Below are 54,818 nucleotides of genomic sequence, written 5' to 3' on the forward strand. Positions count from 1 at the left end.
TGAACCTGTTCGACGAGCTCGACACCGGGACCGGGGCCTCCGACGATCTGCTCTGGCTCGGACGGCGTTGGGCAGCAAATGATTTGAGCCTCGCTGTGAATCGGACCGGCCCGCTGGACGCGCTCGATGACACGCTGTCCGCGCTCCGGGACCGGACCTTCCACGGCAAGGCGGTCCTGCACTGGTAGCCGACCTCAGAACGCGAGGCCGCCGTTCACCTCGAGCACATGGCCGTTGACGTAGTCCGAGTCCGGACCCGCGAGGAACCGGGCGGCGCCGGCGATCTCCTCGGCCCGCCCCGGCCTGCCCGCCGCGATGGTCGGTAGGTACCGGTCCCACACCGGTGGATTCGCGATGAGATCGCGGCCCATCCCCTCGTCGATGAACCCGGGCGACAGGGCGTTCACCGAGATGGATTGTGGCGCAAGCTCTATCGCCGCGACGCGGACCAGGGTCTCGATGGCCGCCTTGCTGATCGAGTACGCGCCCGCACCCGGCGCGATCCGCTGCGCCAGGGCCGAGGACAGCGCGATGAACCGGGCGGACCCGGACTCGGCCAGGTAGGGCACCGCCGCCTGCAGAGTGAGAAATGTTCCGACGACATTGGTTTCGAGCACCGTGGTGAAATTCGCCGGCGGTGTGACCGCCAAGGGGTCGGGGCGGCTCACGCCGGCGTTCGCGAACACCACGTCGAGGCCGCCGAGCCGGGCGGCGGCCTCGGCGAACGCCGCTTCGAGCTGCGCGGCGTCGGTGACATCCGCCGTCACGGCACTCCCTACGGGATACTCCCGAATCCATTGCGTCGCAGCCGATTCCCTGCCGACGATCACCACGCGCGCGCCGTGCCGGAGCAGATCCTCGGCCACCACGCGGCCCAAACCTCGGCTGCCTCCGGTGACCACGATGCGGCGCTCGGCCAGACCATTGGGCTGCACAGTCATTACTTCTCCTCCAGGTGGACGGTCGTCGCTCGACTGTGCCCACACCGGCCCGACGACCGCCTACAGGATCGCTGGAGCAGCCGATTCCAGTGGTCCTCCAGCATTCGTCGGCGTCGCCTCCAGCAGCCGATGCGAGTCTCGACGCCACTGACACGAAGTCGTGGCGATCGCCGAACTCGAAAGGATCGAACATGGCATACGTTGGGGCACAATCGAAGACGCAAGGTACTGGCTCCGGGAGCGGTCGGCACCGGCCAGTTCTGGGACCTGCTCACCGCGGGCCGCACCGCCACCCGCCGGATCAGCTCGTTCGACACCGGCGGCTACCGGTCCCGGATCGCGGGCGAGATCGACTTCCGGCCCTACGACCACGGATTGAGCCGGCGCGAGGAGCGGGCCTGGGATCGGGTCACCCAGTTCGCGGTCACCACCGCTCGGGAAGCACTGCGGGACAGCGGAGTCGATCTCAGCACGGTGGACCCCACGCGGATCGGCATCAGCATCGGCAGTGCGGTCGGGTGCACGACCGGCCTGGAGCGCGAGTACTCCCTGGTCAGCGATCAGGGCCGGGAATGGCTGGTGGACCCGGCCTGGGCGGTGGCGCAGCTCTTCGACTACCTGGTGCCCAGTTCCATTGCCGCGGAGCTGGCTTGGACGATCGGCGCCGAAGGCCCCACCTCGGTGGTCTCCACCGGTTGCACGTCCGGACTGGACGCGGTCGGCCACGGCGCCGATCTGATCCGCGAGGGCGCCGCCGATATCGTCGTGACCGGCGCCAGCGAGGCCCCGATCTCACCGATCACGGTGGCCTGCTTCGATGCCATCAAGGCCACCAGCCCCAACAATGACGACCCGGAACACGCGTCGCGCCCGTTCGACCGGGATCGGGACGGTTTCGTCCTCGGCGAGGGCTCCGCGACCCTGATCCTCGAGGACTGGGACCGGGCCCGCGCCCGGGGCGCGCACATCTATGCCGAGTTCGCCGGATTCGCCACGCGCGGCAATGCCTTTCACATGACCGGCCTACGGCCCGACGGGGTGGAGATGGCCGAGGCCATCGGCGCCGCGCTGACCCAGGCCGGGGTGGACCCGACCGCGGTCGACTACGTGAACGCCCACGGCTCCGGAACCAAGCAGAACGATCTGCACGAGACCGCCGCGGTGAAAAGGGCGCTGGCCGAGCATGCCCGGCGCGTACCGATGAGCTCCATCAAGTCCATGATCGGGCATTCGCTCGGCGCCGTCGGCTCCCTTGAACTGGCCGCCTCGGCGCTCGCCATCGACACCGACGTCATACCGCCGACCGCCAACCTGCACAACCCGGGCCCCGGCTGCGATCTGGACTACGTGCCGCTGACCGCACGCGGCCAGCGCACCGACACCGTCCTGAGCGTCGGCAGCGGATTCGGCGGATTCCAGAGCGCCGCAGTGCTGGTCGCGCCATGACCGGACTCGCGACCACGGTGGATCCCGCCGTCACCGGCATCGGCGTCCACGCGCCGACCGGCGTCACCGTGGCGGACTACTGGCGCAACACCCTCGCGGGGCGCTCGGCGATCGACCGGATCACCCGCTTCGATCCCAGTCCGTACACCGCCACCCTGGCCGGGGAGATACGCGACTTCGACCCCTCGCCGCTGTCCGGCCGCCTGCTTCCGCAAACCGACATTTCCACTCGGCACGCCCTGGTGTCCTCCGACGCCGCGCTGCGCGACGCCGGCATCACCCCGGACGACCGGGACGACTTCGAACTCGGAGTGGTCACCGCCAGCACCAGCGGCGGCTTCGAGTTCGGACAGAAGGAGCTGCAGAAACTATGGGCCCAGGGCAGTCGCCATGTCAGCGGGTATCAGTCTTTCGCCTGGTTCTACGCCGTGAACACCGGGCAGCTCGCGATCAGGCACGGCGCGCGCGGACCCTCGAGTGTCGTGGTGGCCGACCAGGCGGGCAGCCTCGACGCGGTCGGTAAAGCGCGGCGGCTCGTGCGCGCCGGCACCCCGCTGGTGCTCACCGGCGGTTTCGATTCCGTGCTCTCGCCGTGGGGCTGGCTGGCCACGCTCGCCGCGGGCAATGTCAGCACGAGCACCGACCCGAAACGGGCCTACCAGCCCTTCGCCGACACCGCCGAGGGTTTCGTACCCGGCGAAGGCGGCGCATTGACCGTCCTCGAACATCCCGACCGAGCACGCGACCGCGGTGCGCGCGTCTACGCCCACATCAGCGGGTATGCCAGCGGATTCGATCCGCGGCCCGGCTCACCGCGGCCACCGGCCCTGGCCCGGATCATCCGGGCAGCGCTCGCCGACGCCCGCCTCGCGCCCGAGGACGTCGGGGTGGTGTTCGCCGACGCGGCCGGGGTCCGCGAACAGGACGATCGCGAAATCGCCGCGCTCGACGCGGTATTCGGCGTGCGCGGGGTCCCGGTGACCGCGCCCAAGACCGGGACCGGGCGACTGTTCGCGGGCGGCGGCGCGCTCGATATCGCCGCGGCCGCACTCGCGCTGGACAGCCGCACCATCCCGCCCACCCCGGGCCTCGAGCACTATCCCGACCCCACCCACCTGGACCTGGTCCGGGAGCCGCGCGAGCTGACCACACCGGCCGCACTCGTGCTCGCCCGCGGCGGGCGCGGGTTCACCTCGGCGGTGGTCCTGCGCGGAGTCCGATGAAAACCCCACTCCCCCAACAGCACCCGACAGAGAAAAGGAGGCACATGGTGTCCGCCAACCCAGCCGTGACCACCGATCAACTGCGCGAAGTACTGCAGCGGGTCGCCGGCGAAGACGAGACCATCGACCTGAGCGGAGACATCACCGACCGCGCATTCGAAGACCTGGGATACGACTCCCTCGCGGTCCTGGAACTGTCCAACCAGATCGAAATCCGTTACGGGATAAAGCTTCTCGACAGTTCAGTGGTCGACGCAGTGACCGTTCGAGATTTCCTCGAGCTCGTCAACACCACCCTCGCGGAGCAGGCCGGCCAGGACGCCGGCGCCTCCGACCCATCCTCAGGAGCACTCGCATGAGCAAGCACGCCATCGTCACCGGAGCCACCAGCGGAATCGGCCTCGAGATCGCCCGCACACTGGGCCTGGCCGGATATCAGGTCTTCATCAACGCGCGTGACGCGGACAAGGTGAAGAGCACGGTCGAGGACCTGAGCGCCGAAGGCATCACCATCGACGGCATCGCCGCCGATGTCCGATCGACCGACGACGTGCGGACGTTCGTCGCGGCGGCGGTCGCGCGGTTCGGACCGGTCACGGTGCTGGTCAACAACGCGGGCCGCAACGGCGGCGGCGTCACCCGGGACATCGACGACTCGCTGTGGCAGGACGTGCTCGACATCAACTTGACCGGAACCTTCCGAGTAACGCGAGAAGTGTTGTCGCACGGCGGAATTCTGGACGCCCAGGACGGTCGCATCATCAATATCGCCTCGACCGGCGGTAAGCAGGGCGTGGTGCTCGGCGCGCCCTATTCGGCATCGAAGCACGGCGTCATCGGATTCACCAAGGCGCTCGGACTGGAACTGGCCAAGACCGGGGTGACGGTGAACGCCGTCTGCCCCGGATACGTCGAAACCCCACTGGCCGAACGGGTCCGGCGCGGCTACGCCGAGGTGTGGAACACCACCGAGGCCGCCGTGCTCGAGAAGTTCGAGGCCAAGATCCCGCTGGGGCGGTACTCGACTCCACTCGAGGTCGCGGGACTGGTCGGTTATCTCACCACGTCCGCCGCCGCGCCGATCACCGCACAGGCCATCAATGTCTGTGGCGGACTGGGCAACTACTGAGCCACCGAGAGATGGGAGGTGGCTCGGATGAGCCTCCATCACACCGAACACGCCATCACGATCGCGGCGCCGGCCCAGACGGTGCACGATGCACTGCGCTCGGTCGTCAACTGGCCCAACCTCTTTCCCCCGACCATTCACGCCGAGACGCTCGAGCACGACGCTTCCGGCGATCACATCCGCCTGTGGGCCACCGCGAACGAATCGCTGAAGACCTGGACCTCCCGGCGCACCTTCGATCCCGAACAGCTCCGGATCACCTTCCGGCAGGTGGTCTCCGCTCCCCCGGTCGCCTCCATGAGCGGGGAATGGGTGGTGCAGGAAATCGACCCCGGCACCAGCCGAGTGCTGTTGCTGCACAGCTTCTCTCCCGACGACAGCGCGGGAGCGCGGGAATGGATCGAGGCCGCGGTCGACACCAACTCGACCCGGGAGCTCGAATCGCTCAAGTCGGCGGCCGAGGCGCTGGCCCGGCAACCCGAGGCCACCGTCACCTTCGCGGACTCGCTGTGGATCGACGCCGAACCGGCACGGGTCCGGGAATTCATCGACCGCGCCGACCTGTGGGCGGAGCGACTCGCCCACGTCGACGCCGTCACCCTCACCGAACCGGCACCCGGACACCAGTTTCTGAGCCTGGACACCCGGACACCGGACGGAGACGTCCACACCACCGCCTCGTGGCGCGTGGTCCTCGACTCGGGCGACATCGTCTACAAGCAGACGCTCCTGCCCGCGCTGCTCTCCCTGCACCGCGGTCGCTGGAGTTTCATACCGCGCGACGGGGGGACGCTCGCGACCTCCGAGCACACCGTCGCCCTCATCACCGAGGCGATCCCCGCGATCCTCGGCACGGGCAAGACCCTCGCCGATGCCACGGCCTTCATTCGAAACGCCCTGGGTCGCAATTCCCTGTCCACCCTCGAGAACGCGAAGAAATGGGCCGAATCCACCGAACGGGGCTCCGATGTCCGACGCTGACCGCACCCGACAGCTCTATGTCGACCTCCAGCAGTTCTATGCCGCGCACCTGCGCCTGCTCGACGACGGGCGCGTCGACGAATGGGCGGCCGAGTTCGAACCCGACGGGCTGTTGATCCATCCGCAACGGGCCGCCACCCACACCGGGCGGGCCGAGATCGCCGACGGGCTGCGCCGCACCGCGGAGCGACTCCGCGCCGCGGGCCTCGTGCGCCGCCACTGGCTGGGCAACCTGACCATCGAAAACGACGGCGCGGCAACGGGAACCATCCACACCCGCTTCTACTCCCTGGTCGTCGAGACCGGCCCCGGACAGTCCCCGCGGCTGCACCTGAGCACCGATATCCGCGATCACCTCGTCCCGGACGGCGCCTCGTGGCTGGTCCGCGAACGAAGCATCACCCACGACCCGATCCTCACCACCCCGAATTGAAAGTCATCCTCTTGCACAAGAACATTGGCCTCGCCCTGCTCACGGCCACCGCCCTGACCGCCCTACCCGCCGCGCACGCCGACTCCGGCACCGCGCACGCCGACTCCGGCGCCAATGCGCGAGTCGACTACACCGCCGTCAGCACCGACCGCGCCCTGACCATCACCACCGACGCCGGCTCCCTGGTGAACGACCACGGCACCTTCAAGATCAAAGCCGCCGACGGCACCACCCTCGCCGGCACCGAATTGTCCTTCCGTGTCGACGATTTCGTCTTCCCCATCACGGCCGACATCACGAACCACACCGCCGTCCTGACCCCTCGCTTCGACCTCGACCACGCCATCTACCAACCCGTCGCCCTCCCCTACGAAAACCAGGCCCCCTGGAAAAACGAATACGACCGCGAACAAGCCGCCTGGGCCCGCCTCGGCACCACCCTGGTCACCGGCGCCGCCATCGGCACCCTGGTAGGCGGCCTGGGCGGCGCCGCCGTCGGCTGCCTCCTAGGCGGCGCAGCAGGCGCGGCCGCCGCCTCCGCCACCATCGTCGGCCTCTTCGGGCCCTTCCTCCCCGCCGCCGCCGTCGGCTGCATCGGCGGCATAGCCGCCATCGCCCCACTCGGCACCGTAGCCGGCCTACTCCTCGTCACCGCCCCGGTCGCCATCCTCGCCGCCGCCCAATATTTCACCACCATCAACCAGCCGTTCACCCCACCGGCCGCCAAGTAGCCCGAACCCACAAAGGAGCCGCAGGTCCCCATGTGGCTCCTTCGATCGTGGTGGTGTCCGACGATCGCAACCGCTCCATGAGCCCGACCGCGACGAATCAAGAGCGGATCAAGCGACTGATCCATGAGCAACACTCCGACCAATCAACCACTCCAGCATCGGCAAAGCGCACAACTACGACGGCGGAACGCGTACAGACCGTGCGGCAGAACGCGCATACACAGTGCGGCAGATCGCGCACCGGCTGTACCTGCCGACGCGGATCTGTTCACAGCCCCGCGCGCACTGCAGGCCGCGGTCCGAATCGTCGAGGCCGAGGTCGCACCCCGAGCGAAACTCACCCCGGACCAGTGCGCCGAGGAGCCGCGCCGGGTGGCCGCGCCGCAGACCCGACCGGACCTCTCACGCCGCCCGGCGACCGAACCCGAGAAGCCTTACGGGGCACCGGATCTCGGCCGTGATCGTGACCACCGGCACGGCCTGTAGGGAGCGCAACCCACTCTGCTCTGTCCAGTTCTCGGGAGGTAGAGGCGCAACCGACCGGGATCCGGCGCGTCTCGAGGTATGTCGGGCAGCGGTCCAATATTCTTGGATCCGACTCTGGAACTGGCTCGAGAAGAACCGTCAACCGAGAGGCAGCATGGCATGACCATTCGAGCCGATGGCACGATCGAACTTTCGGACATGATCCGCTATCTCGAGTCCGAGCTGACCGCGGCCCAGGCGGGCTCGGGTGACGGATTGACGCTCGACGAATGCGTCATCGAGCTGAACATCGCCGTGAAGAACGAAGGCGAGGCGGGCATCAAGGCGTACGTCGTCGCCATCGGCGGCGGGATCTCCTCAGCGCAGACGCATAAGGTCAGCGCGAAGTTCAGGCCCGCCGTCGCGGGCGGTCCGGGGGAGGCCGCCTGCGGTGCATCGCCGTCCTAGGCGACCGTCGGCCCGGTGAAGTCCAGGTGAGCCTGACAAGTCCTACGATTCACCGTCTCCCGGCAGTCGCTGGATCAGCGAGAACTGGGAGTCGCTCACCGAGACTCACCGCTTTCAATGAGTCAGATCGGACGGCTGGCCGGAGGCTCCGCAGCTCCGGGGCACCACCAAGCTCCTGCTGGAGCGCCACGGCCCGGGCCCTCGGCCTGAAGCAGACCAGCGGCCGCGTCACCCCGGCGGACGTCCCGGCGTTCTCGGCGGCCATCGTCGCGAACTCCCGCTGCTGATAGTCGGTTACGTCCCCCGCCGTTACCCGGTCCTCAGAGGTCGAGCGTCCCGGACACCGACCGATCTTCAGAGATTGACAGCAGGCTGTCGAGGGCTTGCCGGGATCGTTCCAATCGGTTGATCGCCTCCGACATGCGGGACCGTTCGCGCGCGAGGTGTCCGGCCATCTCCGGGCAGGTCGCGTGCAGCTGACCGGCCCGGTACTCGGTGCACGGGAGCACGATCGCGATGGTCGCGGTGTTCAGGCCCGCGGCCAGCAGCGCGCGGATGATCCCAACCCGAATCACGTCGGCGTCCTCGAACACGCGGTGCCCGCCGGACGTACGCCGAGGCGACAGCAGCCCCCGTTGTTCGTAGTAGCGCAGCAGTCGGTCCGGGACCTCTGTGCGGGCCGCCAGCTCCCCGATCTGCATGTGTGGCCTCCGTCACTCCGGCTTGATCCTGACACGGATGTCAGGTCCTAACGTCGTGGCGTCCAACACGGGGCGACGGAAGGAGATTCCCATGTCAGGAGCGGTCATCATCGGTGCGGGTCCGGGTCTGGCGGCCGCGGTGGCGCGCCGGTTCACTCGCGAGGGCGTGCCGGTCGCGCTGATCGCCCGAGGCGCGGGGGTGGCGGATCTGGCGGCGGCGATCGAAACGGACGGCGGGAAGGCCGTGGCCCTGCGCGCCGACGCCACCGACGGTCCGGCCCTGCGAGCCGCCCTCGACACGGCGGTGGACGCCCACGGGGTGCCGGACGTGCTGGTCTACAACGCCGCGATCATCCAGCGCGACCGGCCCGGCGAGCTGAGCCGCGAACAGCACCTGCGCGCCTGGGAGGTGAACGTGCTCGGCGCGATGGACGCCGCCGACCACCTCGCGCCGGCGATGGCCGGGCGCGGCGGCGGCACGATCCTGCTCACCGGCGGCATGCCGCTCCCCGACGCCCGCTACGCCAGCCTGTCCCTCGGCAAGGCCGGACTCCGGGCGCTGACCGCGCTGCTCGACCAGGAGTACCGGCCGGGCGGGGTCCACGTCGCCACCGTCATCGTCGACTGCCACATGGTGCCCGGCACCGACTCCGACCCCGATCTCGTCGCCGAGCACTACTGGAGGTTGCATCAGCAGCCGAAGGACCGGTGGCAGCAGGAGGTCGTGCACACGGGCTCGACCCCGGTCTGAACGGCGGGCCTGTAGGCGTCCCGGTATCAACCGCCGAAAAACGCAGCGCGGCGCCTCGGATCAGCCGGGGCCACGCGGGGAGGTTCTTCCCGCCGCAAGAACCGGTCGGGGCTGGTCAGCCGATTCTCCGAACCACTAGGCGGTGGACCGTCTTCCCCGAGGACGCGCTGGTCGATTCCTCATCCAGTAGCAGCTCGGTTCCGTCCAGACCTCGCCGGACCACTGCACGGTCTACCGGGGTGTATAGACGCCCGTTTCCGTCTCGGTGGCTGTTCTCGACGACGCGCCAGCTCAGGTAGAGGGTTCCACCGGGGGCCAGGACGTCCGTCAACCGCTGGAGGGATGCCCGGAGCAGGGCCGGGTCGAGGTGCATGATGACCGTTTCGCAGAGCACGTTGGTGAAGCTCCCTGCCTCGACCCCCGCCAGGTTGGGAAGAGCGGCGTTGCGGAAGGTGACGCTGGGATGCCGCTTTCTCGCCTCGGCCAGCAGTCCTTCGGACGGGTCGAACCCGACTGTCGTGAACCCTTGCGAGGCCAGCCATGCAGCGTCACGCCCGGCACCGCAACCGACGTCCGCGGTAGGGCCGGGGCGAAAGAACTTGCGTACCAGCGCCTGCAGGTCACTGGGAGTGGGCTGGGTATGCCAGTCCTCGGCGTACGCCTCGGCTTCGCTGTCGTACGAACTGAGAGTCTGAAGGTCCATGATCGTGCCTTACCTGGGTAGATCGTTCTGCTGCGGGTCGAACACGATCGCTCCCAGCGTGCCGATCAGCAAGTCGTGAAGGATCCAGATGACCTGGCTTGTGTAAGTCATCGCGTCATCGTCGCCGAAGACGACGTAGAGAAGCCGGTCCAGCTTCGAGGGCTCGTAAGGAGCCTCAGGGCCGGAGTTCGGGGACGATCATGGCCGCGAAGGGCACGGTGGCGGCGAGCCGCTCGTCCAACAGGTCCTGGTAGTCAGCCGAGTCGTAGACCGCACGCGCCTGCTCGATGTCGCGGAAACGGAGCACGACGGTGTGGGTGCCACCCGCGGACCCGCCTCCCTCGCCGAGATGAACTGTCTTATCGGTGCTGGCCAGGAGCTCACCTCTGTCGGGTCCCAGGAGCACCGGCGCCGCAGCCTCGCGGTAGACGTCCAAGCGCTGTGGATCGGTCACGTCGTAGTTCAGGATCAGCAAAGCGGTCATGGCTTCCTGCCTTCAGTTACCAACGCCGCGGACGAGGAGCACGGAGCCGTGCGACCCGGCCTTTCTATCTATGGCGATGTCCTGGTATTCCGTGGAATCGGCCCAGAGGCGGAAGGCCGCTGTGTCAGGGAACTCCAGCAGAACCACCTTGTCGTGGCCCCATTCACCCTCCTCGACGTGAGGGTGTTCGTCGGCGGCGAGTAACTGGCCGTCGAATCGGCGGAGTACGTCCATGAACCGGGCCTGATAGCGCCCGTAGGACTCCCGGTCCGTGATCGTGAGCTGAGCCAGGGCGTACACCGCCATCGGATACTCCTTCTTCTCGGGGTGACCGGCCGCCCGCAACAGGCGTGCGGCCGGTTCGGTGTCAACATAACTGACACTGGGCTTGGCCTTGCCCAGAAGGGCAGGGTTTGGGATCGACTCGGCCACAACTGATCCGGCTCGGTATCCCGGCCGACCGCACGCGGCCGTTCCCGCGCTGCCCGGCCGCCGACGGTGATCATGCCGACGGCGTCCTCGGTAGCCGAGCTTGCTCGGAACGGATCGAGATCAATCGATGATCAGGAGACTGGCACCGTTCGGCGCGCTGGACCGATGGGCCTCAGCATCATCGGCCACCTGGTAGCTTCCGCCCTGCCGTGTGACGACGACCCGGCCGTCCTCGAGCGTCGTCACCAGTTCGCCGCCGAGTACGAACAGTATGTGGCCTTTGCGGCACCAGTGATCGGCGACGTAGCCGGGGCTGTACTCCACCCGGCGGACGCGGGCTTCGCCGAAGTACTGGACGCGGCTGCGCACCTCACCGCTCTCGCCGGGCTTGCTCTCCTCGGGGATGGCGTTCCAATCAGTCGCGGTGAACGGGAAGCCACAGAGATTCATGCGATCACGTTACACACCCATCGGACTCCTCCCGAAGTCTCACGGCCCCGGTTGATCGGACGAATCAAGCCACGAAGACTCGATTGCCGGTTGCCGGTCAGCTCGGACATCACCGCCTGTTCGAGAGCCGACGGAACGAGTCCTTGTCCATGACCAATGCGCCGAATTGCAGTGCCAGCCACCTGGATACGCTCGACTTTCCGGCCGCAGGAAAGCCGGATACGACGACTAAGCCTTGTGACAGCCCATCGGCGGCGCGGAGCAGTGCATCGCGAGTCGCGTCGCCCAAAACTTGATCAACTGGATCGGTCTCCCCTACAACTTGTCCCCGAGTCGGGCACGACGATGGGCGGCCTTCGCGCGTCAGTGTGCATTCGTTCGGCATTCACTCCGCAAATCGCTGCACGGCTGGGCAACCCGACGACAAGCAGCCGCGGACTCCCCCGGCTCGGAGCCCCTCGACTGCGCCGGAACATGGTGGCGATGATGACGGTGAGAACCGTGCGGACTGATCGTATTCTGGCTCACCGGACGTTCGGCGGCCTCACTGTCGATGCGATAGGAGGACGTTCCCCACGTCCAGACACCAACGCACAGAACGTCTTTCACCCGAGTCAGCCCTGCGGCTCGATCACCGACACCGAATCGCCGTCCATGTTGGCGGCGTAGACGGTGTGGGTGCCGGGGTCGACCGCCACACCCTCGCCCTATTGACCCGGCCTGATGAATCGGTGTCCTCCATCGCCCGGCTGCTCGGGGTCTCACGGTCCACGATCTACCAGTACGTCCCCGAGATCGGCACGGGCCGAGGCCAACTCGGTGCCGGGGAGGATCCGCCGCTGACGGACGTGGGCGAGTACGACGAGCTGCTGCCGTCCCGCGCACTCGAGACGTAGGGCTACCCGGGGCTGGCAGTAGACCGAGAAGCCGTGTAGCAACTCAATTCTCCTGATTGCTGGACTGACGCCGCTTGCGCAGATGGTAGGCCGCCTGCCGACAGGCCGAGCTGCAGTACTTTCGCGGGCGTCCTGTCTGCATGCAGGATGCAGGGTCCTGTTCTACCGGCGAACCAGCGTGTCGGCGCGTCAGCGGGTGCGGGCGCGCGGGATCTTCTAGCGTCGGGTCAGGAAGGGGATGCGGCAGCGTGGGCAGCGGCCGCCTGGCTGGGCTCGGTGTTCGACGGCGAGGAGGGCAGGCTTGAACACGTTTTGGGGTTACGCAGGCGGACCGCTTTTAGGGATAGCCATCACGGTGGTCTTCTGGCTGATGGTCTGGATCGCGGTCGCGGTCGCTCGTGTCCGGTCGGGAGGGCGGTCCCGGTTGGGCCGCGTCAACGTCTTCGATGCGACGCTAGGGAGATGGCCACAGCGGCGGGGCTGGAGGCGACAAGTACTCGGCCTGATGTTGCTCGTCTATGTCCCCATCGTGGCTTGTGGCGTGGCGTTAAAGGTTCTCGGAGTGATCCCCGAGTGGGGGTCCATAGCGATCGTCGTTGGTGGCGCCGGCGTGGCAGCGACCGTGTCCCGTGTGCGGTTCCTGGTGCGTGCGTCGACATCCAATGAGTAGCGTCGCGTGGGCGTCATCGCGTAACCGCGCTACTGCGGTCCTGCTTGCCGACAGGCGGGTTACCGGAGCCGACTGAGGCGGACAGCCCTGATGCGTGAGGCGTCAGAGCTGAGCATGCCCAGACGGGTTGCTGCGAACGTCGATCCGGTCTCCGGCCGCGACCGGCCTGCCGCATTGCGCCGTGACCGGTCCGGCCGTGCAGCCGAACGCCCCCGAACACGGATCGGGCCGGTGACTCGTCCCTTTCTTCGGCATGTGATTTAGCGGATGCCGGGCGTGCGCGGGTCCGGACCGAGGCAGGCTTGAATGACGCAGCCCGGCGGGGTATCCGCGAACGGCGGTGCCAACGGGTAGTTCAGGCAGCTGAAGACATTGCAGCCCGGGTATGCCGCGGGCCCGACGCCGAAGACCGCGATCAGCAGATCCGTATCCACGTCCCGGCTCGAATCCGCGCGCAGCGGCGGTTCGACATACGGACCGGGATCGGGCACCAGAGGGTCTTGAAATGCCGCGAACAATCTGCGGAAGAATTCGTGCGGCAGCTCCGCAGTGTCCTCCAGAGCCTCCTCAATACCCTGGTTGCTGACACTTCCGAAGACTCCGGTCCACATCACCGTCAAATCCAGACTCGGCACGATGAAGACGTTCTGCATGCCGAGTCCGACCATGAAATACACGTCAGCGGGCTGGAAGTCCTGGGACTCTTCGCATCCGAGGCCGATCCAGAGCAGGTAGCCAAAGCACTTGTTCGCGGGTGACGGCTGGCGTGCCATGCGCAGATAAGTCTCGGAGACGAGTTGCTGTGTGCCCCAGCGCCCGTTATTGCTGATCAGCAGACCGAGCTTCGCCAAATCGTTCGGCGGGATCATCAGATGGGCATATCCGTAGGTGTGCCCGGCGCGATCGCGCGCCCAGTAATAATCACCGCGTTCGATGCCGAGCGGATTGAAAAGCTCACGCTGCGCAAACTGCTGCAATGGCTCACCGACGGCCAACTCGATGACATAGGCGAGCAGATCGACATCGCGCTCGCTGTAGCTGAATACCGCACCCGGCGGATTGTTCAACGGCACCCCGAGCGCCTGCACGGCAGCATTCGGATCGATCGTAATCACCCCGGTGATACCCTCGGTAAGTATATCCGCCGCCAGGCCGGACGATTCGGTCAGCAGATTCTCCACCGTGATCGACCGATGCTGCTCATCACCGAGTCCGGGCGGCAGATACCGATCGATCGGCGCCTCGAGATCGAGTTTCCCCTGATCCCAGGCTATTCCGGCGAGCAGGGAGACAACGCTCTTCGTCGCACTCCAGATATTCCACGCGACATTGCCGGTCTCCTCGTTCGTCGGCCCCTCACCGATCAGGCAGTTGTGCCGGAACACCTGCACATTCAACCGATTACGCCCACGGGCGAACGTCAAGGCGTCCGCGAGCAGTCCTGAATCCAGTCCAACCTGTTCCGGAGCCGCCCGTTCCGGGTCCCGCCCGGACGACACCTCACACGACAGCTGCTCGGCGGGCGCGGCCTGCGCACCCCCGGCGAAAACGCTCCCAGCGACCATTGATATCGCCGCAGTTCCGGCCAGGAATCTGTAGATGCGACCCATAGCTCGAGGCTATCGCGCCCGACAGCGCCAGGGCGGACAACGGGCTGAATAGGTTCAGCCGAATGCAATCCGGGCGTGCCGCTCGGTGTCGAGTATTCCAAGATTCCTCTTGGAGGACCATGCCCCGCTGTCGCTGGCGCGGCGGCCAGACATGGCGCAAGGCCATCCATCGGATCACTGGACGGGCCTTGTCGGCGCGGGCGAGCTTACTGCTGGCGGATATCAGAGCACTTGATCGGATTCGAAAACAAACAGCTCGCGACAGCGTAGGCAGGTTGGAAGTTCACGTCTCGATGAGCTCATTCGATTTAATATCACGATCATAGATTCACAGGTCTGCGCGATGCAGCCCTACCTACCGAAGGCGCGGGGTGCCGAGTCTCCGACTTTCGTTGCGCGCAAGTCCGATCGATCCGGCATCTTCACCACGTTCATGAAAGCGCGCAAACGCGTCATCGGCCGGGACCGGAACAAGTTCTTCTGATGCATCGGGCTGCAGGTGCTTTGTACCGGAACGGCTCGACAGACCGGGCGGAGTATCCGCAGGTGAAAGTGGGTTTGCGGGGCGGGCGGGGCTCGAACCCGCGACCAATGGATTATGAGATCAAAGAAGCAGAACAGTGTCCTGACCTGCAAAAACAGCGCTTAGCGATCTACATTATCGCGAAATACATTGGTCTTCAACAACGTTCCGTTGATCTTGCTTTAGTGGATCACGTGAGCCCAGAACCCACGGTCGGTTTCACTAGCGGAGCCACCCCTAGTCCCAGGTCTCAAGCTGTGCTATCCCGCCAAAACCGAGGTCATCCAAGGCCCGCAGAATTGTTGTCGAGGGAATACCACGATAGAACGGAGCAGCAACAGGGGCTCCGTTGCTTGCGTGGGTTTCGGAGCTATCTTCGACGACCATTCCGATGACTCGGCCGTCGCCAGCGACAATGGGCCCCCCGCTGTTGCCCGGCCGTGCGATGGCGGAATACAGAAAGATCGGATCCCGCGTCGGCATGGATTCGGACGACGGGTTGACTACCTCGCCTCGTTGGACAGTGATCGTCATCTGGGTGGTCATCGGAACGCGCGGGTAGCCAAACACGTAGGTCTCATCAGCCCATGTCGGATCTCGGAACACCATGCCGGGCAGGGGTTGGAGACCCGTGCCGCTGTCCGCGAACTCCATCTCTATTACTGCGACGTCCAGTTCAGAGTGCACATGTATGGCGGATTTCGCGGCCGCATTGAAAGGCTGGACCGCACAGATCATCCCGATATCCCGTTTCATACCCTCTACAACGTGCCTGTTGGTCAGTACGTGCGAACTGTCAAGTATCAGTCCAGTGCCCCATTGCTGATTAGCATTAGCGCCGGCAGGGTAGCCGGTAATCTGCGGAGTCACGGCACGGTAGAGCGGAATGATCATTTCTGCGCCGAAAACCTCTGACAGCCATAGCCTTCCGTCCCCCTTTGCCTGCAGAGTGGGCACGCCATTGGCGACATAGATCTGACCAGCAAGGGGAAACCGTAGGTCGAACCCGCCTGGGAGAAGAAGACCGACGTTCTCCATTGCCGCTAGGATGCGGGTGACCTCCCCGAGCGCTACCAACAGGTCCACCTTCCCCAAGAAGGTCTGAAAATGAGCAACCGTCCAGGGAAGAATCTTGTCCTCGCTATAAGGTGCACCCGCCATCTCGGCCCACTCCCGGGTCCGGGCAAGACCGAAAAACCGGTGGGCCAGCTCCGCTACCGTTACGCGCGTCTGAAGGTCGGGTCGGCTGTATCGACCTGGTTGCGGATCAGGTGCCGTCCCAGTGCCCGTACTCGTCACGACCGACAACGATATCCCTCGGGGACGACATGATCACTCACTCTCAAAGCTCGATTGGCATAGACCACACGTAATCGGGCCGATCGCGAAGGTTCCAATCGCAACCCGGATCCGTCGGCCGCATCCGCACGCCGCGGCAACGCCGTTGCTACTGCCCTTTCCTCGTCCTTCTGGCTCGCGCCGACGATAGGCAACGAGCGCAAGGTCGAGTTCGTCGAGTTCGTGCTGGTAGGTTCGGCGAGTCGGTTCGGGCACGGTGGTGAGCGACCAGCCGAGGTGCTCGTCATGGGCGAGAGTCAGGCCAAGTTCTCGACCGAGGTCGCGAAATCGCTGGTTGTGCCAGCGGCCTTGGCGGCTGGTGTCTTTAATCCCACGGGTTGTAGCGACGCCGTGTGCGGCTTCGTGCAGCAAGGTGCCGAGTACGTCGGCCGGGCCGCGGTCGAGCCCCTCTCCGCCAACGAACAGTTCATGGATCGTGTACTCGCCCCGGACCCAGCGGTGCGGGGCGAAGTGCCCGTAGTTCAATCCTTTTGCTGTCGCGCCGGATCCGATGGTCAGGACTACCTCGGGCACGTCGGGATGGTTGGCGCGGATGGCCGCCCAGGAGGATTCGAGGGCGGCCACCAATAGCGCCGTGACGGTGTTCGGCGACGGCATGTCAGCTCACCGTCACCTCGTGGCTCAGGGCCTCGGCGATGGCGGCGATAAGGTCGCGCGCGGCCGGTGGGGTGACGGCGTTGCCTGCGAGGCGGACTTGTTCGCGGCGGGTGCCGCGCATAATGTACCCGGCCTCGAACGCCATGGCCTGCTTGATCTCCGAGGGCTCCAGCATTCGGAACTCGCAGTCCGCGATGTCGGGCGTGATCGGGGTGGCCAAGGCGTGATGGTTTCCGGCGGCGGCCACTGTATCCAGGGGTTCGGCGGTGGTCTTGGCGGTGTTGTGGTTGCGCAGCGGGATCACCATCGCCCACCGGTCTCGGGTGGTCACCGTGCCGTGCGGGACCTCGGTCGGGCGGGCGGTGCCGTGCCCGTAGTAAGGCACCAACAATCCGGTCTCAGAACGGGTGGTCATGGTGCGCATCGGTGCGCCAATCGGATGCGCGTGTTTCCCGTCGCGGCCTTCGACCGGGACGACCAGGGCATCGGTTTCGCGGGTGGTACGCGTCGGCATCGGATACGCGGTCGAGCTCGCGCCCTCGCGCCAGGTACCGCCGGTCGGCACCAACATCCCCACGTATGAATCGCCTTCGACGGTCGGCCGGTGGGCACAGAACTTCGCCAGTCCCGCCTCGATGCGGGCAATGGTCTTGGCCGCCAGCGGTTTCACGCGGTCGCCGATGCGCTGCCCCCGCAAGCTCCAGTCGATCACGGTGGCGGCGGGTAGCCAGTCGGGTTCGACGACATGGTTGCGGCACACCATGTTCGGGCACCGCCACACGTACTGCGCGCGATAGCGGCCCCACCGCTGATCGGGGTTCTTCCACGCCTGCACCGCCCGCACCGGACGTTCACAGCGCGGGCACCATGCCAGGGGTCGGGTCCAGCGATCCAGGTCCGGGCGTTGGTCACCGCGCCGCCAGAACACCACATACATGCGATCGCGCGACTGTGGGGCGGGCGCGCCGGCGGCCTGGGCGTGCATCGAGTTCAGGTACACGGTGTGGTGCTCGTAGCCCAGGGCGTCCATCGCATGCAGCCAGGCACCGAACAGCACCCATTTGGCGGCGTCGACGACGTTCTCCACGATCACCCCGCGATAGCGGTGATGCTCGGTGAACCGCACCACATCCCACATCGTCGCGCGGCTGCGTTCGGCCGCCTCGTCGGGCAGAATCTCCCCGAACAGATCCGGGGTCGAATCGATATTCCGCCGCCGCCCGCGCGCCTGAGAATGATTGGTGCACTCCGGCGACGCCCACAGCAGATCCGTGCACGGATAGCGGCGCGGGTCCACCTGCGACACGTCCGCGCAATCATGGTCGGTGTCAGGGTGATTGGCGTTGTGGGTTTCGATTGCCAGCGCCCAATGGTTGGTCGCCATTCGCACCCGCACCCCCGGCACCAGCACCGCGCCGGAGCTGGATCCGCCTGCACCACAGAACAAATCGGTCACCGTCAACATCGGTGGTCCTTCTTCCAAGTCTGGTTGACACCTAGGTGTCAATCCGGCCACCCGAACGGAGGCGTTGAGTGCGCGCCGTGCCCGTCCCGGGCAGGCCCTGGGCCTGCCCGCTCCGCCTGCTCTTCGCGCCGTAGGAACCGCGAGTGTGAGGGGACGCGCCAAGGCGTGCACGAACGAATTCCGTTTCACCTGCCAGGACTCGCCCACCCAAGGCGACAAGGAATTCGTTCGTGCCGGGCGCGGACCATCACAATCTCGCGGGGACGGCGCGATTACAATGCGGCGCGCACTCACTCCCGCTGCAGCACAAGCTGATTCGATTCAGCGACCTGCGTCGTATGCCTTCGTTACGATAGAAATCTCGCCAGTCTCTTCGACCGGCGTCCCAGCTCCACCGGGTGGGTGTTCGCGTGGTTACCGATGGTTTCGATCCCGATCCCGATACCAACGCGGATCGTGACGATTTGGTGCCCACTGCCGAGCTTTCGCCCGATGTCGCAGCGATGGTGTCTCGCGGAGAACAGATCCGCGACTGGTTGATCAACCTCATCGAGAGCTACGGACACAAACGCCCGCGCGAGGCGGCCATTCTCGCTCGTCGACTCGGCCTTCGTGGTGACCCGCCTGAGACTCTGGAACAGATCGGCGCGCACTACAACCTGTCTCGGGAACGCATTCGCCAACTCCAGCAACGAGCGGTCACCCAGGTGGCACGCAAAGCGCGCGTGACAGCAGACCCGCTCTTCTCCTTGCTCAACGACGTCTACCAGAGCGTCGACACCGACGAGGCATTGGCGCAGATCTTGGCGATGGAGGCACTCGCTCACGGCGAAGACTGTCCGGCCCGGGAGATGACCGCCATCAAATTGGCGGTCGCGGGGTATCTCAGCGACGATCGCCGTCGGCTCTGCGACCTCACCATGAAGCAGTTGACCGCCCTTCGACGCGAGAGCCGCCAGCAATCACGTTCGCCGGAGCAGCGGGCCACGAAGCGGATTTCACGCTGGCTCGACACCGTTGACTGGCCCGACCCCGCAGAAGATGATCATCGGTCCCCGGAGCGGCCACCGACCACGGCAGCGCGACAAATCGACGTGGACGATGAAGGCCGCGGTGTGTTCTACCTCGACAAGGTCGACCGCCATGTTGCCTATGATTCCGAGTCCGAACTTCGATTCCTGCGCTTGCTCGACGCGAGTGATCTCGTCACCTGGTTCCGTGAACAACCCTGCGCTGTCCCCTACGAGCTTCATGGCTATCCGAGGATCTACTATCCCGACGTCGTCGTGACTTTGGCGGACGGTCGGGTGATCCTGGTCGAGGTCAAACCATTGTTCGATCTCGCGCTCCACATCAACCAGGTCAAGTTCGCCGCTGCGCGCCGATACGCACACTACCGCGGGTGGGGCTGGCACATCTGGACCGAAGGATCCATCGGCATCGCCGAACTCCGATCCCGACCCGTCGACCCTGTTGCCGAGCAACAACTTTCCCAACTGCTGGCTCAGCGGCCCGCCCGCTGGGGCGACATCGTCCAGATCCAGGAACAAACCGGTCTGACCAATCTCGACCTGTCCACTCTCGTACTCCGCCACGGCTGGCGTCTCGACCGCACCCCGTTCCAGCTCCGCGCACACTAACGACCGCGCTCGATGCCCCAACCCTGGCGCGCCGTCGATTGCTCCAACGCTGGCAAAATTCTCCTTCGCCTGCGCGAACTGTTCTGACGCTGTGGAATTGACACACTGCACGCTGGGTGTCATATGTAACCCAATCAGAGGTATAGTCGTGCACGTAGCTGAAGTGGCCAGCCACTTACTACCTGGTCAAATGAGCAGAGCCCCCGATGACAGTCGGAGGCCCCGCTTGACTAGTGGGTTAGCGAACCAGTAGCCAGTACGACGCAGGCAAGGCGAGAAGTACAGGCACTGACACCCTCACAGAAACCTCGGCAACCATCTGGTTGACCGAGGTTTTTGTCGCTTTCCCACGCCTTCTCCGACCTCGTGATCGGTTCGGGCGTTTGTTGCGATGATGCTTGTGCTTCACGTGATCGGCTTCCAATCAAAGCATCCGTGTGCCGCCCCGGCTGGGGAGACCATCACGGCCGGGGTCGCGAAACCCCGTACAGGATCCGTAGATCATCTGCAGATCCCTTGGCCGGAAGCCGAGTCCCGTTGGTTGGCACCAACGCTGGAGCAGAGTCTACGTGATCGACAACGCCTGGATCGTGATCAACACCATCCGCCCACGGTTCTCGGCTATCACAAAAATGTCATCACGTAACCTATTGCTTCGCAACGCCATCCATGATATTAGCATCCACTTTGGGCACAGCGGGCTCACGCACAGTGGCTCACTGCTGTCTGGGATCCCTTCTCACACTGCTCATTTCATGCGGCTGCGTCTCCCATGGCATGTACTGATCGCCCTACATCGCCTTCCAACCCATACGGACTCCACCCGACCCACCTCTCAACCCAAACCAATTGTTCTTTCTCTTCTCTTTCCCTCTCCTCTTCTTGATCTTCTTCTCTCTTCCTTCCTGCTGACCTGCTTTTCTCTCTCCTCCGTCTCCGTTCCCGAGGACACCAAACTCACACGAATGTGGGGGTTTGGTGTCCTCGGGAACGGAGACGGCCACCCACTCAAACCGGCAGGTCAGCAGCAACATTGGCCCTGAAAGCAGACCGACTGGTGGTTCAGGGATTTTTCAGGGTTCTTTCCTGGGCTTTTCAGAGCTGGTTCCGGTCGCCGTGGCTGGCTGAATGATGCCAAAAATCGGTACGACCGTGCACGATTGGCCGGTAGCCGCGTGGCCCGCAACGCTGATCTGGCTGGGCCGAACTGATCAGGGATGTGCCTCCGGCGGACACCGCTGCGGGGAAGACTCCGGGCGCTGATCGGTGGATGGTGGCGTGGGTGGTGCGGTGTTGGTGCGGTCTTTCCCTTGCGGCGCGGACGGGTCTACCACCCCCGCCCCGCGGCCGGCGTGGTGTCGTCGGTGTTGGGCGGGTTGGCTGCGGTGCCGCAGGGCAGGGGTGGTTGAACGACCCTGCGCCGCAAGGGGAAGACCGCACCGGGCCAACGCCCGAGGAGGCGGAATGCCCAGTTTGCTTCTACATGGCTGTCGGTACCACCGGGCATACTCCCGCGACATCGACGGTCATAGATGCCCGCCGACTTCAGCGATCGTTTCAGCCATACCTCTCTGGAGGATCGATTGACCGAGTTTCGTGATCTTGCGTGTTCAGAATGCAGCAAGCCGTTTCAGCAGCCCATACAGCGCGGAGGGCGCAAGGCATACACCTGCTCTGCCGAATGCAAGAAGGCTCGTGCCAACAGGCGGTTCCGTGAGTCATACGTTCCGATCTCTGACAGACGGAAACGGGGCACCAACCAGCAATGCGAGGTCAAGGGCTGTGACGTTCGTGCGATAGCAAAGGGGCTCTGCCCGATGCACCACGCGCGTTCCCTCAAGTCTGGGGATCCGGGGCCCGCGGTTCCACTTCGTCGAACATGCTGGGTCGAGGGATGCACGGACAATCTGTACATCCGGGGATTCTGTCGACTGCACTACACACGGATGATCAATACGGGTGATCCCGGTCCGCTGCGACGTAAGAAGAAGCCAAATGGCCAGGGGCGCAGTATTGTTCGAGGCTATGTCCGGATCGCCACGCCGGATGGACGCAGGATGGATGAACACCGGTGGGTGATGGAGCAGCACTTGGGTCGGAAGCTCACCGAGTTCGAAAACGTCCATCACAAGAACGGGATCCGAGACGACAACCGGATCGAGAACCTTGAGGTATGGGTCAAACCGCAACTTGCGGGCCAACGGGTTGAGGACCTGATCACGTTCGTTGTCGAGGCATACCCAGAGGCCGTGGCGGCGGCGCTGGCGGGACGTCCGCATCCGTTCGGTATGTGATCTTCTCGCGACCGCACCATCGTTGCCCTACGCAGATTGTCATAATGAGAGAAGCGCTGCCCGTGCCAACCTCCAATTGGCACGGGCAGCGCCCTATTTCCATCTGGACTTAGTACAGCTCGCTCGATTTATTTGCTCATGCGCTGGCCTGCATGGTCTGTTTGCGTCCGGTGGCGGGCTTCCTCGCCTCGCCGCCGTTGGGTTTGAACTCGTCGATCCCGTCGCCGGCCTGCTGGTTCTGACCCTGGTTCTGGCGTTGCCGGTTGACCTGGACGCGAGCGAACTTCATCGACGCGGCCACGTCCTCGGCGTGCAGTTCCCACACGGTCTGTTTCTGGTTGTCCTGATCGACGTAGGACCGCTGTTGCAGGGTTCCCGACACCACGACCCGGTCGCCCTTGTGCAGGGACTCGGCCACGTTCTCGGCCTGGTCGCGCCAGACCTGGCAGCGCATGAAGTTCGGTTCCCCGTCCTCCCACTGCTTGCTGGCCTGGTTGTAGGTGCGCGGGGTCGAGGCGACGGTGAAGTGGGCGACCATGTTCCCGTTCGGGGTCGCCCGCAGCACCGGGTCCGCTGTCAGGTTGCCCGCCACCGTGGCCTGGATCTTGTCACTCATGATCAGTTCTCTCCTTGTTTTCTCCGTTATCGGATCCCCCGGCGATGAGCCGGAAGTTGTTGGACCCCACCGCGATCGGCGCGGTCTCGGATGCCGACTCGGCCGAGCCTGCCGAGGATGCCGACTCGACGGTCGACTGCTGGTGTTCGGCGAGGATGCGGCCGACTGTGCGGGCGCTGCCGCCGATCGTGGTGGCGATGACGGTGGCGGGCACCTGCTCGGCAGCCAACGCCAGCACTCGGGCGACCACCGCAGGGTCTCGCCGCAACTGCCGCTCCCGACGGCCGGAACGACGATCATCCATCGGTCGGCCGCCGGTCTTGGGTGCGGTGGCTGCCTCGCTGGTAGGCGTGGGTGCCGAATCGGCAGGCGGCTCGGCCCCATCGTCGGGGATGCCTGGTGCCGATTCTGTTGCGGTGGTCGCCGATTCGGCAGGCTCGGTCATGGCCAGCAACGCGAACCCGGAGACCACCATCAGCCCGTCGAGCACGAGCGGGCCGACCCCGGCACCGAGGCTGCCGTATCCCCACCGGTCCAGCACATCGTGGACGTGCCCGTAGGAGATGATCGCGGACCCGAGTGCGACGGTGCCAGCGCCGCCGTATCGGGCCAGCTGCCACCAGAATCCGGGTTGCCACCGTACCCGGGACAGCACCTCGACCGAGATCAGCAGGGCGACGGGCCAGACCGCGGACCCGATTTGCGCGGCGATGTCCGGCCGCCATCCGTGGGGCATGTGGTCGGCGGGTAGCCAGGTGTGGAGCCAGTTTGCGGCCACGCTGAGCACGGAGCCGAACACGAACCCCGACCATGCCGCCACACGATCACCACGTAGATGGATGCTCATTGCTGCATCACCACCTGCGGTCGCGGTGCGCCCTGGCAGGGGATGCGGGTGATCAGCCGTTCATGCTCAGCGTCGAGCACGTGCGGGGCCGCGAGATCGAGGGCGTCGTCGACCTCGACTTCCAGCTCGTGCACCAAGTGCTGCAACCGATCCCGTTCATCGAGTGCGTGGACCAGCTGGCCGGCGAGCTCGGCTCGATCGACCCGCAGCGTGGCGTTGTCCAAGCGCAGGCGATCCCGCTCGGCCTCGGCGTCGGCGAGCCGGATCGCGAGCCCGTCGCGTTCAGCCTCCATCCGCGTGAATGTCGCCGGTACCGCGTCCGTGGATTGGGCGGGGTTGTCCCACCACAGCTGCCGCCAGTCCGCCGCGAATCGAGGCGAAGCCTCCCAGGGCGCGGCCAGCATCTCAGATTCATCGGATAGCTGTTGCTGCACGACCGGATCGGTGGTGGCATCCATCTGCTCGTGCAGTCCTCGGATGCGGGTGAACGCCTGCCACATCCATTCCCGCACGGCCGTGTTCACGCCCTGGCGTCGCGCCGCGGTCATGACTCGGCCTCCATCTGCGGCGGTTCCTGCCAGGGCCGGTAGACCACCTCGTTCGCTGGTCCAGCGGGTTCCTCGTACACATAGCCGTCGATCGGCGGAGCATCGGCGCAGTCCGGTGGTGCCTCGATGATTTCGGCCGGATAGTCGAGGGCTTCGGTGTCGGTGTACTGCGCGTCGGCGTGCTCGGTCTCGGTGGCCTCTTCGTCGACGCCGGCCCACCAGGAGATCTCGTGGACCGCGATCCGCGCCATCTGTCGGTGCCCCGCGGGTAGCTGTTCGGCGTCATCGAGGATGCTCTGCCGATACCGGTCGATATCCTCGGTGACTTGGGCTGCCTGCTCGGCGGTTTCGTCTTCGTAGGGTCCACGTTCGGCGAGCATTTCGCTGTAGTGCTCGATGCGCTGCCACAGCGGCAACTGCGCTTCCCCGGCATTGAGCGCGCGGACGTAGTCCTCGCTGGTCGCGTACCCGGCTTCGGGTTCGTCGTGGCGGGCTCGCGCAGCCTCCAATTTCTGTGCGAGCCCGGTCTGTTGCTCGACGGCCGCGGCCACCTCGATCAGCAGACGATTCTTCTCGGCGGTCAGTTCACGCACCTGCGCGGCTTGCGCCAGGATCATGGTGCGCGCGTTGTGGTCTCTTCCGCCGCGGGTGGTGAGGGCGTAGCGCAGTTGCATCCACGCACTCATCACCCGGGACACCGATCGTCCGGTTTCCTGGCTGATCTCGTCGACTTCCGAACCCGTCATCACTGACCCCCTTGCTGGAACAGGGGCGGCGGCACCTGCCGAGCGGGTTCCGGCTCGCGGTGTGATGTGTAGCTACTTTCCACCCAGCTCTGGAAGCTCTGCCGATCGCTGATCACCGAAGCCGGGTTGGCGTCGGGGCACTCCCACCCATACAGCGCCTGGGACTCGATGCCACTGACGAGAGCGCGGGCACGGTCGGTCTCCTCGGTGTCCAGGGCGTCGCCGTGGTCGAGGGTGTAGCGGATCCGCGACACTGACAGCGACCAGCCCGACCCCAGATAGCCGTCCGCTGATTCCTGCGGCAGCCGCTCGAACGCCTCGAACAACTGCTCACGACCCATCACTGGACCGAGCCGGAACTCCTCCTCATCGCGCAACGCCAACGTCGGAACCAGGTCACGCACACGTTCCTTGTCGGTCTTCCACTGCTCGTACTGCGCGGTGTCGGTGATCAGCGCCCAGGGGTCGGGCTGGAAGGTCATGTCGCAGTGCGCGGCGTGTTCGATCCGGTCCAGGACCTGGCGTGCCTGCCAGCTCTCAGTGCCGGTGAGATCGGTTGTGCGAGACAGGCTGTAGCGGATCCTGTCCGCGTCCTCGGACCACCCCCATTCTTGGACATCGTCGACCACGTACTTCTGCAGCCGATAGAACGCCTTGCGTAGGTCTTCGCGGTTGTAGACCTTGTAATGGGTTTCCTCGTAGGACGGTTCGGCGGGGGCCGGCAGATACACGATCTGCGGCCCGCATTGGGAATGGTCTTCCCGCTTGAAGGGGTTTCGCCACATGGGTTGTTCTCCTTGGGTTTTCGATCGATTCGGATCAGAACGGCGGCAGATCGACCGCCGGTTCGGGCCGCACCATCGGCCCGGATGGGGCGGGTTCGGTGCGGGTGAGCCACCGCCACACCGCGCTGACCACGGTCCCGGTGCCGCGGAGCACGACGACAGCGCGGGGGGATCCGGCGCTGAGCCAGATGCCGTACCCGATCCACCCGAGCCCCCACGCGCTGACCGGGACGGTCGCGGTCGCCGGCGCACCGGTCGCAGCCACCGCGATCAGCGCGGGAGTCACGACCGCCGTGGCGGTCATGGCGGCGCGGGCGTGCAGGACGCGCTGCCGCAGCAGCTCTCGACCGCTGGGTCCGTAGGCGGTGTCGGGATCGATATCGCAGGCGGTCAGCAACTCCTGCAATGGCTCCCACAATTGCCGGTCCCAATCGATACCCAGGTCCGGCTCGTCCTCGTCGGGGTTCATTCCTGTTCCTCCTTCTTCTTCGGGGTGGGTTTCGGGCGTCGCCGCGGCGGCTGCCCGATCTCGGCACGACGCGCTGTCGGCTGTGACTGTGCGGACTTCTGCTGCGGCACTGCCGTTTTCACTGAAGTGATGGTGTGGTCGGGTTCGGGTTCCCGGCGTGCCCAGTCCGGGTAGGGCAGGACGGGCAGTTCGTCGAGATCGAGTGGGGCGACCTGCCCCCAGATCGCGCGCAGCCCTTTGACGTAGACCGCCTGGCCGGGTTCGAAGCGGCGCAGCTTGTTCGGGTGCACCAGCATCGTCTCGGAGGTGTTGAGGGTGCCTTCCGCCCCGAGCCGGGAACCTTCGAGATGTCGGGAGGACTCCCACACGGTGCGGGTGCCGTACTTCTCGCACAGCTGCGATTGACCGGTGCCGCGCATCCCGATCCACCCGCCGGAGGTCGAGTTCACGATGCGGTGGCATTCGTCCTCGCTGGACCCGAGCCCTTGGAAGGACTGGGCGGCGTAGATCATCGAGCACCGCAGTTTGCGGGCACGTTCGATGATGTTGATCGCCCCGATATCGCCCTTGGCGTCGGCGAGGGCGGAGGCTTCGTCCACGATCAAGCGGATCCGCCGATCATGATTCGAGGCGGCGTACTGCATCACCATCGCCAACACCGCCGCCACCTGCGCCCGCGCGGTCTCCTTCCTTGTCGTGCCGGGCGCGCAAATGTAGAGGGCATCGAAATCACCGATCGCTCGGCCGCCTTCGAAGGATTCGCCGAGGGTTTCGAACAGATCCCGCAGCTTCCCCGCCACATCCGCCACCGCGGGCGGCTTGGACTCGTTCAGCGCGTCGATCTCCTCGCAGATCGCCTTGTCCTTGGCGTAGAGCTTCTTCAGCTCGCTGGTGGTCAGGCGTTTGAACAGCTCCTCGCGTGAGGTGGGTTTCGCAACAACCACGCCCGCATCGGATCTGGCGGTCCCGACCACGAGGGAGATCACGCGGCGGCGGTTGTTCTCGAAATGCACCTGGCTGGCGTCGGTGGCCGGTGCCGGGCACAGCATCGCCTGGAACGTCTCGGCCATCTCCGGCTTGTCCATGCCGTAGGCATCCAGGCGGGTGGTGATCGGGAACAGGCCGATCCGGCGCGGGTCCACCCCTTGGCGGGTCATGGTCTGCACGAACCGTCGTCCGGTGTGCAGGTCCCCGCCGCAGTCGACGAACACCGTCAGTGGGCGTTCCTTGCGGGTTTTCAGGTATCGGTGCCAGTCGTGGGCGTACAGGGACGCCGAAAACCGCAGCAGCAGCGTGGTTTTGCCCGACCCGCTGTCACCGGTGATCACCAGGTGCTCATCGACGGCCTTGGTCGGGATCGCCAGCCAATGCTCGCGCCGCTGCGCCAGGAACCCCAGCACACTGCGATGGCGGTTATCGCCGACGTGCGAGCAGCGTCCAAGGACGACCTTGCCGGGCAGGACCAGCGGTGTCGGATACCGCACCGCACGCCGTGCCGCGGCAGCGTCGGCATCATCGAAGCGGCGCGCGATGCGGGCGGTCTTGTCCGGCGAGCGATGCCCGACGGTCACCAGACGGTGGTAGTAGCGCGACCACAGCCACGCCGAAATCGACCACGCCACCGGAACCCCGAGCACCGCCATCCCCACCGCACCACCAGGCCACCACCCGCCGGCGGCTACCTGCGCGCCCTGAGTGAACGCGTGCAGGGGCGCGGTCGGCGTCCACTGCTGCACCATCGCGGTCGCGGGCATCACCGCCGACCCGAGCGCGAGGTTGCGCAGCCGCGCCGGATGCCACCGCCAAATCGTCGCCGCGGTCAACAGCGCCGCCCCCGACACCGTGCTGAACGCACCCCCGGTCGAAAGCACCTGTGCGGCTTCGGACACCGCGTGCGCGGTCGGCAGGTGCAGGGTCCAATGGTTTTCCCAGCCCGCCGGAAGATCCGGTACCCCGGACGGCACCCCGGGCGGCTTCTCGGCCCCGAGCACTTGCGGCAACCCTGTCGCCTTGGTCGGCGAGGGCGGCACTGTGGGCTGTGCCAAAGCAGCGACGGTGGGTTCCGGGGTGGTTGTGGGTGCGGGCAGCATGGTCCACCCTGGTACCGCCGGCGGGGTGTAGCCGCAATCGGGTTGGAACGGATAACAGGTCATTGTCAGCTCACCTCTTTCGAATCGTTTGAGCCGGAAAGGAATTGGTCGAGGTCACGGATGTCGAGGGTGTGCAGAAGCTCGCCGTGTCCGGCGTCGGCGAGCTCGGCCACCGCGGTGTCGAGACCCTGGCGGACGTCGGTGCCGCGGGTGAAATAGACGACGCCGGACAGGTTTCGGGTGCGTGCGGCCTCCAATGCGGCACGCACCGTCTCCGCCAACCGGCCCCCGCCACGCTTGCGGGTCAGCTCCACCTCGACCGCCCACCGATCCCCCGCACCATCACGGAACTCGCCGTCATGGACGTGGTCACGTGTGGCACCCGCCTCCCACAGGTACGCACCGCGCCGGCGCAGCAGCCGCTCACTGGTCCACACCTGCGGATCCAGCTCGCGGCCTGTCAGCGCCAGCCTCAGCTCGCCCAGGGCGCGCAGGTGGTTGACCGTGGACAGGCGCGGTGACCACGGACCCGGGTCGAAACCGGTGAAACTCCAAGTGGTTTCGCGGGTTGTCCACAGCCACAACGTGTTCGACCACACCCCGCCCGGTCCCATCGACGGGAACCGCCCGGTGTGCACGAACCCCGCCCGCTTCCAGCCATGCGCCAGCTCGTACATGCGGTTGAGCGCGACCTCGCACACCTCGGCGGCCAGCCCGATCGGTACCGCGTACTGCTGCGCCGACCACTCCCAGAACATGGCATTGCGCGCGCTGGTCATTGCTGGGCCTCCCATCGACGTGAGCCGCACTGCCGACGGGCCGACCAAGTGCGGGCACGCTGGGCGGCGTCGATCACTTGCTGTGGGGATTCCTCGCAAAACCAGCCGAGCACGAAATAGGCTTCGACCTCGGATAACTCATGAATCGCCTCGTTGGCCCGGGTGGACAGCGCCTCGTGCTGGTAGTGCTGCTCGTCAGTGATCGGCACGGCCGTGGACTGGATCTCGGTGTCGGCAGCGAAGATTCCATCGACGGCACCGATCAGTTGATCGGTCTCGACAGCCTTGTCAGCTGCGGCGATCAGAACTTCTGGTGCCCACCCGGACAAGAACCCCACTGCGTAATCGCGCTGCTCGTCGGTCAAGGCGTTCCAGCGCCGCCCGGCGGCCACGGTGACCGGGTTCAGGCCCTCGTGCGGGTCAGTCGATGCCGCGGTCATCGCGTCACCTCCGGCATCTGGTCCCATGCCAAGCCGTCGAGCTCGCGGCCCGCGGCCTTCGGTGTACGCCCGCCCCACTGCTTGAAGAAGAACGGCACGCCGGCCTCGACACACTGATCACGCAGATCCCGCGCCCAATCCGCAGCCATCACGCGCGCATGCGGACCGGACTCACCGCCCACGATCACCCAGTCCAACGCCGGCCGCGGCTGCCAGTCGGCGCACGCACCGCCACAGGCGCATTCGAAACAGTCCGCGTCCTGCGGGCGGCGGCACCCACACCCGTCCGGACAGGAATCCGGGAACAGGAACCGGTCGATATCCAACGGACCGATCAACGGCTCACACGACAGGAACCGCACCGCCGCAGGGACTTTCAGCAGAGCATCGATGCGGTGGGTCACCGCGCCGTTCTCCACCGAGGTCCCCAGCCACAGATTCGGCGGGAACACCAGACCACGCTCGACCAGCCGCCGCACCCGGCCCGGCCGCTTGGTCAACACCTGATAGGTGTGCTGCGGGGTCGCGGCGATCACCTCGAACACCGCGTGCACGAAGTCCTCGCCCACCTGCCCGTGGAATAGATCCGACATCGAATTGACGAACACCAGCCGCGGCCGAGGCCACCGACGCGGAATCTCCAGCGCGGCAGGATGCGTCGTGACCGCGAACCCCGGCCCGGACGTGCGGGGATCCCCGTCACGCTGATACTTGGCCGCACCCATCGCATTCAGCCGCCGCGCCATCGCCAGCGCATAGCAGTGATCACAGCCCGCGCTGATCCGATCGCAGCCGGTCACCGGATTCCAGGTGACTTCGGTCCACTCGATCCCGCTCATCGCGTCACCCCCGAACCCACGGGCCACAACGAGACGGTGGGCGTGGGGTGGATGCAGTCGGTGCGGGTGATCTCGTCAGCGCGGCAGATGTTCGGCGAGGGAACATACGTTGGTTCCGCCACCCACACCGCGGTGCACGCGACTGCGCCGATCACCACCAGCACCGCGAGGATTGCCAGCCGCAACGGCGGCGCGACGAACCACAACGGCTGATACACCGCGGTGACGTCGTACTCCGGGCCGTGATAGTGGAACAGGGCATTCACCGCAGCACCCCCCGCCGCCGCAGCAACAGTCCCGCGGTGCCGCCAATCACGACCGCCAGCGCCAGCAATCCGAACGCGGTGAACAACGTCCACACCACCGCCGTCGCGGTGACCGAGAACCAAATGGCGCGCATCATTCCTGGCACCGCCATTCGTTCTCCACGGCCTCGCCGTCGTGCTCGTCGATCTCGGCCCACAGGCGTTCCTGGGCGGCGATCTCCGCTCGATGGCGGATGCACGAATCCGTATGTCCCTCTTCGCTATCGCTGGGACCGGTGTACGGCCCGTAATCACTGATCAACCGGTCGCAGGAGCCACACCGCCAGGTCATCCGCCGGGAATCGAACCTGTCCGGCTCGGCCGTGACGTACTCGAACGCCCGCTCGGCCGGATCTCCGTCGATCATGTCCAGATCCAGTGCTTCGCCGATCTGCTTCCACGATCGACCCAGCGCGCGGGCCTGCCGCACGTACCGATCCAGCAGCCGCTCGGCCTGCCGCACAGTCCGGATCGCGACGTCGATGCCCTGCACGGGGTCGACCGGATCCGGCATGTTCGAGGACAGGCCCGCGCCGATCGAGCGCATCACCACCGCGCCCTTACCGAACTGCGCGCGCAGCTCCTCGTGCACGGCCCGCTCGACCGCCCATTGCAACCGGTACCGATCCGCGTCGCTCATGGCCTTGTTCTTTCTGCTGGTTCCGGGATTTGTTGGTGGGGTGGTCATCTCGGCTCCGGGAAGTTGTCCTTGGTGAACCCACCCTTGGGGCGCTGCAACTTCGACACCGTCTTGCCGCGCCGCCACAGATTCCAGGCCCACACGACCAGTCCGATCTGATCCCGATCATTGGTGCGGATCCTGTTGGTGTGCAGGTGATCCAGCCGCTGCCGCAGCGCCAAGATCGGCGAGCCCGCCGGCAGCCCCACCAGGCTGTCCCACAACCGCAGGAACTCCGCTGCGGCGTCCTCGTCGACCTCGGTCAACCGGATCAGCACCGCGCACGCCACCGCGGGACGGCACTTCAACCGTGACGCCACCGAGGTGAACCGCTCGGCCAGCGCCACCACCTCGGGATAGACCGTCGCGAACTCCACGATCCGCGTGGTCGACACGACGTTGGTGTGGTCGCTGAACAGGTTGCCTTCCAGCCACGGGATATAGACCCGCAAGGCGGCGGCCACCATTGTCGTGTTGTGGCCCCGGATCCCGGAAATGGTGAGCTGATCGGCAGGGGTACGTTTGGCACCCTGATCCATCGTCACCTGGGTCTCGCGAGACAGGTTGCGTACCACCAGGATCGGAAACTTCATGCCACTGGTGCGAGCGATCGCCGCCAAGCGGTGCTGCCCATCCAACAGCTCGCCATCGGAGCTGAACTTGATCGGCTCGCCGTTGAACTGCCAACGGCCCGAGACCATGTCGTCGTAGTACTGCTGCACCCGCGCCTGACGCAGCGGACGGTTGTTCGGATTCAGCTCCAGCATCTGCCGCGCCATCGGGCCATCGATCTCGACGACTTCACTGATCACACGGTCACCGGGCTGGCTACCGGCATCGTCGGGGTTCACAAGGTACATGGGTCATCCCTCCTGGGAATCCGTTGTGGGGGTGGGCAGGCGGTCGATGACGGCCTGGATGGCGTCGCGCGCCTGGATAAGGTCAAAGCGGTAGCGATGCGCCAGTTGCTCGGCGTTGCGGTCGAACCGGTCGTCGGCCGCCAATCGCGCGAGTGATTCGGCCCGCTTGAGCAGGTCATACCGCACCGCGTCGAATGCCTCGACGATCGGACGACGGCGGCGGGCAGGTGGCGTGGCCTTATCGGCAGGATCTTCGGACGAACCACCATCGAGTGATGCAACAGGCTCTCGCTCAACGGGTTTCGACCGGTACGCCTTGCCGTCGTAACCGACCACCGAGTCAGGTGTTCGATTTTGAACACCTGTCGCTTCGTTGTGAACAGTCCCGACGCTCAAGCCGGTCGCCGCTGCGATCGCGCGAGTGCTCATGCCGAGCTCACGCATCGATGCCACGATCTCCTGGCGTTCCTCCCGGGGGAGCTGCAGCCGACAGCTGCCGAATTCTTTGGTGCAGTATTCATCCCAAGAGCTGTAGCCCAGGGTCTTCCACACCCGATCGAGGTATGCCTGTGTGACAAGTCCCCAGACCACCTCGACTCCGGCCTTGATTCGTTCGGTCAGCTCTTGCGCGGTCTCGATGGTGAGAGTCATTGGGCTGCACCGCCTTTGTCGGAGCCCCGGGACCTGCGCCGACGGGCCTGTGCGGATTTCAGGGCCAATCGGGTGTAGTGCGCTTTGCGCGCATGCTCAGCACGACGAGCACGCTCATCCGGCGGTAGTACGCCGTCCGGATCGACCTGCTTCTCGAACTTGCTCTCCATCGCCTTGCGCGCCTTGGCCGTTCGCGCCGCCCGATCGTCGGTCTTCGCCCACGAAGCATGGGCGGCGATCCGAGCTTGAAGAACCCGATCGTTGGGCGTGGTCATGCCGCACCGCCCGTGGGTTTCGGAGCAACTGGTCGTGCCAGCCCTAGAAGCTCCTCGCGATCAATCCGCCACATGCGGCCTTTTACCCGAAACCCTTGCAAGTCACCGGATTTGATCCAGTTCTTGATGGTTCTCGGATCGACTTCGACGAGGGCCGCAGCAGTCTTGAGACTGATCAGATTCTGCGCTCTAGGCGGGTCGAAGGACGGTCGGTCGGTGGTAACCAACAGACTCACTCTCCTTGGTGGAAAAGAGCGGAAATGGCTGTCATCTCCGCGTGAATGGCCCCACTGGAACACCCCTTGCAGTAGACGCCATTAGGGCTGGTTCTATTGAAGCACCGCCAAGGAGTCGGATCTATAGGACCAGCTCTAAGTGGCCGAATGTGTTGATTGATAGAATATGGCTAGTTCTAATAGCAAACCCTCCGCGATCCGGCGACCAGAGAGCATTCGAGAGACATGAGCGGATACCGAGACGTGGCAGCGAACCTGCGCGATGCCATCAACCAGGGCGAATATCCGCCTGGGACAACGCTTCCCAAGCAAGAAGAGCTGTCCGAGCGATACGGCGTCAACATCAAGACGATTCGCCAAGCGGTTGGCGTACTGGAAGCCGAGGGCTTGGTGACACCCATCCGTCGGCGCGGAACAGTAGTCCGCGAACGCCCGCCCATGCGCCGGCTCGGGGCCGAACGCTACTCGAAGAAGAAGTGGAAGTACGGCGACACGGTCGCCTTCATTGCAGACCGTGAGGCATCCGGTCGACCGTGGAATCGGACCGATCAAACCCAAACAGTTGCGTTGGTGGAAGCCGACGCCGAGGTTGCGGAAGCCTTTGGACTGGAGCCCGGTTCACCTGTCTACGAGCGAGCTCGGTTGGTACGCGATGCGGGTCAACCCACCCACATTCTCACGAGCTACTACATCCCTGAATACGTCGAGGGAACCCCTCTGGTAGACCCAACCCCCGGCCCAGCCGGGCCTGGCGGTGGATTTGCAGTGCTGACGCTGCAGGGATACGAACCTGATCACATGACTGAGACGGTGTTCGCTCGCATGCCGACGCCCGAGGAGATCGACACCCTCGAATTGCCTTCCGGTGAGCCGGTGATGATCCTGAAACGTCGGACCTACACTGCGAATGATCTCCTCATCGAGTTCGCTCGCGGGGTCCATGCGGCATCCCGGTTCGCATGGACTTACGACTTCAAACTTCCCGAGTAGAGGACCGCGGATGCCGACCACGACCCTGCCGGAGGAACTCCGCTCCGATGTCGAGACCCTCTGGGAGTACAGCCAAATGCACCACGTGCTGCGGCCTGTCGACGTGGGAATCGGCTTGGGCAGCCATGATCCCGGTGTGGCTACTTACACCGCCGAGCTGTACCACGAAGGCATGTTTCCACTGGTCGTGTTCACCGGGGCCAACGCCCCGGGCACGATCGATAAGTTCCCGCGCGGCGAGGCGGTGCACTTCCGTGAGACTGCGTTAGAACTCGGTGTTCCCGACGATGCAATCCTGGTCGAGCCCAAGGCGACCAATACCGGAGAGAACATCGACTTCACTCGGTCGCTGTTCGATAGTCGTCCTGAGCTTGGCCCGGTTCAATCGGTGATGCTGATCTGCCGCCCCTATCAACAGCGCCGGAGCTACGCAATCTGCCGGAAGCGGTGGCCCGAAGTCGACGTAATCTGCGGATCGCGTCCACTCCCTCTCGATGACTACATCGAGACGATCGGCGACGTGGACCGCGTGATCAACATGCTCGTCGGTGACACCCAACGTATCTGGGTTTACCCGGCGAACGGGTGGGCTGTCGACCAGGTCGTGCCCAGCGATGTGCAGGAAGCGTTTGCGCACTTGGTTGATGCGGGGTTCGACCGCCGCTTGCTTCCCGAGTAGGCGTCGTACGTACAGTTGGCCTGTGAGCCGAAACCCAGCGCTCTACCTCGATGATCGGGACCGTTGATGGCGCGCACCGACTACTACAACGATCTCAACGCACCGGAGCCGAACAACATAGTCGTCGCGACTACCGCCTTTGTCCTAGACGATCAGGGACAGCTTCTGCTCATTCAACGGACTGACAACGGGCTATGGGCTGTGCCTGGTGGCGCGCTGGAGTTCGGCGAGTCCGTCCCGGAATGCGCGGTCCGCGAGACACATGAGGAGACCGGGATCGACATCACGATCGTCGGACTGGTGGGGATCTACTCGGATCCGCGACACGTGGTCGCGTTCGCCGATGGCGAAGTGCGGCAGCAGTTCTCGATCTGTCTGCGCGGCCGACCGATCGGTGGTGAGCTCGCGACCAGTACGGAATCTCGACGTGTGCAATGGGTTCCGCGCTCTTCACTCGACGAGTTCGATATTCATCCGTCGATGAGGCTCCGCATCGAGCATGGATACGCTGAGCGGCCCGAGCCGTACCTTGGCTGATTAGTTCATCACGACGGAGTCGACGACCTTGCGCGCAACCACGCTGATACCGGAGTCCAAAACCTCGGCACGGTAGGTCGGCCAATCCATGAGCTTCGGCTGGTCTCGTTCGGCGCCGCGGCGGATCATTCGCTTCTGGATCTCGTCCGCCGCAGCGTGTATCCACACCGTGCGGGTCTCCGTCGCGCTGTTGGCCTTCGTCTTGATGTAGGTCCCCAGTGACACCCCTTCGCGGGCTGCTGTCCGGACGTATTCGATGAATGGTGCGTCAACGACGACGAGATGGTGCTGGCCAATCATCAGCGCGTTCTTCACAAGGGCTTGGTAGACATGGGGACCTACGACGCGTCGATAGATTGCGCTGCCGCGGTCGTGCGGGTTGCCGGTGAGCTCGGACATCACCGCCTGTTCGAGGTCGGACGCGAAGGAGTCCTTGTCCAAGACCAATGCACCGGATTGCGATGCCAGCCATCTGGATACGCTCGATTTTCCGGCCGCAGGAAACCCGGATACGACGACTACGCCATGGGAGAGTCCGTCGGCGGCACGGAATAGCGCATCGCGGGTCGCTTTGCCCAAAACCTGGTTGATCGCCATCACACCCCTACAGCTTGTCCCCGAGCCGGGCACGGCGGTGCGCGGCCTTCGCTCGCTCGTCGGCCACCGATTTTCCGTAGCGGTCGAGCATCTGGCGGGAGCGCCAGCCCGCCAGCATCATGAGGTCTTGTTCCTGGCCACCATTTGCCAGCCAGGTGTGCGCGAACCAGTGGCGGAACTGGTGGGGATGGATGTGGCCAATACCGGCTGCGGCGGCGCGACGTTCGAGCATTTGGCGGATGCCGTGGTCGGTCATGCGGCCCTGATAGCCCAGCCAGAGCGAGGTGTCGTCTCTCTTGGCTTTCGGGTGTTTGGCGCGAGCTCGAAGGTACTTGCGGAGCGCGGTTCTGGTCTTGTCGCCGAACGGGGTCGTTCGAGGTCGGCGGCCCTTGCCGAGGACCAGCGCCGTGTTCTCTGTGAAGTCGAGGTCATCGATGTTGAGTCCGGCGATTTCTCCTGCACGACAACCGGTGTCGGCGAACAGACGGATGATGGCTGTGTCCCGTAGATCGTTGAAGTCGGTGCCGGCGCATTCGGCGAGAAGCTGGCGTAGCGCATCGTCGGCGGGAACCTCGACAAGTTGCTCTGGCGCGTCGGGCAGCGCCATCTTGTCGAACGGATCGGCGGGGATGATGTCTTCGGCGGCAAGGTATTTGAAGAATTGTTGGAGAGCACGGTAGTGGCTGCGGGCGTACTCCGCGGTGAGCGGCTTGCCGGTGCGCTTGTTCGGCCGTGTCAGTAGCGACTCGATGAACTCCCCGATGTGGTCACGGGTGACCTCCGGGCCGGTAGTTGGAAGGTCGTTCTCGACGAGGAACTCGATGAAATAGTCGATCCGGACGAGGTAGCCGTCGATCGTGAGCTTGCTGCGGTTTCGTCGGCGCAGCTCGGTGGCGAAGTCGTCCTTCAGTTCCCGGAGATCGTCTAGGTTTAGCGCCCCCATGCGCACTGATTCTACGCCGGAATACAAAGCTGGCGATGCTTTGTACTCGACCGCCTCGCGATCACTGCGCAGCATTCGCGCAGGCCAGAGGCCAAAAGTGGGGCGGGCGGGGCTCGAACCCGCGACCAATGGATTATGAGTCCACGGCTCTAACCGACTGAGCTACCGCCCCCGACCGCTTCAGATCACTGCGGGCTCCGCGAGATGCTACCGCTTCGGGAGGGTCGATGCCCACTTGGACTCGCTATACGGCGTAGCTATCGGCGATCTTGTTGAGTTCGAGCTGGTAGTAGAGGATGCCGAGGCCGAAGATCAGGTTCAGGACGAAGCCGAGGATGGGGTTGCAGGTGCCCTCGAGGCCGGCGGCTTCCTGGGATTGGCGGATTCGGGTGCCGGTGCGCCAGAAGCTGATGATGGCGGCGATACCGGTCCAGGAGAGGAAGAGCATGACCAGGAGGGGGCCTGCGACGGGGGCCTCGGGGTCGCGGCGGAGTTCGGCCATTTCCTTGTGGATCTTGTAGTACCAGACGAAGAAGTAGATACCGAGGGTGATGAGGGGCCAGACCAGCCAGACCAGCACCGGGTTGCGGGACTTGATCGGCGTGGCGAGGGCGGTGGTCATGTGGTGAATCCTTCTGTCGTCGTGCAGTTTTCGTAATTCCGGGCGAACCGGCTCGGGAAACGTATCCACAGGATCGTGACCGGATCGTGAAGCGCTAATCTGAGGCGGTCCACGACCGCAGGGAGGAACACGATGGCGAGTCTGTTCGCGAACGTGCTGAAGGCACATCAGTGGATCTACGAGAACAGCAACGGCCTGGTCGGGCACAAGCTGCTGTTCGGGAATCCGACGCTGCTGCTGCGCACGATCGGCCGCAAGACCGGCCAGGCGCGCACCAATGCGCTCACCTACGCGCAGGACGGCCAGGACTATCTGGTCACCGCCTCCAATGGCGGGTCGCCGAGGCCGCCGGGCTGGCTGGCCAATGTGAAGGCCAAGGCGGACTGTGACATTCAGATCGGCACCAAGCGGATTCCGGTCACCGCGCAGGCCACCTATCCGGACGATCCGGAATACGCGCGCCGCTTCCAGCTCGTCGACAAGGTGAACCACGGCCGCTACACCCAGTACCAGACGATGACCTCGCGTCCGATCGCCGTGGTGGTACTCACGCCCCGCTGACACGCGTACCGGGTGGACCTCGCGGGTAAGGGTCGACTATCCTGCGTGACTTGAGGGGAGTACTTCCCAAGAATCACTCCGGTCAGTACGGGCCGCACCGACGCGTCCCCCGGATGGTTGCCTGCGGCTGTGGCATTCGAAGACGCAGGTGAAGGAGACCTCGGCTGGTTTACCCTGCCCGAGGAGGTCCAATGAGTCCTACCCTGTCCGTTCTCGCGAGTTCCGCCACCATCCACAGTGTTGGTACGCCCTGGCTGTGGGGCGGGACGATCGCCGCGGTGCTGGCGCTGCTGATCCTCGACTTCGCGCTCACCCGCCGCCCGCACGAGGTGTCCATGCGCGAGGCCATCGCCTGGACCGTCTTCTACATCGCCCTGCCCATCGCCTTCGGCGTGTTCCTGTGGTTCAACAACAGCGGCACCTCTGCGGTGGAGTTCTTCACCGGCTACCTGCTGGAGAAGTCACTGTCGGTGGACAACCTGTTCATCTTCATGCTGCTGCTGTCCGCCTTCGCGGTCCCGGCGGCGTTGGCACAGCGGGTGCTGCTGTACGGCATCGCGGGCGCGCTGGTGCTGCGCGGCATCTTCATCGCCCTCGGTGCGGCTGCCCTGGCCACCCTGGACTGGGCGTTTCTGCTGTTCGGCATGATCCTGCTCGTGACGGCGGTGAAGCTGCTGGCCGACGCGGCCGGCGGGCACGCGCAGGAACTCGATGTCGCGAATATGAAGTCGGTGCGCCTGCTGCGCCGCATCTGGCCCGTCACCGACGATTACCGCGGCACCAAGATGGTGGTCCGCGAGGCGGATCCCGCCCAGCCCGGTAGGTTCCGCCGCGCCCTCACCCCGCTGGCGCTGGTGGTCGGCTCGGTCATGGCCACCGACGTGATCTTCGCCGTCGACTCGGTGCCCGCGGTGTACGGCGTCACCGGAGACCCGTTCCTGGTGTTCGCCACCAATGCCTTCGCGCTACTCGGTTTGCGCGCACTGTATTTCGTCCTGCACGCCGCCCTCTCCCGCCTGGTGCACCTGGCCTACGGCCTGGCCGCCATCCTCGCCTTCATCGGCGTGAAGCTGGTCCTGCACTGGGCGCACGGCATCTGGAGCGGCGTCCCCCAGATCCCAACGGCCGCCTCACTACTGGTGATCGTGGTGGTGCTCGCGACAGTGACCTTCACCAGCCTCCGCGCCACCCGCGGCGACCAGGGCCAGTCCCAGGAGACCGCGGTCGACGTGCAGTGAACCGCGCGGCAGCTGCGCGGGAACCGGCGAATAGCACTCACGAACCGCGCCGGCATCGACGTAGCGTGAACCCATGCTGCTGCACCGTTCCGGCCCCCTCGGCTCGAGCAGGTCGATCGTGCCGTGGACGCGCTGGAACTTCCGGAGGCGGCGTTGAAGACCTGTCCGTGCGCGTATGGCCGGTTTCTGCATCACTCCCCGACGGCGAGGGCACGGGTTCGGGTGACCCGATGGCGGAACAGTTGGGACGCACGGTGGTCGCGTGGTCGTTCGTGGCGCGACCGGGCGAGAAGTGCGTGCTCTGGGACCTGGACACCGTTGTGGGAGTGGACCATCCGTGGGGAATCCCATTGGAGCGGATCCACTCCATCGAGGAGGCGCTACGGGCGGGCTGACCGCCGATGTGAGCCCCCGCGGCGGTGGGTACTCGCTACGTCAGCTTCACTCGCGCCGCGAAGAAGCGGGCGACGGCCGGGGCGAAGCGGTTGAAGCGGTACTGGAGCCAGGCCTCGGGGGTGACCGGGACGACGTCGCGGCCCTGCTCGACGGCCTTGACGATCTGGGCGGCGACCTTCTCCGGGCCGTAGCGGCGTGCGGCGTAGAGCTTGTCGTAGCGCTGCTGCTTGGCGGCCTCCTCCTCGGCGGAGACACCCGAGAATCGGGTGGTGGCAACGATATTGGTGTGCACGATGCCGGGGCAGATGGTATGAACACCGATCCCGTTGCCCGCCAGTTCGGCGCGCAGGCAGTCGGAGAACATGAAGACCGCGGACTTGGAGGTGGAGTAGGCGGCGAAGCCACGCTGGGGGGTGTAGGCGGCCATGGAGGAGAGGTTGACGATGTGGCCGCCGAGGCCGCGATCGGCCATGGCCTTGCCGAAGGCGCGGCAGCCGTTGATGACACCGTGCAGGTTGATGTTCAGCACGCGGTCGAATTCGGCTGCGGGGGTTTCGAAGAAGTCGCCCGCCGCGCCGACTCCGGCATTGTTGATCAGGATGTCCGGCACCCCGTGGGCGGCGATGACGGCCGCCGCGTGCTCGGTGACAGCCGCCTCCGACGACACGTCCAGCTGGTAGGCGTTGGCCGTACCGCCCTCGCGCGCAATGAGTTCCGCGGTCTCCTTGGCCGAGTCCAGATTGATGTCGGAGAGCACCACCTCGGCCCCGCGCCGCGCGAACGCCAGCGCGGTCTCGCGCCCGATGCCGCTGCCGCCGCCGGTGATCACCAGCAGCTGGTTCTCGAAGGTGCGCTGCTCCCGGCCGACCTCGGCGCGCCGCAGCGCCCGCGGGGTCTCCCCCGTCCGCAGCGAGTCGATGAGTTCGACGGTGGAGGTGGCCAGCAGCTCCGGGTGGGAGAACGGCAGCCAGTGCCCGCCGCCGACCTCGCGACGGTACAGGTTGGGCGCCCAGTCCTTGGTGTCGTCGTAGCCGGCCGGCCGCACCGCGACATCGCGGCGCGCGATGATCAGCTGCACCGGCACGTCGGTGCGGCGTTCCCGCGGATCGCCCAGGCGCTGCAGGATATTGGCGCGGTAGATGCGCATGCCATCGAAGAAGTCGCGACGGAACTCGGGTCCGAGCTTGATGTTGGCCGGCGAGGTCTCGTTCATCAGCCCCACGAAGCGCGACCACATCTTCTCGGTGCCCAGCGGCTTGAGCACCACCCGCGGCACGCCCGGCGTCATGAACAGCCCGGTGTAGGCCGAGGACAGCAGCTGGGTGAACGGCCCCCACACCTTGCCGCGCGACAGGCTCGACCGCACCCACGCGCCCAGGTGGTCCAGATTGGGTCCGGACACCGAGGTGAACGAGGCTACCCGCCCGGCGGCCTGCGGCTCGCAGACGGCCTCCCACATCTCCACCGAACCCCAGTCGTGGGCCAGGATGTGCACGGGCGCAACGGGACTCACCGCGTCGGCGACGGCGAAGAAATCGGCCGCGAAGTGCTCGAGCCGGTAGTCCTCGATGCGGTCGGTGCGGGTGGAGCGACCGTGCCCGCGGGTGTCGTAGGTGACCACGTGGAAGCGGTCGGCCAGCAGCGGCACCACCCGGTCCCACAGATGGTTGTCGTCGGGCCAGCCGTGCACCAACACAATGGTTTCTGCCGAGGACTCACCGTATTCGTAGACGGCGATGTCGAATTCACCGCTGCGCACCAGGCGTTCGGCGGCGGGGATGACGATGGGGTGATCGGTCACGATCTTCTCCTCGTTGAGAGACGGCGCTAGATGTCGAGTACCAAACGGTCCCCGCCGCAACGGGATACACAGATGAGCATGTCGCCGGCCGCGCGCTCGGCGTCGGTGAGCACGGTGTCGCGATGATCGACCTCACCGGAGCGCACCCGCACCACACAGGTGCGGCAGAAGCCCTGCCGGCACGAATACGACGAGTCCGGACGGGCCTTCAGCACTTCCTCGAGCACCGACTTGTCGGCGGGCACGTCGAGGACCTCGCCGGTGCGAGCCAGCTCCACCTGGAAGGCGGTGCCGTTCACCACGGGCGGCGGCGAGAAACGCTCGGAATACAGTTCCACGCCGGGCATTTCGCGCACGGCGTCGGCGATGAGCTGAGTCATCACGACCGGCCCGCAGCAGTAGACGGAGGTGTCGGGACCGACGCCCGGCAGCAGCTCGGCGGCCGTGGGAATGCCGTGCTCGTCATCGGTGCGCACGGTCACCCGCGAACCGAAGGACTCCACCTCCGACAGGAACGGAATGGTGCCGCGGGACCGCCCGGCGTACACCATGCTCCACTCCGCACCCAGCCGGTCGGCCATCCGGATCATCGGCAGGATCGGCGTGATCCCGATGCCGCCCGCCACGAAATGCACTCGCGCAGCGGAGGATCCGTACCCCGGCAGTACGAACGGGAAGGCATTGCGCGGCCCCCGCACGGTGACCGGGGTACCGACCGCCATCTCCTCGTGCACCTCGAGCGAGCCGCCGTTACCGTCCGGAATGCGCCGCACCGCAACGCGATACGCGTGCCGGTCGGCCGGGTCGCCGCACAGCGAGTACTGCCGCACCTTCCCCGAGGGCAATTCGAGATCCAGGTGCGCGCCCGGCCGCCACTCGGGCAGCGCACGCCCGTCGGGTGCCGTCATCAGCAGGCTGATCACATCGGTGTCGTGCGCCTCGACCCGGCGCTCGGCCACGACGAGCGGAATCCGCCAGGGGTCGACGCGCACGTCCGGCTCGTGCCGGTTCACGAACGTACTCCAGCGCAAACGGCTTTCGGCGATGAAGTCCAGCACCCGTGTGGTGCGATCGGCGCGGCGCTTGCCGAACAGATCCTGCGGCGGCGCGACCGGGACGGGACGGATCGCGCTCACGACGCCAGCGCCCGGGCAGCCGGGGACTGCGCCAGGTAGGCCACCGCCTGCGCGGTCGAGCCGACGCCCTCCGGGTTGTAGCCCGGCTTGTACGTGGACAGCGCGCTCACCAGCAGCGACGGAATCCCGGGCAGTGAACCGCGCCACATGGCCGCGAAGATCCGCGCGATCAGCATCGGATAGCGATGATTGGGCAGCGACGGATCGGCGTGCACCAGGAACTTGCTGCCGCGCAGCAGCAGCGCGATGAAGATCGGGAAGACGATCAGCATGAGCGCGCCGCGGCGCACGTAGCCGACCTCGAAGTACTCGGCCACCTCGTGCGCGACCATGCGGTGCTCGACCTCTTCGGCCCCGTGCCAGCGGAACAGATCCAGCATCTGCGGGTCGGCGTCGAACTGCTCGAGGTCTGCATTGATCACCCAGTCGCCGAGGAACGCGAAGAAGTGCTCGAGCGCGGCGATGACGCCGAGCCGCTCCACGAGTTGCTGCTGCTGCGCCGCCGCGGAGGCCAGCTCCCGCGGGCCCAGGGTCTTGCGGAACAGGAATTCCGCCTGCCGCACGTACGGTTCGACATCGATGCCGTGGGCCGCGAGCACCGCTTCGAGTGCACCGTTGTGGCTCTCGGCATGCATGGACTCCTGTCCGATGAAGCCGATCATGGCCTCGCGCAGCTTCTCGTCCTTGACCAGTTCCAGGGCTTCGCCGAAGGTCACCAGGAACATGCGCTCGCCTTCGGGCAGCAGCATGCTCAGGGCATTGAGGACGTGCGAGGCGATCGGTTCCTTCTTCATCCAGACCGGCTCGGTCCGCGACCAATCGAACTGCACATTCCGGGCATGCAGGGCTACCTCTCCGGGTTCGGTCACCGGTCGGCGGCCCAGCTTCGGAAGTAGCTTCATCGGTACTCCTGGTCTCGTATCACGTTTGCTGCGTGAGCGTAGCAATATTCTACGCATGCATGAAACCCTGAGTTACACCTAAACTTGCGAGCCCTCCCCTGTACGAAACGACAAGGGAGCTCTCACTACGGAAATTCGTCCGATTCCCCGCAGTGAGAGCTCCCTCGTGCGGAGCTAGCTGTCGACGTGGACGTGGGGACGCTGGGAGCGGCGCGGGATGGCGCGGCGCAGGATCTCCCGGGTCACCGGCGCCACCTCGCCCTCACCGAAGAACATGAAACGCACCAGGTTCGTGAGCGGATTGCCCTCGGTCCATTCGAAATACACGTGCGGGCACTCGCCGGTGCGGTCGCGGATCGCGATCAGAATCGACGCGATGCAGTTCGGCACGGCCGCGGCCTCAACGGTGAGGATGTGGTAGTCCTCCACGTCCACCTCGGTCACATGCAGTTCGGTGCTGAACTCCGACGGGTCCTTCACGATGACCTCGAGGAACAGGATCGGCTCGTCCTCGGGGATGTGGCTCTCGCGGCGCTGGTCGGCTTCCTTCTCCGCGTACTCCTCCGGCGATCGCCCGTCGGTGATGTCGTGGGTGACGATGCGGATCTCACCGCGCTCGGCCAGCTGGTCGATCATCTGACAGGCCTTCTCGTCGAAGATCACCTCGACGGCCCGCAGCTCGAAGGCGCGGCGAACACGCGAGGCGAACGACACCACCATGATCGCCACCACGAACAGGATGGCCAGATGCAGACCGGCCGGCTTCTCGATGATGTTGTCGATCGTGGTGTACACGAAGATCACCGACACCAGGCCGAAGCCCAGCACGCGCGTGTGCTGCTTCTTACGCCAGGCCGAAATGGTCACGGCCACGGCCGCGGAGGTGATCAGCACCAACACACCGGTCGCGTACGCCGCACCCTGCGCGTCGACATTGGCGTCGAAATACCAGGTGATGCCGAACGAGACCAAGGCGAAAACCAGGGTCAGCGGCCGGATCTGACGCGCCCACTCCGGGGCCATGCCGAAGCGCGGCAGGTAGCGCGGCACCAGATTGAGCAGACCGGCCATGGCCGACGCGCCCGCGAACCACAGGATGGCGATGGTGCTGACGTCGTAGACGGTGCCGAACGCATTGCCCAGGTACTCGTGGGCCAGGTAGGCCAGCGCGCGCCCGTTGGCCTGCCCGCCCTCCTCGAACTCCTTCTCCGGAATGAGGATGGTGGTGATGAAGCTGGTGACGATGAGGAACGCGCTCATGATGATCGCGGCGGTCGTCAGCAGCTTGCGTGTGCCGTTGATGCGGGTGCGCGGGTATTCCTTGGAATCGGCCGGATTGCCCTTGATCTGCGGCATGACCGCGACACCGGTCTCGAACCCGGACAGACCCAGCGCCAGCTTCGGGAAGACCAGCAGTGCCACGCCGATCATGGCGAAGATATTGCCGTGCTTGGCCGTCAGCAGATGCGACCAATCGGTCACCAGGTGCGGGGCCTGCAGCACCTTCGCGATGCCGACCACGGCGACAACCAGATTCAGCGCCAGATACGCGCCGACCAGCCCGACCGCGATGCCGATGGCCTCACTGAACCCCTTGAGGAACACCGCCGCCAGCAGCGCCAGCAGGACCAGCGTGATGGTCATGTTCTGGTTCTGCAGGAACGTCGGCACATACGGGTTCTCGACGATGTGCGCCGCACCGTCCGCCGCCGACAGCGTCATGGTGATGGTGAAGTCGGTGGCCGCGAAGCCCAGCAGCACCAGGATGGAGATCTTGCCCCACCAGTTCGGCATGAACTTGGCGAACATGGCGATGGAGCCGCCGCCGTCATGACTCTCCCTGGCCACCCGGCGGTAGACCGGCAGCGCGCCCAGCAGGGTGAGCGCGACCAGCACAATGGTCGCCAGCGGGGACAGCACGCCCGCGGCAAGCGCCGCAATGCCGGGCTGGTAGCCGAGTGTCGAGAAGTAGTCGACACCGGTCAGGCACATCACCTTCCACCAGGAATGCTGATGTTCCTTGGGGGCCTTCTTGGCCATCGGGCCCGGGATCTGCGAGTAATGCTCCCCGGCGTCTTCCAGTAGCCAGTTCGCGAAACGCGAACGCTGCTGTACGTCGGTCGTGGTCAAGGAGTCCTCCCGGAACCCTGTTCGTCCGGTTTCCCGAAATATTCCGTAAATGACGTGACGAATGTACTCACGGCAAACCGGGCGCAGACAATGCCCGCGCCATTAGCCGTTCCGTCCGGTGTGCTAGCCCAGATAGGCCGCGATGGCAGTGACGATGGCCTGCGCGAATCGGGCGCGACCATCCGGTGATTCGATGACCGCGGCGTCGCCGGGATCTCGCATGTTTCCGCACTCGATGAGGGCGGTCGGGCGCTCGGAGAAATTCAGCCCGGCCAGATCGGCCCGCGGGTTCAGCCCGTCCGAGCCGACATAGGTCGAGGTGGTGAAGCCCGCGCCGACCATGGTGTCGCGCAGGGTGGTGGCCAGCTGCACCGACGGCCCGGACTGGGCGTCGTTCAGCGCGGGCGAGGAGTAGGCGACGTGGAAGCCGTGGGCGCCCGCGGGCGCGCCGTCGGCGTGGATGGAGACCACGGCCGCCGCGCCGACCCGATTGCCGAGGGTGCCGCGGTCGTTCACGCACGGGCCGACGCCGGTGTCGCTGTCGCGGCTCATGACCACCTGGTAGCCGCGGGCGCTGAGCAGGTCGCGGACGCGCTGGGCCACATCCCAATTGAATTCGTGCTCGGTGTAGCCGTCGTCGGCGCTGGTCCCGGTGGTGTTGCAGGGCTTCATGCCGCCGCGGCCGTCGGGCACCTGGGCATTGATCTCGTCGGCGTGGGCCGCACCGCCGCCGTTGTGCCCGGGATCGAGGACCACGGTCTGGCCGGCGATCGGAAACAACGGGCGGGCAGGAGCTTCCGGCACCGGGCGCGCGAGCGACCCCGAAACCGGTGCGGCGGCGAGGCTCTGGCCGGTGCCCGCGATCAGCAGGGCGCCGCAGAGGGCCGCGAGGGACTTCCAGGTTCGGTGTCGCACGGGACAAACGATAACGGTTGAATCACGAACGGGTAAGTCAGTGTTCGAGTTTGCGTAGGAGTTCGTGGAGTGTGCGCAGGTCGGCGGGGGTCAGGGCGGCCAATTCTGCGGGCGCCGGGTCCGGCGTGGCGAGGGCCTCGGCCACCACCTCCTGGCCCGCGCGGGTGAGCGAGATGAGCTTGCAGCGCCGATTGGTCGGGTCGATCTCGCGGATCACCAGGCCGCGCTCCTCGAGATCGTTGACCGCGACCGTGGTGGCGGGGGCGTCCATGGTGGCCTCCCGCGCCAGCTCCTTGGCGGTGAGCGGGCCCGGCAGCAACCGACGCAGGATGCGAATCCGGCTGAACGGCATGCCGGTTCGCTCCACCACCGCGCGCTTCCAGGTGTCGCGGGTGTCCATCACCAGGTGAGTGAGCTGCCGCCAGACCTCATCGGTCGTGGGCGTGTCATCCGGCATGAGCGGGGACCTTCTGTTCGAGCAGGGGGGCGACACGATCTCGCGAACGGTACGCCCAGTCGGTATTGGCGGCCACGCCCAGCGCGGTGACCGCGACGGCGAAACCAGCGATGGTCCACCACAATCCCGCGCCCGTGAGCGCACCACACAGTGCCACACCGAGACTCACGCCGACCTGGCGGCTGGTGGACGCCACCGCGGCCGCCGCGCCCGCGCGATCGAGCGGCATGCCGCTCACCGCGGTGGTGGTGATGGGCGCGTTCACCATGCCGAAGCCGATCCCGAACAGCGCGAAGGTGATGACCAGCTGCCAGATCGAGGTGTCCGGGTGCAGCAGGGTGAGGCCGATCGCCGCCACCGCCATCAGCGCACCGGAGGCCAGCAGCGACGGACGGGTGCCGTAGCGGCCCACCAAGCGCCCCGACAGTGGCGAGAAGAACAACATGCCCAGCGCCATCGGCAGGTACAGCAGACCGGTGTGCACGGCCGAGAAGTGCCGGGTCCCTTGCAGGTACAGCGACATGTCGAACAGGAACGCGCCCAGTGCGGCGAACGAGCAGACCGCGATGACGGTGGCAGAGGAGAACGGGAAGCTGCGGAAGAAGCGCAGGTCGATGAACGGCGACGGGTGCCGCGCCTCGTGCCACACGAATCCGGCCAGCGCCAGGGCGGACGCCACGAAGATCGCGGGCTCGCGTTCGATCAGGCCGTACACGAGGGTGAACAGCACCACGATCGCCAGCGCCTGCCCGATCGGATCCATGCCGCGCGGCTTGGCCGACTTCGATTCCGGCACATAGACGGTGGTGAGCGTCAGCGCGACCGCCACGATGGGCAGGTTGATCCAGAACACCGACTGCCAGCCCAGGCTGTCGATGAGCACGCCACCGACCATGGGCCCCAATGCCGTCGAGATGCCGACCACCGCGCCCCACACGCCGACCGCCCGGGCCCGCTCCACCCGGCCGGTGAAGGTGGTCGTAATGATCGACATGGCAACGGGATTCAGCATGGAACCGCCGACGGCCTGCACGAACCGCGCGCCGATGAGGACCTCGATGGTGGGCGCGATGCTGCACAGCAGCGAACCGAGCGCGAAGGTGAACAGCCCGATGCGGAACACGCGCTTGCGCCCGAACCGGTCGGCGGCCGCACCGGACAGCATGAGCAGGCTGGCGAGGGTGAGCGTGTACACGTCGACGATCCACTGCAGCCGCGACAGCGGCGCGCCCAGGTCGTGGCGGATGGTGGGGATGGCGACATTCACGATGGTCGCGTCCATGGACGAGATCAGCAAGCTCAAACAGCAGGTGATCAGGATGATCGTCTTCCGGCGCGAGCCCAGCTCCTCGACAGTTGTAAGCACACAATGATTGTGAATACACAACCGTTTCGGGCGCAAGGGACCACAGCGATGGCACAGATCACATGTGACGACAGGTTTTGGTTGTCACATACGGACCGTTGTTGTCACCCGCGAAGCCGGAGCCATGAACACGGCGATCTGGTTCGATTACCGGTATGTGCCATGCTGCGGAGTTCTTCCCGGAGAGTCGGCCGGCGGTTGACCACCCGCCACGCGCTCCAATGCTCCGCGCCGGTATTTGAGCTGAATTCTATTCTGCCCATGCGGGTTTCGGGCGGCCGTGACGGTCCGGCGGCTTCTCCCGATCGTCACGTCGCTGCACCGCGAGTCCCACGGATCCGAGCACGATCGCCGCACCGATCAGCAACCGTGCCGTCAATGGCTCGCGGAGGATGCAGATGCCCGCGGACACGCCGACGACCGGGATCAGGTACGCGGTCAGCGCCGCGGTGGTGGGGCCCAGCCGGGCGACATTGCGGTAGTTCAGCAGTTCGGATCCGGCGGTGCTGATCACGCCCAGGGCGAGCAGGCTCGCGATGCGCACCGGCGTCAGCTCGACGCGGCCGGTGTCGGTGGTGACGGCCGCCAGTGGTAGCAGCACCAGGAGCGCGCTGACCTGGATGACGGCCGCGATGTAGAGCGGCTGCCGGTGAGACAGGTTGCGGCGCATGTAGGTCCAGCCGAATCCGTAGCACGCCGACGCGGCGAGCACGGCCAGGCATCCGGCCCACGAGCAGCCGGTCAGGTCGTGCGAGCCCAGTCCCGCCAGCACGGCGACGCCGATCAATCCGATCGCGACGGCCCCGAGCTGCCGCCCGCCGGGGCGGTGCCCCAGCAAGAGGACCGCGAAGCCGAGGGTCCACAGTGGAACCGTCGCGTGCAGCACGGCCGACAGGGAGGCTTCGACGTGCTGCTGCGCCCAGGCGGTCAGGCAGAACGGCAACGCCACGGTGGTCACGGCCAGCACCGCCAGATGTATGCGCTCACGCCCGCCGGGCACGGGTACTCCGGGCGCGGTCCGGCCGCGGGCGCGCAGCAGCGCGGCCGGTGTCAGGACCAATCCGGAAAGCAGCACGCGAATGAACGCGATTCCGAACGGCGGCATCCCCGGCAGCGCCACCTTCATGAAAACCGACGACAAACCCCACATGGTCGACGCGAGCACCACACCGAGCACGGTTCCTCCGGAGTCATCGACGAACCCGGTCTTCCACCAACCCGATCAGCGGCAAATGTTCCGCCACACAGCCAGATGCGAAGTGATCGACCTTGCGAGCCTACCGGTCGGATTTCTTGGCTCAGCGGTATTCGGCGATGACCCGCCGAGGTCCGGTGCGGCCGGGGCGGCCTCAGGCGTGGATCGGCGAGCTCGACCGCGCGGGCGGGTCAACGCCACCGCCACATGCAACACCGCGCCGATGACACCCCGCAGACGCGCAGTTGACCGAATTGCTCGCTCTGCCAATCATTTACGATCCCGCTTCACAGAACAGGTGATGACCGCGTCGACCCGATCACCACGGTCGAGGCCGAGGCTGCGCCACAAACCGTGTGTGTTTCAGCGAGCGTGATCGTGTCGGCGGGTGGACTTGATACCGACAGCGAGCGCGATGCTGGACGCTGCGACGGCCACGCCGATCCACGAAGTCGTCGTGTAGCCGGTTTCGGAAGGAGCGAAGGATCCATCCGAGGTGTAGGTGGCGAGCATCAGACCGCTGAGCGCACTACCGATGGAGAACCCGACGGAGCGGACAACCTGGTTGATACTCATCGCGGCAGCGGTTTCCTCGCTGGGAGTTACGGCGAGGATGGCTTGGGGCATCGCGGCGGAGAACGAACCGACCCCTAGGCCGAGCACGCCCATCGCGACGATGGGACAGGCAACCCCGAAGGTCCGGGTGGCCGCGAAGAGCAGACAAGCCCCGGCCACCACAGCGCCGCTGACGGCCAGCAACGGGAAGGGGCCGATGCGGCGGCTCAGCTGCGGGACCAGGCGACCCGCAAGGAATCCCAACGCGGAGAACGGAACCAGCACCAGACCTGCCTCGAACGAGGTCAGCGCATAACCGTAGCCGGCCTGGGATGGCGTCTGCACATAGCGGGTGATCAGGGTGAACAGCAGATACATGGCGACGCCGGACACGCCCATGATGAGGTTCGCGGTGGCGACCTCCGGGTGCCGCAGCGCACGCAGGTCCACCAGGGGCCGCCGCGCCCGACGTTCCACGGCCACCCAGCCCGCCAGCACCGCGATGCCCGCGGACAGGATCATCGTGGCGATGACCGGGTCACTGGTCCACAGGCTCGTTTCACTGGTGACCACCAGCACCGCGACCAAACCGACCGACAAGAGTGCGGCACCCGGCCAATCCATCACCCCCTCGCGTGGCGCATCCGGCGCGTCCTTCGGCACCGCCACGACCGCCGTGATCAGTGCCGCTGTCGCGACGATCAGCCCGAGCAGGTAGGCGGCCCGGACCCCGCCGATCTGAGTCAACAGTCCTGCCACCGGATAGCCGACCCCGACGCCGACCGTCGAGGCCACCGACAGCATCGCGATCGTGGAAGGGGCGCGTTCGCCGAGATATTGGCGAGCAATGGCCATCATCAACGCCGTCAGTCCCAGCCCGACCCCCTGTGCGGCGCGGCCGACCAGCAGCACGGCGAACGGTGCGGGCACCACGGTGGCCGCGCTGCCTGCCACCACGACAGCCAACGTGGCCAGGATCACCGACCGCCGTCGGCGGCCCGAGCCGAGCCGCCCGAGCAACGGGGTAGCCACCGCCCCGGACAGCAGGGTGACCGTCAGTGTCCATTGCGAGGCGCTCAGCGACACCCGGTAGTCCTGAGCGACCGCGGTGATCAGCGGGGCACCCAGGCTGCCGATGGCCGCCACCACCAACGCGATGAACAGCAGCGACGCAACCAGCGCGGTGCTGCCCCGGCCGCCGACGCGATCGACCTCGGATGTGGTGGTGGAGCTCATTGGTTGTTCTCCTCGGTCAGGTGATCGAACAGTCCGGCCCGGATGCGGGTCCGGAGGCCACGCGCCCAGTCCGCGTCCACCTCATCGGTCTGGAGCGCGGCGGAGGAATTGAGCAACATGCCGTAGGCCAAGAAGGTCTTCACCGCGACCGGCGGCAGTCCGGTGCGCTCCGCGGTGACGGTCCACATCCGGTCCATCTCTTCGCGCACCACCTCGCGCACTTCTGGATCTCCGCAGGCGGCGAACGCCTGCAACTGCACCAGCAGCGCGGTCCGGTCGGTCAGTGCGCGGTCGTAGAACTCACCCATCGCCTCGAGCGCGTCCCGCCCCGAGTTCTGTTCCGCCGCTTGGTCCATGCCGTCGATGAGCCGATCGAATGCCCGTCGCACAACCTCGACGAACAACGCCTTCTTCGACCCGAACAGACGGAACACATAGGTCTGGGTTATCCCGGCGCGCCGGGCGAGGGCTTCTGTCGAGGTGCCATGCAACCCGGCCCTGGCGAACTCCTCCGCCGCCAACTCCAGCAGTTGCTCGCGCCGCTGCTGTCCCGACATTCGCTCGACCGACGATGACTTCATGGCGGCGAACCTATCACTAGTTACTAACCACTAACTAGTAACTATGAACTACGCCTCCGCGGGCGCGGTCGACATCCCGGTCGCGCCTCGGCAGGGGTGGTCAGCGTTTGGCAGTCACCGGGGCCGTCACGGCAGACAACACGCCGAGCACATCCTCGGTCTGCTGGTCGGGGGTGCCGTAGGTGTGGGCCGCGACGGTGAATCCGGGGCCGAAGGACACCGATGCCACTTCCGGAGCGCCGACATCGGACCAGCCCCACTTGGTTCCGTACACCTGCGGCAGTCGCGCGGTGCCCCAGTCCTGGCGGGTGCCGTCGGCCGCCCGCTCGCTGGGCTGTTCCATCCAGGCCAGGATCGGGCTGTCGGGTTCGTCGCGAAGTTTCGCGGCCAGGAAGTCGGCCACGTCGGCGACGCTGGTGGTCGACAGTGCCCAGCCGCCGGCGCCGTGGGTGGCGCGCAGGCCGTACTCCTGGGCGATCGCGTCGATGGCATACGGATATTTCGCCGCGATCCGGTCGGCGGCCGCGTCGTCGGACTTGCGGACCATGCGCTCGCCCAGCTCACGATCCTCGGCCGAGCCGTCGCCGTGCCGCAGAGCGAAATCCGCCATGAACAGCTTGGCGATGGACAGGGCCCCGCGCTCCTCGGTCTCGTTGTCGGTGCCCCAGCCCGCGCCCGGCGCCAGCGTGCGCACCGAGAGCGCGGTGCGCGGCGGAACGTGGAGGTACTGCGGGATTCCCGGGTCGAAGCCCGGCTGTGCGCACGCGGCGCCCACCACGGCCATCCAGACCCCCGCCACCACGGCCGCGACCGCACCGGCTCTCGTACCCATCACCACCTCCGCGTCGCGTTCCGCCCGATGCCACCTTGCGCTCCGAAGCCGGGCGGGGGTTCACGACACGCCGATGACTCTCAGACCGTGAGGATGGTCCGGCCGACGGCGGCGCGGGAGCCGATGGCGGTGTGCGCGGCTGCGGCCTGATCGAGGGGGAAGGTCTGGCCGATGACGACCTCGAGGCGACCGGCGGCGACCTCGGCCTGGGCGCGGTCGTGGAGGGTGAGCCAGTCGGTCTCGGGGGTCGCGACCTCGAACAGGGACACGATGGTGATGCCCTGGGCGGCAGCGGATTCCGCGCCGATCGCGGCGAAGCCGCCGGCCGAGTTGCCGTAGGCGATGAGCAGACCGCCGGGAGCGGTGGCGGCCAGGGCCGCGCGGCCGATATCGCCGCCCGCGCCGTCGAGGACCACCTGCACGCCGCCGGTCCGTTCCTGGACCTGCTCGGCCCAGCCGGGTTTCGAGTAGTCGACCACCTCGTGCGCGCCGAGCCGTTGCGCCAGAGCGAGTTTCGCCTCCCCGCGCGCGGCGGCGATGACCTGTGCACCGGCCGCGCGGGCCAGCTGGATGAGCAGGGTGCCCAGACCACCCGCGGCGGCGGTGATCAGCACCCACTGATCCGGCTGGATCGCGGCGCGGTCGGCGACCGCGAGCACGGTGCGTCCGTCGTGCACGAGGGCGGCGGCCTGCTCGAAGCTCAGTTCGTCCGGGATGACGGCCAGGGTGCCGGCCTTGGCCAGGGCCAGTTCGGCATAACCGCCGACGGGCAGGCCACCGCCGATGCCGCTGGCCGCCGTCGGGGTGGCGACCCGCTTGCCGACCCACGCGGGGTCCACGTCGGGCCCGACCGATTCGACCGTCCCCGTGACCGCGCCGCCGGGCACGAACGGAGGTTCGACGGGGAAGAATTCGCGCGCCCAGCCGCTGCGCATCGTCGTGTCCAGGAACATGACGTCGGCGGCCGCGACCCGCACCACCACTTCGCCCGGACCGGCGACCGGATCCGCGACCTGCCGCACGGTCAGCACGTCGGGTCCACCGAACTCCTCGGCCTGCACTACACGCATCTCGTTGCCTCCCTTTCGCTTTCGACGGGGTGTCGATGACTCCAGGATTGAACCTCGACTTATGTTGAGGTCAAGTGGGCGGGCCGCGATTCCGCTCTGGGCGAACCACGGGTGATTCCCCCGCACTCGATAATGACCGCATGCAGTACCCCGAATCACGGCTTTCCGACACCACCCGCGTGGAAGCCTTCAGCGATGGCGTCATGGCCATCGCGATCACCCTGCTCGTGCTCGAGATTCGCATCCCGGAGACCGATGACGGCTCGCTGTGGCATGAGCTGACCGGGCTGTGGCCGAGCTACCTCGCCTATGGCGGATCGTTTCTCACCATCGGCGTGATCTGGCTGTGCCATCACCGCTTCTTCGGCCGAGTTCGGCGGATGGACGGGCTGCTGCACTGCGGCAATCTGCTGTTGCTCCTGACGGTAGCGTTCCTGCCGTTCCCGACCACCGTGCTGGCCCATCATCTGGAGGACGGGGGCTGGAACGCCAAGGTGGCGACCGCCTTCTACGGCGTGGTGG

General features: G+C 66.1%; 63 protein-coding genes, 1 tRNA gene and 1 pseudogene (2 of these 65 running past the window's edge). 22 read left to right on the forward strand and 43 right to left on the reverse strand.

What is annotated here, in order from left to right:
- On the forward strand, positions 1–188 hold the final stretch of the coding sequence (locus tag ACIRRA_RS13340) for a zinc-binding dehydrogenase (RefSeq protein ID WP_402766990.1). 715 nt of this gene lie to the left of the window's left edge; only the last 188 of its 903 coding nucleotides appear in the window; its start codon lies beyond the left edge, outside the window; the stop codon is at positions 186–188.
- Positions 189–194: 6 nt separating this feature from the next.
- Here the strand turns inward: ACIRRA_RS13340 and ACIRRA_RS13345 are convergent, their stop codons facing one another.
- The gene (locus tag ACIRRA_RS13345) at positions 195–941 is read right to left on the reverse strand and encodes an SDR family NAD(P)-dependent oxidoreductase (RefSeq protein WP_402766993.1); all 747 of its coding nucleotides are present in this window, start codon (positions 939–941) and stop codon (positions 195–197) included.
- 201 nt (positions 942–1,142) lie between these two features.
- Between ACIRRA_RS13345 and ACIRRA_RS13350 the strand changes: the two genes are divergently transcribed.
- The 8 genes from ACIRRA_RS13350 to ACIRRA_RS13385 all read left to right on the forward strand — a co-directional run bounded on the left by ACIRRA_RS13350 (position 1,143) and on the right by ACIRRA_RS13385 (position 7,817).
- Positions 1,143–2,387: a beta-ketoacyl-[acyl-carrier-protein] synthase family protein gene (locus ACIRRA_RS13350; RefSeq protein WP_402766996.1), complete on the forward strand. Its 1,245-nt coding sequence runs from the start codon at positions 1,143–1,145 to the stop codon at positions 2,385–2,387.
- Positions 2,384–3,610, forward strand: coding sequence for a beta-ketoacyl synthase N-terminal-like domain-containing protein (locus tag ACIRRA_RS13355; protein WP_402766999.1), 1,227 nt, complete (start codon positions 2,384–2,386; stop codon positions 3,608–3,610). The genes ACIRRA_RS13350 and ACIRRA_RS13355 overlap by 4 nt, the downstream gene beginning before the upstream one ends.
- A gap of 44 nt (positions 3,611–3,654) precedes the next feature.
- Positions 3,655–3,969: an acyl carrier protein gene (locus ACIRRA_RS13360; RefSeq protein ID WP_402767002.1), complete on the forward strand. Its 315-nt coding sequence runs from the start codon at positions 3,655–3,657 to the stop codon at positions 3,967–3,969.
- A complete protein-coding gene (locus ACIRRA_RS13365) occupies positions 3,966–4,739 on the forward strand; it encodes an SDR family NAD(P)-dependent oxidoreductase (RefSeq protein ID WP_402767005.1) in 774 nt (257 codons plus the stop codon). Before ACIRRA_RS13360 ends, ACIRRA_RS13365 begins: the two co-directional genes overlap by 4 nt.
- A 27-nt stretch (positions 4,740–4,766) precedes the next feature.
- Positions 4,767–5,720 (forward strand): aromatase/cyclase, encoded by a 954-nt coding sequence (locus ACIRRA_RS13370; RefSeq protein WP_402767008.1) that lies wholly within the window; start codon positions 4,767–4,769, stop codon positions 5,718–5,720.
- Positions 5,707–6,153, forward strand: coding sequence for a nuclear transport factor 2 family protein (locus tag ACIRRA_RS13375; RefSeq protein ID WP_402767011.1), 447 nt, complete (start codon positions 5,707–5,709; stop codon positions 6,151–6,153). The genes ACIRRA_RS13370 and ACIRRA_RS13375 overlap by 14 nt, the downstream gene beginning before the upstream one ends.
- 11 nt (positions 6,154–6,164) lie before the next feature.
- The gene (locus ACIRRA_RS13380; RefSeq protein ID WP_402767014.1) at positions 6,165–6,884 is read left to right on the forward strand and encodes a hypothetical protein; all 720 of its coding nucleotides are present in this window, start codon (positions 6,165–6,167) and stop codon (positions 6,882–6,884) included.
- 645 nt (positions 6,885–7,529) lie between these two features.
- Positions 7,530–7,817 carry a trypco2 family protein gene (locus ACIRRA_RS13385; protein ID WP_402767017.1) on the forward strand — a complete coding sequence of 96 codons (288 nt, stop codon included), beginning with the start codon at positions 7,530–7,532 and terminating at the stop codon, positions 7,815–7,817.
- A 320-nt stretch (positions 7,818–8,137) separates the two neighbouring features.
- On the opposite strand, the gene ACIRRA_RS13390 is transcribed toward ACIRRA_RS13385, so the two are convergent.
- The gene (locus ACIRRA_RS13390; RefSeq protein ID WP_402767020.1) at positions 8,138–8,518 is read right to left on the reverse strand and encodes a MerR family transcriptional regulator; all 381 of its coding nucleotides are present in this window, start codon (positions 8,516–8,518) and stop codon (positions 8,138–8,140) included.
- Positions 8,519–8,609: 91 nt separating this feature from the next.
- On the opposite strand from ACIRRA_RS13390, the gene ACIRRA_RS13395 reads away from it, so the two are divergent.
- Positions 8,610–9,269 (forward strand): SDR family NAD(P)-dependent oxidoreductase, encoded by a 660-nt coding sequence (locus tag ACIRRA_RS13395; protein ID WP_402767023.1) that lies wholly within the window; start codon positions 8,610–8,612, stop codon positions 9,267–9,269.
- 115 nt (positions 9,270–9,384) lie between these two features.
- Here the strand turns inward: ACIRRA_RS13395 and ACIRRA_RS13400 are convergent, their stop codons facing one another.
- The 4 genes from ACIRRA_RS13400 to ACIRRA_RS13415 form a co-directional block, all read right to left on the reverse strand.
- Entirely contained in the window at positions 9,385–9,972 is a 588-nt protein-coding gene (locus ACIRRA_RS13400; protein WP_402767026.1) for a class I SAM-dependent methyltransferase, read from the reverse strand.
- A gap of 175 nt (positions 9,973–10,147) precedes the next feature.
- Complete coding sequence (locus ACIRRA_RS13405; RefSeq protein WP_402767028.1) at positions 10,148–10,456, reverse strand: DUF1330 domain-containing protein; 309 nt, start codon at positions 10,454–10,456, stop codon at positions 10,148–10,150.
- Positions 10,457–10,468: 12 nt separating this feature from the next.
- Complete coding sequence (locus tag ACIRRA_RS13410) at positions 10,469–10,888, reverse strand: DUF1330 domain-containing protein (RefSeq protein ID WP_402767031.1); 420 nt, start codon at positions 10,886–10,888, stop codon at positions 10,469–10,471.
- 120 nt (positions 10,889–11,008) lie between these two features.
- Positions 11,009–11,338: a DHCW motif cupin fold protein gene (locus tag ACIRRA_RS13415; protein WP_402767033.1), complete on the reverse strand. Its 330-nt coding sequence runs from the start codon at positions 11,336–11,338 to the stop codon at positions 11,009–11,011.
- A gap of 710 nt (positions 11,339–12,048) precedes the next feature.
- Here ACIRRA_RS13415 and ACIRRA_RS13420 point away from each other — a divergent pair.
- A complete protein-coding gene (locus ACIRRA_RS13420) occupies positions 12,049–12,234 on the forward strand; it encodes a helix-turn-helix domain-containing protein (protein ID WP_402767036.1) in 186 nt (61 codons plus the stop codon).
- Between the two features lie 930 nt (positions 12,235–13,164).
- On the opposite strand, the gene ACIRRA_RS13425 is transcribed toward ACIRRA_RS13420, so the two are convergent.
- Complete coding sequence (locus ACIRRA_RS13425) at positions 13,165–14,289, reverse strand: serine hydrolase domain-containing protein (RefSeq protein ID WP_402767038.1); 1,125 nt, start codon at positions 14,287–14,289, stop codon at positions 13,165–13,167.
- Positions 14,290–14,794: 505 nt separating this feature from the next.
- Here ACIRRA_RS13425 and ACIRRA_RS13430 point away from each other — a divergent pair.
- Positions 14,795–14,998 (forward strand): annotated as a pseudogene (locus tag ACIRRA_RS13430) (hypothetical protein); the annotation flags it as partial.
- 276 nt (positions 14,999–15,274) lie between these two features.
- Here ACIRRA_RS13430 and ACIRRA_RS13435 read toward each other — a convergent pair.
- The 3 genes from ACIRRA_RS13435 to ACIRRA_RS13445 form a co-directional block, all read right to left on the reverse strand.
- Positions 15,275–16,198, reverse strand: a complete 924-nt coding sequence (locus ACIRRA_RS13435; RefSeq protein ID WP_402767041.1) for a serine protease — start codon at positions 16,196–16,198, stop codon at positions 15,275–15,277.
- Positions 16,199–16,369: 171 nt separating this feature from the next.
- Complete coding sequence (locus tag ACIRRA_RS13440; protein WP_402767043.1) at positions 16,370–16,993, reverse strand: hypothetical protein; 624 nt, start codon at positions 16,991–16,993, stop codon at positions 16,370–16,372.
- 1 nt (position 16,994) lies between these two features.
- A complete protein-coding gene (locus tag ACIRRA_RS13445) occupies positions 16,995–18,458 on the reverse strand; it encodes a DNA cytosine methyltransferase (protein ID WP_402767046.1) in 1,464 nt (487 codons plus the stop codon).
- A 410-nt stretch (positions 18,459–18,868) separates the two neighbouring features.
- Here ACIRRA_RS13445 and ACIRRA_RS13450 point away from each other — a divergent pair, with 410 nt between their 5' ends.
- The 3 genes from ACIRRA_RS13450 (at position 18,869) to ACIRRA_RS13460 (ending at position 22,392) form a co-directional block, all read left to right on the forward strand.
- Positions 18,869–20,098, forward strand: coding sequence for a TnsA endonuclease N-terminal domain-containing protein (locus tag ACIRRA_RS13450; RefSeq protein ID WP_402767048.1), 1,230 nt, complete (start codon positions 18,869–18,871; stop codon positions 20,096–20,098).
- 569 nt (positions 20,099–20,667) lie between these two features.
- Positions 20,668–21,141 (forward strand): hypothetical protein, encoded by a 474-nt coding sequence (locus tag ACIRRA_RS13455; protein ID WP_402767050.1) that lies wholly within the window; start codon positions 20,668–20,670, stop codon positions 21,139–21,141.
- Positions 21,142–22,044: 903 nt separating this feature from the next.
- On the forward strand, positions 22,045–22,392 hold the full coding sequence (locus tag ACIRRA_RS13460; protein ID WP_402767053.1) for an HNH endonuclease: 348 nt from the start codon (positions 22,045–22,047) through the stop codon (positions 22,390–22,392).
- Positions 22,393–22,528: 136 nt separating this feature from the next.
- Here ACIRRA_RS13460 and ssb read toward each other — a convergent pair whose 3' ends face one another.
- Genes ssb through ACIRRA_RS13545 form a run of 17 tightly spaced genes read right to left on the reverse strand, consistent with a single transcriptional unit; the run spans position 22,529 to position 33,548 of the window.
- Positions 22,529–23,008 carry a single-stranded DNA-binding protein gene (gene ssb / locus ACIRRA_RS13465; RefSeq protein WP_402767056.1) on the reverse strand — a complete coding sequence of 160 codons (480 nt, stop codon included), beginning with the start codon at positions 23,006–23,008 and terminating at the stop codon, positions 22,529–22,531.
- Entirely contained in the window at positions 23,001–23,855 is an 855-nt protein-coding gene (locus ACIRRA_RS13470; RefSeq protein WP_402767059.1) for a hypothetical protein, read from the reverse strand. The genes ssb and ACIRRA_RS13470 overlap by 8 nt, the downstream gene beginning before the upstream one ends.
- Positions 23,852–24,403 (reverse strand): hypothetical protein, encoded by a 552-nt coding sequence (locus tag ACIRRA_RS13475; protein ID WP_402767062.1) that lies wholly within the window; start codon positions 24,401–24,403, stop codon positions 23,852–23,854. Before ACIRRA_RS13475 ends, ACIRRA_RS13470 begins: the two co-directional genes overlap by 4 nt.
- The gene (locus ACIRRA_RS13480) at positions 24,400–25,149 is read right to left on the reverse strand and encodes a hypothetical protein (protein WP_402767065.1); all 750 of its coding nucleotides are present in this window, start codon (positions 25,147–25,149) and stop codon (positions 24,400–24,402) included. Before ACIRRA_RS13480 ends, ACIRRA_RS13475 begins: the two co-directional genes overlap by 4 nt.
- Positions 25,149–25,934 carry a hypothetical protein gene (locus tag ACIRRA_RS13485; protein WP_402767068.1) on the reverse strand — a complete coding sequence of 262 codons (786 nt, stop codon included), beginning with the start codon at positions 25,932–25,934 and terminating at the stop codon, positions 25,149–25,151. The genes ACIRRA_RS13480 and ACIRRA_RS13485 overlap by 1 nt, the downstream gene beginning before the upstream one ends.
- Before the next feature lie 34 nt (positions 25,935–25,968).
- Entirely contained in the window at positions 25,969–26,403 is a 435-nt protein-coding gene (locus tag ACIRRA_RS13490) for a hypothetical protein (RefSeq protein WP_402767071.1), read from the reverse strand.
- The gene (locus tag ACIRRA_RS13495) at positions 26,400–28,556 is read right to left on the reverse strand and encodes a hypothetical protein (RefSeq protein WP_402767074.1); all 2,157 of its coding nucleotides are present in this window, start codon (positions 28,554–28,556) and stop codon (positions 26,400–26,402) included. The genes ACIRRA_RS13490 and ACIRRA_RS13495 overlap by 4 nt, the downstream gene beginning before the upstream one ends.
- A gap of 2 nt (positions 28,557–28,558) precedes the next feature.
- Entirely contained in the window at positions 28,559–29,272 is a 714-nt protein-coding gene (locus tag ACIRRA_RS13500) for a hypothetical protein (protein WP_402767076.1), read from the reverse strand.
- Entirely contained in the window at positions 29,269–29,712 is a 444-nt protein-coding gene (locus ACIRRA_RS13505; RefSeq protein WP_402767079.1) for a hypothetical protein, read from the reverse strand. Before ACIRRA_RS13505 ends, ACIRRA_RS13500 begins: the two co-directional genes overlap by 4 nt.
- On the reverse strand, positions 29,709–30,551 hold the full coding sequence (locus tag ACIRRA_RS13510) for a DUF5131 family protein (protein WP_402767081.1): 843 nt from the start codon (positions 30,549–30,551) through the stop codon (positions 29,709–29,711). Before ACIRRA_RS13510 ends, ACIRRA_RS13505 begins: the two co-directional genes overlap by 4 nt.
- Positions 30,548–30,817, reverse strand: coding sequence for a hypothetical protein (locus ACIRRA_RS13515; protein WP_402767082.1), 270 nt, complete (start codon positions 30,815–30,817; stop codon positions 30,548–30,550). Before ACIRRA_RS13515 ends, ACIRRA_RS13510 begins: the two co-directional genes overlap by 4 nt.
- Positions 30,814–30,954 (reverse strand): hypothetical protein, encoded by a 141-nt coding sequence (locus ACIRRA_RS13520; RefSeq protein ID WP_402767084.1) that lies wholly within the window; start codon positions 30,952–30,954, stop codon positions 30,814–30,816. Before ACIRRA_RS13520 ends, ACIRRA_RS13515 begins: the two co-directional genes overlap by 4 nt.
- A complete protein-coding gene (locus ACIRRA_RS13525; RefSeq protein ID WP_402767087.1) occupies positions 30,951–31,496 on the reverse strand; it encodes a hypothetical protein in 546 nt (181 codons plus the stop codon). Before ACIRRA_RS13525 ends, ACIRRA_RS13520 begins: the two co-directional genes overlap by 4 nt.
- Before the next feature lie 44 nt (positions 31,497–31,540).
- Positions 31,541–32,395 (reverse strand): hypothetical protein, encoded by an 855-nt coding sequence (locus ACIRRA_RS13530; RefSeq protein ID WP_402767090.1) that lies wholly within the window; start codon positions 32,393–32,395, stop codon positions 31,541–31,543.
- A 3-nt stretch (positions 32,396–32,398) separates the two neighbouring features.
- Positions 32,399–33,046, reverse strand: coding sequence for a hypothetical protein (locus tag ACIRRA_RS13535; RefSeq protein WP_402767092.1), 648 nt, complete (start codon positions 33,044–33,046; stop codon positions 32,399–32,401).
- Positions 33,043–33,321, reverse strand: a complete 279-nt coding sequence (locus ACIRRA_RS13540; RefSeq protein ID WP_402767095.1) for a hypothetical protein — start codon at positions 33,319–33,321, stop codon at positions 33,043–33,045. The genes ACIRRA_RS13535 and ACIRRA_RS13540 overlap by 4 nt, the downstream gene beginning before the upstream one ends.
- Entirely contained in the window at positions 33,318–33,548 is a 231-nt protein-coding gene (locus tag ACIRRA_RS13545) for a helix-turn-helix domain-containing protein (RefSeq protein ID WP_402767097.1), read from the reverse strand. The genes ACIRRA_RS13540 and ACIRRA_RS13545 overlap by 4 nt, the downstream gene beginning before the upstream one ends.
- 252 nt (positions 33,549–33,800) lie before the next feature.
- On the opposite strand from ACIRRA_RS13545, the gene ACIRRA_RS13550 reads away from it, so the two are divergent.
- The 3 genes from ACIRRA_RS13550 (at position 33,801) to ACIRRA_RS13560 (ending at position 35,763) form a co-directional block, all read left to right on the forward strand.
- A complete protein-coding gene (locus ACIRRA_RS13550; protein ID WP_402767100.1) occupies positions 33,801–34,547 on the forward strand; it encodes a GntR family transcriptional regulator in 747 nt (248 codons plus the stop codon).
- 10 nt (positions 34,548–34,557) lie between these two features.
- Positions 34,558–35,226 carry a YdcF family protein gene (locus ACIRRA_RS13555; RefSeq protein ID WP_402767103.1) on the forward strand — a complete coding sequence of 223 codons (669 nt, stop codon included), beginning with the start codon at positions 34,558–34,560 and terminating at the stop codon, positions 35,224–35,226.
- Between the two features lie 66 nt (positions 35,227–35,292).
- On the forward strand, positions 35,293–35,763 hold the full coding sequence (locus ACIRRA_RS13560) for an NUDIX hydrolase (RefSeq protein WP_402767105.1): 471 nt from the start codon (positions 35,293–35,295) through the stop codon (positions 35,761–35,763).
- Here ACIRRA_RS13560 and ACIRRA_RS13565 read toward each other — a convergent pair whose 3' ends face one another.
- The 4 genes from ACIRRA_RS13565 to ACIRRA_RS13580 form a co-directional block, all read right to left on the reverse strand.
- The gene (locus tag ACIRRA_RS13565) at positions 35,764–36,360 is read right to left on the reverse strand and encodes an AAA family ATPase (protein WP_402767108.1); all 597 of its coding nucleotides are present in this window, start codon (positions 36,358–36,360) and stop codon (positions 35,764–35,766) included. It lies immediately after the preceding gene.
- Positions 36,361–36,367: 7 nt separating this feature from the next.
- Positions 36,368–37,378 carry a tyrosine-type recombinase/integrase gene (locus tag ACIRRA_RS13570; RefSeq protein ID WP_402767110.1) on the reverse strand — a complete coding sequence of 337 codons (1,011 nt, stop codon included), beginning with the start codon at positions 37,376–37,378 and terminating at the stop codon, positions 36,368–36,370.
- 23 nt (positions 37,379–37,401) lie between these two features.
- A tRNA-Ile gene (locus ACIRRA_RS13575) sits at positions 37,402–37,475 on the reverse strand.
- Between the two features lie 72 nt (positions 37,476–37,547).
- Positions 37,548–37,925 carry a DUF4234 domain-containing protein gene (locus ACIRRA_RS13580; RefSeq protein ID WP_402767112.1) on the reverse strand — a complete coding sequence of 126 codons (378 nt, stop codon included), beginning with the start codon at positions 37,923–37,925 and terminating at the stop codon, positions 37,548–37,550.
- A 132-nt stretch (positions 37,926–38,057) separates the two neighbouring features.
- Between ACIRRA_RS13580 and ACIRRA_RS13585 the strand changes: the two genes are divergently transcribed.
- From ACIRRA_RS13585 to ACIRRA_RS13595, 3 genes are all read left to right on the forward strand, one after another.
- Entirely contained in the window at positions 38,058–38,486 is a 429-nt protein-coding gene (locus ACIRRA_RS13585) for a nitroreductase family deazaflavin-dependent oxidoreductase (RefSeq protein ID WP_402767114.1), read from the forward strand.
- Between the two features lie 191 nt (positions 38,487–38,677).
- Entirely contained in the window at positions 38,678–39,724 is a 1,047-nt protein-coding gene (locus tag ACIRRA_RS13590; RefSeq protein ID WP_402767115.1) for a TerC/Alx family metal homeostasis membrane protein, read from the forward strand.
- Positions 39,725–39,954: 230 nt separating this feature from the next.
- A complete protein-coding gene (locus ACIRRA_RS13595; RefSeq protein ID WP_402767117.1) occupies positions 39,955–40,119 on the forward strand; it encodes a hypothetical protein in 165 nt (54 codons plus the stop codon).
- A gap of 35 nt (positions 40,120–40,154) precedes the next feature.
- Here ACIRRA_RS13595 and ACIRRA_RS13600 read toward each other — a convergent pair whose 3' ends face one another.
- The 12 genes from ACIRRA_RS13600 to ACIRRA_RS13655 form a co-directional block, all read right to left on the reverse strand.
- Positions 40,155–41,921: an SDR family oxidoreductase gene (locus ACIRRA_RS13600; RefSeq protein WP_402767118.1), complete on the reverse strand. Its 1,767-nt coding sequence runs from the start codon at positions 41,919–41,921 to the stop codon at positions 40,155–40,157.
- Positions 41,922–41,947: 26 nt separating this feature from the next.
- Positions 41,948–43,057 (reverse strand): PDR/VanB family oxidoreductase, encoded by a 1,110-nt coding sequence (locus ACIRRA_RS13605; protein ID WP_402767119.1) that lies wholly within the window; start codon positions 43,055–43,057, stop codon positions 41,948–41,950.
- A complete protein-coding gene (locus ACIRRA_RS13610) occupies positions 43,054–43,959 on the reverse strand; it encodes a metal-dependent hydrolase (RefSeq protein ID WP_402767121.1) in 906 nt (301 codons plus the stop codon). Before ACIRRA_RS13610 ends, ACIRRA_RS13605 begins: the two co-directional genes overlap by 4 nt.
- 174 nt (positions 43,960–44,133) lie before the next feature.
- Entirely contained in the window at positions 44,134–45,999 is a 1,866-nt protein-coding gene (locus ACIRRA_RS13615) for an amino acid transporter (RefSeq protein WP_402767182.1), read from the reverse strand.
- A 213-nt stretch (positions 46,000–46,212) separates the two neighbouring features.
- The gene (locus tag ACIRRA_RS13620; protein WP_402767123.1) at positions 46,213–47,004 is read right to left on the reverse strand and encodes an N-acetylmuramoyl-L-alanine amidase; all 792 of its coding nucleotides are present in this window, start codon (positions 47,002–47,004) and stop codon (positions 46,213–46,215) included.
- A 37-nt stretch (positions 47,005–47,041) separates the two neighbouring features.
- Positions 47,042–47,461: a MarR family winged helix-turn-helix transcriptional regulator gene (locus tag ACIRRA_RS13625; protein ID WP_402767125.1), complete on the reverse strand. Its 420-nt coding sequence runs from the start codon at positions 47,459–47,461 to the stop codon at positions 47,042–47,044.
- Positions 47,451–48,827 carry an MFS transporter gene (locus tag ACIRRA_RS13630; protein ID WP_402767127.1) on the reverse strand — a complete coding sequence of 459 codons (1,377 nt, stop codon included), beginning with the start codon at positions 48,825–48,827 and terminating at the stop codon, positions 47,451–47,453. The genes ACIRRA_RS13625 and ACIRRA_RS13630 overlap by 11 nt, the downstream gene beginning before the upstream one ends.
- A gap of 250 nt (positions 48,828–49,077) precedes the next feature.
- Complete coding sequence (locus ACIRRA_RS13635) at positions 49,078–49,995, reverse strand: DMT family transporter (protein WP_402767129.1); 918 nt, start codon at positions 49,993–49,995, stop codon at positions 49,078–49,080.
- A 390-nt stretch (positions 49,996–50,385) separates the two neighbouring features.
- Complete coding sequence (locus ACIRRA_RS13640) at positions 50,386–51,813, reverse strand: MFS transporter (protein ID WP_402767131.1); 1,428 nt, start codon at positions 51,811–51,813, stop codon at positions 50,386–50,388.
- Entirely contained in the window at positions 51,810–52,394 is a 585-nt protein-coding gene (locus tag ACIRRA_RS13645) for a TetR/AcrR family transcriptional regulator (RefSeq protein ID WP_402767132.1), read from the reverse strand. The genes ACIRRA_RS13640 and ACIRRA_RS13645 overlap by 4 nt, the downstream gene beginning before the upstream one ends.
- Positions 52,395–52,494: 100 nt before the next feature.
- On the reverse strand, positions 52,495–53,226 hold the full coding sequence (locus tag ACIRRA_RS13650; RefSeq protein ID WP_402767134.1) for a hypothetical protein: 732 nt from the start codon (positions 53,224–53,226) through the stop codon (positions 52,495–52,497).
- 80 nt (positions 53,227–53,306) lie between these two features.
- Positions 53,307–54,296, reverse strand: coding sequence for a zinc-binding dehydrogenase (locus ACIRRA_RS13655; RefSeq protein WP_402767136.1), 990 nt, complete (start codon positions 54,294–54,296; stop codon positions 53,307–53,309).
- A gap of 140 nt (positions 54,297–54,436) precedes the next feature.
- On the opposite strand from ACIRRA_RS13655, the gene ACIRRA_RS13660 reads away from it, so the two are divergent.
- A protein-coding gene (locus tag ACIRRA_RS13660) for a TMEM175 family protein (protein WP_402767138.1) crosses the window boundary here: on the forward strand, positions 54,437–54,818 show its 5' portion. The gene runs 251 nt beyond the window's last position; the window shows 382 of its 633 coding nt (coding positions 1–382); its start codon is at positions 54,437–54,439; its stop codon lies off the right edge, out of view.

The organism is Nocardia sp. NPDC101769 (genome assembly GCF_044766925.1).
GTDB lineage: Bacteria > Actinomycetota > Actinomycetes > Mycobacteriales > Mycobacteriaceae > Nocardia.

Coding starts and splice junctions, on each gene's coding strand:
- ACIRRA_RS13480 (WP_402767065.1), bottom strand. CDS start 25,149: ATGACGGGTTCGGAAGTCGACGAGATCAGCCAGGAAACCGGACGATCG.
- ACIRRA_RS13370 (WP_402767008.1), top strand. CDS start 4,767: ATGAGCCTCCATCACACCGAACACGCCATCACGATCGCGGCGCCGGCC.
- ACIRRA_RS13345 (WP_402766993.1), bottom strand. CDS start 941: ATGACTGTGCAGCCCAATGGTCTGGCCGAGCGCCGCATCGTGGTCACC.
- ACIRRA_RS13385 (WP_402767017.1), top strand. CDS start 7,530: ATGACCATTCGAGCCGATGGCACGATCGAACTTTCGGACATGATCCGC.
- ACIRRA_RS13645 (WP_402767132.1), bottom strand. CDS start 52,394: ATGAAGTCATCGTCGGTCGAGCGAATGTCGGGACAGCAGCGGCGCGAG.
- ACIRRA_RS13570 (WP_402767110.1), bottom strand. CDS start 37,378: ATGCTGCGCAGTGATCGCGAGGCGGTCGAGTACAAAGCATCGCCAGCT.
- ACIRRA_RS13500 (WP_402767076.1), bottom strand. CDS start 29,272: ATGACCAGCGCGCGCAATGCCATGTTCTGGGAGTGGTCGGCGCAGCAG.
- ACIRRA_RS13525 (WP_402767087.1), bottom strand. CDS start 31,496: ATGAGCGACGCGGATCGGTACCGGTTGCAATGGGCGGTCGAGCGGGCC.
- ACIRRA_RS13560 (WP_402767105.1), top strand. CDS start 35,293: ATGGCGCGCACCGACTACTACAACGATCTCAACGCACCGGAGCCGAAC.
- ACIRRA_RS13610 (WP_402767121.1), bottom strand. CDS start 43,959: ATGAAGCTACTTCCGAAGCTGGGCCGCCGACCGGTGACCGAACCCGGA.
- ACIRRA_RS13435 (WP_402767041.1), bottom strand. CDS start 16,198: ATGGCGGGTGCACCTTATAGCGAGGACAAGATTCTTCCCTGGACGGTT.
- ACIRRA_RS13470 (WP_402767059.1), bottom strand. CDS start 23,855: ATGAGCATCCATCTACGTGGTGATCGTGTGGCGGCATGGTCGGGGTTC.
- ACIRRA_RS13415 (WP_402767033.1), bottom strand. CDS start 11,338: ATGAATCTCTGTGGCTTCCCGTTCACCGCGACTGATTGGAACGCCATC.
- ACIRRA_RS13625 (WP_402767125.1), bottom strand. CDS start 47,461: ATGCCGGATGACACGCCCACGACCGATGAGGTCTGGCGGCAGCTCACT.
- ACIRRA_RS13440 (WP_402767043.1), bottom strand. CDS start 16,993: ATGCCGTCGCCGAACACCGTCACGGCGCTATTGGTGGCCGCCCTCGAA.
- ACIRRA_RS13585 (WP_402767114.1), top strand. CDS start 38,058: ATGGCGAGTCTGTTCGCGAACGTGCTGAAGGCACATCAGTGGATCTAC.
- ACIRRA_RS13405 (WP_402767028.1), bottom strand. CDS start 10,456: ATGACCGCTTTGCTGATCCTGAACTACGACGTGACCGATCCACAGCGC.
- ACIRRA_RS13565 (WP_402767108.1), bottom strand. CDS start 36,360: ATGGCGATCAACCAGGTTTTGGGCAAAGCGACCCGCGATGCGCTATTC.
- ACIRRA_RS13375 (WP_402767011.1), top strand. CDS start 5,707: ATGTCCGACGCTGACCGCACCCGACAGCTCTATGTCGACCTCCAGCAG.
- ACIRRA_RS13445 (WP_402767046.1), bottom strand. CDS start 18,458: ATGTTGACGGTGACCGATTTGTTCTGTGGTGCAGGCGGATCCAGCTCC.
- ACIRRA_RS13520 (WP_402767084.1), bottom strand. CDS start 30,954: ATGATGCGCGCCATTTGGTTCTCGGTCACCGCGACGGCGGTGGTGTGG.
- ACIRRA_RS13540 (WP_402767095.1), bottom strand. CDS start 33,321: ATGACCACGCCCAACGATCGGGTTCTTCAAGCTCGGATCGCCGCCCAT.
- ACIRRA_RS13530 (WP_402767090.1), bottom strand. CDS start 32,395: ATGTACCTTGTGAACCCCGACGATGCCGGTAGCCAGCCCGGTGACCGT.
- ACIRRA_RS13390 (WP_402767020.1), bottom strand. CDS start 8,518: ATGCAGATCGGGGAGCTGGCGGCCCGCACAGAGGTCCCGGACCGACTG.
- ACIRRA_RS13615 (WP_402767182.1), bottom strand. CDS start 45,999: ATGGCCAAGAAGGCCCCCAAGGAACATCAGCATTCCTGGTGGAAGGTG.
- ACIRRA_RS13475 (WP_402767062.1), bottom strand. CDS start 24,403: ATGACCGCGGCGCGACGCCAGGGCGTGAACACGGCCGTGCGGGAATGG.
- ACIRRA_RS13460 (WP_402767053.1), top strand. CDS start 22,045: ATGATCAATACGGGTGATCCCGGTCCGCTGCGACGTAAGAAGAAGCCA.
- ACIRRA_RS13595 (WP_402767117.1), top strand. CDS start 39,955: ATGGCGGAACAGTTGGGACGCACGGTGGTCGCGTGGTCGTTCGTGGCG.
- ACIRRA_RS13590 (WP_402767115.1), top strand. CDS start 38,678: ATGAGTCCTACCCTGTCCGTTCTCGCGAGTTCCGCCACCATCCACAGT.
- ACIRRA_RS13495 (WP_402767074.1), bottom strand. CDS start 28,556: ATGACCTGTTATCCGTTCCAACCCGATTGCGGCTACACCCCGCCGGCG.
- ACIRRA_RS13655 (WP_402767136.1), bottom strand. CDS start 54,296: ATGCGTGTAGTGCAGGCCGAGGAGTTCGGTGGACCCGACGTGCTGACC.
- ACIRRA_RS13505 (WP_402767079.1), bottom strand. CDS start 29,712: ATGACCGCGGCATCGACTGACCCGCACGAGGGCCTGAACCCGGTCACC.
- ACIRRA_RS13355 (WP_402766999.1), top strand. CDS start 2,384: ATGACCGGACTCGCGACCACGGTGGATCCCGCCGTCACCGGCATCGGC.
- ACIRRA_RS13510 (WP_402767081.1), bottom strand. CDS start 30,551: ATGAGCGGGATCGAGTGGACCGAAGTCACCTGGAATCCGGTGACCGGC.
- ACIRRA_RS13650 (WP_402767134.1), bottom strand. CDS start 53,226: ATGGGTACGAGAGCCGGTGCGGTCGCGGCCGTGGTGGCGGGGGTCTGG.
- ACIRRA_RS13555 (WP_402767103.1), top strand. CDS start 34,558: ATGCCGACCACGACCCTGCCGGAGGAACTCCGCTCCGATGTCGAGACC.
- ACIRRA_RS13490 (WP_402767071.1), bottom strand. CDS start 26,403: ATGAACCCCGACGAGGACGAGCCGGACCTGGGTATCGATTGGGACCGG.
- ACIRRA_RS13360 (WP_402767002.1), top strand. CDS start 3,655: ATGGTGTCCGCCAACCCAGCCGTGACCACCGATCAACTGCGCGAAGTA.
- ACIRRA_RS13640 (WP_402767131.1), bottom strand. CDS start 51,813: ATGAGCTCCACCACCACATCCGAGGTCGATCGCGTCGGCGGCCGGGGC.
- ACIRRA_RS13535 (WP_402767092.1), bottom strand. CDS start 33,046: ATGACTCTCACCATCGAGACCGCGCAAGAGCTGACCGAACGAATCAAG.
- ACIRRA_RS13365 (WP_402767005.1), top strand. CDS start 3,966: ATGAGCAAGCACGCCATCGTCACCGGAGCCACCAGCGGAATCGGCCTC.
- ACIRRA_RS13400 (WP_402767026.1), bottom strand. CDS start 9,972: ATGGACCTTCAGACTCTCAGTTCGTACGACAGCGAAGCCGAGGCGTAC.
- ACIRRA_RS13580 (WP_402767112.1), bottom strand. CDS start 37,925: ATGACCACCGCCCTCGCCACGCCGATCAAGTCCCGCAACCCGGTGCTG.
- ACIRRA_RS13395 (WP_402767023.1), top strand. CDS start 8,610: ATGTCAGGAGCGGTCATCATCGGTGCGGGTCCGGGTCTGGCGGCCGCG.
- ssb (WP_402767056.1), bottom strand. CDS start 23,008: ATGAGTGACAAGATCCAGGCCACGGTGGCGGGCAACCTGACAGCGGAC.
- ACIRRA_RS13485 (WP_402767068.1), bottom strand. CDS start 25,934: ATGTGGCGAAACCCCTTCAAGCGGGAAGACCATTCCCAATGCGGGCCG.